The organism is Gordonia paraffinivorans (genome assembly GCF_900683595.1).
GTDB classification, from domain to species: domain Bacteria; phylum Actinomycetota; class Actinomycetes; order Mycobacteriales; family Mycobacteriaceae; genus Gordonia; species Gordonia paraffinivorans.
In genome coordinates this window covers 633479-691149 of sequence record NZ_CAACYD010000005.1, presented here as the reverse complement: position 1 = coordinate 691149, position 57671 = coordinate 633479, and the positions used below count along the sequence as shown (strand labels likewise).

General features: G+C 70.2%; 55 protein-coding genes (2 of these 55 running past the window's edge). 43 read left to right on the top strand and 12 right to left on the bottom strand.

Translation table 11 applies throughout. The features are described 5' to 3' along the window. Positions 1 to 230 carry the 3' portion of an alpha/beta fold hydrolase gene (locus tag E1P53_RS05310; RefSeq protein ID WP_210756467.1) on the top strand. 595 nt of this gene lie to the left of the window's left edge, so 230 of the gene's 825 nt are visible here — the last part of the coding sequence; its start codon lies beyond the left edge, outside the window; it ends in the stop codon at positions 228 to 230. 7 nt (positions 231 to 237) lie between these two features. Here E1P53_RS05310 and mtr read toward each other — a convergent pair whose 3' ends face one another. Both mtr and E1P53_RS05300 read right to left on the bottom strand, forming a co-directional pair. After that, complete coding sequence (gene mtr, locus E1P53_RS05305) at positions 238 to 1647, bottom strand: mycothione reductase (RefSeq protein ID WP_131733654.1); 1410 nt, start codon at positions 1645 to 1647, stop codon at positions 238 to 240. Further along, a complete protein-coding gene (locus tag E1P53_RS05300) occupies positions 1644 to 2696 on the bottom strand; it encodes an alpha/beta hydrolase (RefSeq protein WP_244941114.1) in 1053 nt (350 codons plus the stop codon). The genes mtr and E1P53_RS05300 overlap by 4 nt, the downstream gene beginning before the upstream one ends. Positions 2697 to 2835: 139 nt before the next feature. On the opposite strand from E1P53_RS05300, the gene mqo reads away from it, so the two are divergent. The 6 genes from mqo to E1P53_RS05270 are packed head-to-tail and all read left to right on the top strand — an operon-like array spanning position 2836 to position 10709. Beyond that, entirely contained in the window at positions 2836 to 4359 is a 1524-nt protein-coding gene (gene mqo, locus E1P53_RS05295) for a malate dehydrogenase (quinone) (protein WP_131733652.1), read from the top strand. 35 nt (positions 4360 to 4394) lie between these two features. Next, positions 4395 to 4880, top strand: a complete 486-nt coding sequence (locus E1P53_RS05290) for a GNAT family N-acetyltransferase (protein WP_131733651.1) — start codon at positions 4395 to 4397, stop codon at positions 4878 to 4880. After that, complete coding sequence (locus E1P53_RS05285) at positions 4880 to 6889, top strand: VWA domain-containing protein (protein ID WP_131733650.1); 2010 nt, start codon at positions 4880 to 4882, stop codon at positions 6887 to 6889. Before E1P53_RS05290 ends, E1P53_RS05285 begins: the two co-directional genes overlap by 1 nt. A gap of 25 nt (positions 6890 to 6914) precedes the next feature. Beyond that, complete coding sequence (gene cobO / locus E1P53_RS05280; RefSeq protein WP_131733649.1) at positions 6915 to 7532, top strand: cob(I)yrinic acid a,c-diamide adenosyltransferase; 618 nt, start codon at positions 6915 to 6917, stop codon at positions 7530 to 7532. Further along, positions 7526 to 9031, top strand: coding sequence for a cobyrinic acid a,c-diamide synthase CobB (locus tag E1P53_RS05275; protein ID WP_131733648.1), 1506 nt, complete (start codon positions 7526 to 7528; stop codon positions 9029 to 9031). The genes cobO and E1P53_RS05275 overlap by 7 nt, the downstream gene beginning before the upstream one ends. A gap of 10 nt (positions 9032 to 9041) precedes the next feature. After that, entirely contained in the window at positions 9042 to 10709 is a 1668-nt protein-coding gene (locus E1P53_RS05270; protein ID WP_040526123.1) for a GAF domain-containing sensor histidine kinase, read from the top strand. An 8-nt stretch (positions 10710 to 10717) separates the two neighbouring features. Here the strand turns inward: E1P53_RS05270 and E1P53_RS05265 are convergent, their stop codons facing one another. Further along, positions 10718 to 11383 (bottom strand): response regulator, encoded by a 666-nt coding sequence (locus E1P53_RS05265; protein WP_006898549.1) that lies wholly within the window; start codon positions 11381 to 11383, stop codon positions 10718 to 10720. Between the two features lie 206 nt (positions 11384 to 11589). On the opposite strand from E1P53_RS05265, the gene E1P53_RS05260 reads away from it, so the two are divergent. The 4 genes from E1P53_RS05260 to E1P53_RS05245 all read left to right on the top strand — a co-directional run bounded on the left by E1P53_RS05260 (position 11590) and on the right by E1P53_RS05245 (position 15778). Continuing rightward, entirely contained in the window at positions 11590 to 12585 is a 996-nt protein-coding gene (locus tag E1P53_RS05260) for an acyl-ACP desaturase (protein ID WP_006898550.1), read from the top strand. Then, positions 12582 to 12884: a hypothetical protein gene (locus E1P53_RS05255; RefSeq protein WP_006898551.1), complete on the top strand. Its 303-nt coding sequence runs from the start codon at positions 12582 to 12584 to the stop codon at positions 12882 to 12884. The genes E1P53_RS05260 and E1P53_RS05255 overlap by 4 nt, the downstream gene beginning before the upstream one ends. A 47-nt stretch (positions 12885 to 12931) precedes the next feature. Further along, the gene (gene cobA, locus E1P53_RS05250; RefSeq protein ID WP_040526124.1) at positions 12932 to 14149 is read left to right on the top strand and encodes a uroporphyrinogen-III C-methyltransferase; all 1218 of its coding nucleotides are present in this window, start codon (positions 12932 to 12934) and stop codon (positions 14147 to 14149) included. Between the two features lie 81 nt (positions 14150 to 14230). After that, the gene (locus E1P53_RS05245) at positions 14231 to 15778 is read left to right on the top strand and encodes a DHA2 family efflux MFS transporter permease subunit (protein ID WP_131733647.1); all 1548 of its coding nucleotides are present in this window, start codon (positions 14231 to 14233) and stop codon (positions 15776 to 15778) included. 18 nt (positions 15779 to 15796) lie between these two features. Here E1P53_RS05245 and yaaA read toward each other — a convergent pair whose 3' ends face one another. Continuing rightward, entirely contained in the window at positions 15797 to 16579 is a 783-nt protein-coding gene (gene yaaA, locus E1P53_RS05240) for a peroxide stress protein YaaA (protein ID WP_181954804.1), read from the bottom strand. On the opposite strand from yaaA, the gene E1P53_RS05235 reads away from it, so the two are divergent. Further along, on the top strand, positions 16578 to 18308 hold the full coding sequence (locus tag E1P53_RS05235) for a proline--tRNA ligase (RefSeq protein ID WP_109237849.1): 1731 nt from the start codon (positions 16578 to 16580) through the stop codon (positions 18306 to 18308). The genes yaaA and E1P53_RS05235 overlap by 2 nt on opposite strands. A gap of 18 nt (positions 18309 to 18326) precedes the next feature. On the opposite strand, the gene E1P53_RS05230 is transcribed toward E1P53_RS05235, so the two are convergent. Beyond that, entirely contained in the window at positions 18327 to 18800 is a 474-nt protein-coding gene (locus E1P53_RS05230) for a ferritin-like domain-containing protein (RefSeq protein ID WP_109237754.1), read from the bottom strand. Then, a complete protein-coding gene (locus tag E1P53_RS05225; protein ID WP_040526160.1) occupies positions 18797 to 19309 on the bottom strand; it encodes a hypothetical protein in 513 nt (170 codons plus the stop codon). The genes E1P53_RS05230 and E1P53_RS05225 overlap by 4 nt, the downstream gene beginning before the upstream one ends. Before the next feature lie 116 nt (positions 19310 to 19425). Here E1P53_RS05225 and rimP point away from each other — a divergent pair, with 116 nt between their 5' ends. The 10 genes from rimP (at position 19426) to truB (ending at position 29953) form a co-directional block, all read left to right on the top strand. Next, a complete protein-coding gene (rimP, locus tag E1P53_RS05220) occupies positions 19426 to 19986 on the top strand; it encodes a ribosome maturation factor RimP (protein WP_131733645.1) in 561 nt (186 codons plus the stop codon). A gap of 57 nt (positions 19987 to 20043) precedes the next feature. Beyond that, a complete protein-coding gene (gene nusA, locus E1P53_RS05215) occupies positions 20044 to 21054 on the top strand; it encodes a transcription termination factor NusA (RefSeq protein WP_006898559.1) in 1011 nt (336 codons plus the stop codon). 52 nt (positions 21055 to 21106) lie between these two features. Continuing rightward, the gene (locus E1P53_RS05210) at positions 21107 to 21442 is read left to right on the top strand and encodes a YlxR family protein (RefSeq protein ID WP_342353774.1); all 336 of its coding nucleotides are present in this window, start codon (positions 21107 to 21109) and stop codon (positions 21440 to 21442) included. A gap of 104 nt (positions 21443 to 21546) precedes the next feature. Next, a complete protein-coding gene (gene infB, locus E1P53_RS05205) occupies positions 21547 to 24378 on the top strand; it encodes a translation initiation factor IF-2 (protein ID WP_109237755.1) in 2832 nt (943 codons plus the stop codon). 107 nt (positions 24379 to 24485) lie between these two features. Further along, positions 24486 to 24998 (top strand): 30S ribosome-binding factor RbfA, encoded by a 513-nt coding sequence (rbfA, locus tag E1P53_RS05200; protein ID WP_006899236.1) that lies wholly within the window; start codon positions 24486 to 24488, stop codon positions 24996 to 24998. Next, on the top strand, positions 24995 to 25951 hold the full coding sequence (locus tag E1P53_RS05195; RefSeq protein WP_131733644.1) for a DHH family phosphoesterase: 957 nt from the start codon (positions 24995 to 24997) through the stop codon (positions 25949 to 25951). The genes rbfA and E1P53_RS05195 overlap by 4 nt, the downstream gene beginning before the upstream one ends. A 53-nt stretch (positions 25952 to 26004) precedes the next feature. Next, positions 26005 to 27291 carry an MATE family efflux transporter gene (locus E1P53_RS05190; protein ID WP_306302383.1) on the top strand — a complete coding sequence of 429 codons (1287 nt, stop codon included), beginning with the start codon at positions 26005 to 26007 and terminating at the stop codon, positions 27289 to 27291. A gap of 124 nt (positions 27292 to 27415) precedes the next feature. Beyond that, positions 27416 to 28399, top strand: coding sequence for a metallophosphoesterase family protein (locus E1P53_RS05185; RefSeq protein WP_006899233.1), 984 nt, complete (start codon positions 27416 to 27418; stop codon positions 28397 to 28399). Continuing rightward, entirely contained in the window at positions 28396 to 29052 is a 657-nt protein-coding gene (locus E1P53_RS05180) for a 4'-phosphopantetheinyl transferase family protein (protein ID WP_109237759.1), read from the top strand. Before E1P53_RS05185 ends, E1P53_RS05180 begins: the two co-directional genes overlap by 4 nt. Position 29053: 1 nt before the next feature. After that, positions 29054 to 29953 (top strand): tRNA pseudouridine(55) synthase TruB, encoded by a 900-nt coding sequence (gene truB / locus E1P53_RS05175; RefSeq protein ID WP_006899231.1) that lies wholly within the window; start codon positions 29054 to 29056, stop codon positions 29951 to 29953. A 53-nt stretch (positions 29954 to 30006) separates the two neighbouring features. Here truB and E1P53_RS05170 read toward each other — a convergent pair whose 3' ends face one another. After that, a complete protein-coding gene (locus tag E1P53_RS05170) occupies positions 30007 to 30714 on the bottom strand; it encodes a metal-dependent transcriptional regulator (RefSeq protein WP_006899230.1) in 708 nt (235 codons plus the stop codon). Positions 30715 to 30797: 83 nt separating this feature from the next. Here E1P53_RS05170 and E1P53_RS05165 point away from each other — a divergent pair, with 83 nt between their 5' ends. From E1P53_RS05165 to E1P53_RS05140, 6 genes are all read left to right on the top strand, one after another. Beyond that, positions 30798 to 31766 (top strand): bifunctional riboflavin kinase/FAD synthetase, encoded by a 969-nt coding sequence (locus E1P53_RS05165; protein ID WP_083900189.1) that lies wholly within the window; start codon positions 30798 to 30800, stop codon positions 31764 to 31766. Beyond that, positions 31763 to 32410, top strand: coding sequence for a hypothetical protein (locus E1P53_RS05160; protein WP_157211645.1), 648 nt, complete (start codon positions 31763 to 31765; stop codon positions 32408 to 32410). Before E1P53_RS05165 ends, E1P53_RS05160 begins: the two co-directional genes overlap by 4 nt. Positions 32411 to 32553: 143 nt before the next feature. Further along, positions 32554 to 32823: a 30S ribosomal protein S15 gene (gene rpsO, locus E1P53_RS05155; RefSeq protein WP_006899227.1), complete on the top strand. Its 270-nt coding sequence runs from the start codon at positions 32554 to 32556 to the stop codon at positions 32821 to 32823. A gap of 469 nt (positions 32824 to 33292) precedes the next feature. Beyond that, positions 33293 to 35572, top strand: a complete 2280-nt coding sequence (locus tag E1P53_RS05150) for a polyribonucleotide nucleotidyltransferase (RefSeq protein ID WP_040526379.1) — start codon at positions 33293 to 33295, stop codon at positions 35570 to 35572. A 124-nt stretch (positions 35573 to 35696) separates the two neighbouring features. After that, entirely contained in the window at positions 35697 to 37163 is a 1467-nt protein-coding gene (locus E1P53_RS05145; RefSeq protein ID WP_131733643.1) for a putative nucleotidyltransferase substrate binding domain-containing protein, read from the top strand. 4 nt (positions 37164 to 37167) lie between these two features. Next, positions 37168 to 37926: an NRDE family protein gene (locus tag E1P53_RS05140; RefSeq protein WP_131733642.1), complete on the top strand. Its 759-nt coding sequence runs from the start codon at positions 37168 to 37170 to the stop codon at positions 37924 to 37926. A 1-nt stretch (position 37927) separates the two neighbouring features. Here E1P53_RS05140 and ald read toward each other — a convergent pair whose 3' ends face one another. Beyond that, complete coding sequence (gene ald, locus E1P53_RS05135; RefSeq protein ID WP_006899223.1) at positions 37928 to 39043, bottom strand: alanine dehydrogenase; 1116 nt, start codon at positions 39041 to 39043, stop codon at positions 37928 to 37930. Between the two features lie 167 nt (positions 39044 to 39210). Here ald and E1P53_RS05130 point away from each other — a divergent pair, with 167 nt between their 5' ends. From E1P53_RS05130 to E1P53_RS05110, 5 genes are all read left to right on the top strand, one after another. Beyond that, a complete protein-coding gene (locus tag E1P53_RS05130) occupies positions 39211 to 39693 on the top strand; it encodes an Lrp/AsnC family transcriptional regulator (RefSeq protein WP_131733641.1) in 483 nt (160 codons plus the stop codon). A gap of 97 nt (positions 39694 to 39790) precedes the next feature. Beyond that, positions 39791 to 40540 carry a 4-hydroxy-tetrahydrodipicolinate reductase gene (gene dapB, locus E1P53_RS05125; protein ID WP_006899221.1) on the top strand — a complete coding sequence of 250 codons (750 nt, stop codon included), beginning with the start codon at positions 39791 to 39793 and terminating at the stop codon, positions 40538 to 40540. A gap of 4 nt (positions 40541 to 40544) precedes the next feature. After that, a complete protein-coding gene (locus E1P53_RS05120) occupies positions 40545 to 41126 on the top strand; it encodes a hypothetical protein (RefSeq protein WP_131733640.1) in 582 nt (193 codons plus the stop codon). A 2-nt stretch (positions 41127 to 41128) separates the two neighbouring features. Further along, on the top strand, positions 41129 to 41581 hold the full coding sequence (locus E1P53_RS05115; protein WP_006899219.1) for a flavodoxin family protein: 453 nt from the start codon (positions 41129 to 41131) through the stop codon (positions 41579 to 41581). Between the two features lie 134 nt (positions 41582 to 41715). Then, a complete protein-coding gene (locus tag E1P53_RS05110) occupies positions 41716 to 43155 on the top strand; it encodes an HNH endonuclease (protein ID WP_006899218.1) in 1440 nt (479 codons plus the stop codon). 39 nt (positions 43156 to 43194) lie between these two features. On the opposite strand, the gene E1P53_RS05105 is transcribed toward E1P53_RS05110, so the two are convergent. Together E1P53_RS05105 and E1P53_RS05100 are read right to left on the bottom strand one after the other, a co-directional pair. Next, positions 43195 to 43587, bottom strand: a complete 393-nt coding sequence (locus E1P53_RS05105) for a nitroreductase/quinone reductase family protein (RefSeq protein WP_131733639.1) — start codon at positions 43585 to 43587, stop codon at positions 43195 to 43197. 158 nt (positions 43588 to 43745) lie between these two features. Further along, positions 43746 to 44096: an HNH endonuclease gene (locus tag E1P53_RS05100; RefSeq protein ID WP_131733638.1), complete on the bottom strand. Its 351-nt coding sequence runs from the start codon at positions 44094 to 44096 to the stop codon at positions 43746 to 43748. Between the two features lie 41 nt (positions 44097 to 44137). Here E1P53_RS05100 and E1P53_RS05095 point away from each other — a divergent pair, with 41 nt between their 5' ends. From E1P53_RS05095 to E1P53_RS05080, 4 genes are all read left to right on the top strand, one after another. After that, complete coding sequence (locus tag E1P53_RS05095; protein WP_006899215.1) at positions 44138 to 44971, top strand: thymidylate synthase; 834 nt, start codon at positions 44138 to 44140, stop codon at positions 44969 to 44971. Positions 44972 to 44988: 17 nt separating this feature from the next. Next, positions 44989 to 45495 (top strand): dihydrofolate reductase, encoded by a 507-nt coding sequence (locus E1P53_RS05090; protein WP_040526378.1) that lies wholly within the window; start codon positions 44989 to 44991, stop codon positions 45493 to 45495. Then, positions 45495 to 46721, top strand: a complete 1227-nt coding sequence (locus E1P53_RS05085) for a winged helix-turn-helix domain-containing protein (protein ID WP_006899213.1) — start codon at positions 45495 to 45497, stop codon at positions 46719 to 46721. Before E1P53_RS05090 ends, E1P53_RS05085 begins: the two co-directional genes overlap by 1 nt. Before the next feature lie 91 nt (positions 46722 to 46812). Continuing rightward, positions 46813 to 47583 carry an HAD-IIB family hydrolase gene (locus E1P53_RS05080; RefSeq protein WP_006899212.1) on the top strand — a complete coding sequence of 257 codons (771 nt, stop codon included), beginning with the start codon at positions 46813 to 46815 and terminating at the stop codon, positions 47581 to 47583. On the opposite strand, the gene E1P53_RS05075 is transcribed toward E1P53_RS05080, so the two are convergent. Beyond that, a complete protein-coding gene (locus E1P53_RS05075) occupies positions 47580 to 49223 on the bottom strand; it encodes an alkaline phosphatase D family protein (RefSeq protein WP_131733637.1) in 1644 nt (547 codons plus the stop codon). The two genes, E1P53_RS05080 and E1P53_RS05075, sit on opposite strands and share 4 nt — an antisense overlap. Positions 49224 to 49338: 115 nt before the next feature. On the opposite strand from E1P53_RS05075, the gene thyX reads away from it, so the two are divergent. Genes thyX through E1P53_RS05055 form a run of 4 tightly spaced genes read left to right on the top strand, consistent with a single transcriptional unit; the run spans position 49339 to position 53794 of the window. Then, the gene (gene thyX, locus E1P53_RS05070; RefSeq protein WP_131733636.1) at positions 49339 to 50091 is read left to right on the top strand and encodes an FAD-dependent thymidylate synthase; all 753 of its coding nucleotides are present in this window, start codon (positions 49339 to 49341) and stop codon (positions 50089 to 50091) included. Positions 50092 to 50129: 38 nt separating this feature from the next. Beyond that, the gene (gene dapA, locus E1P53_RS05065) at positions 50130 to 51035 is read left to right on the top strand and encodes a 4-hydroxy-tetrahydrodipicolinate synthase (RefSeq protein ID WP_040526377.1); all 906 of its coding nucleotides are present in this window, start codon (positions 50130 to 50132) and stop codon (positions 51033 to 51035) included. Continuing rightward, a complete protein-coding gene (locus E1P53_RS05060; protein ID WP_131733635.1) occupies positions 51035 to 53113 on the top strand; it encodes a ribonuclease J in 2079 nt (692 codons plus the stop codon). The genes dapA and E1P53_RS05060 overlap by 1 nt, the downstream gene beginning before the upstream one ends. A gap of 48 nt (positions 53114 to 53161) precedes the next feature. Continuing rightward, a complete protein-coding gene (locus tag E1P53_RS05055; RefSeq protein WP_131733634.1) occupies positions 53162 to 53794 on the top strand; it encodes a TIGR03085 family metal-binding protein in 633 nt (210 codons plus the stop codon). Between the two features lie 85 nt (positions 53795 to 53879). On the opposite strand, the gene E1P53_RS05050 is transcribed toward E1P53_RS05055, so the two are convergent. Then, a complete protein-coding gene (locus tag E1P53_RS05050) occupies positions 53880 to 54269 on the bottom strand; it encodes a hypothetical protein (protein ID WP_230825137.1) in 390 nt (129 codons plus the stop codon). Between E1P53_RS05050 and E1P53_RS05045 the strand changes: the two genes are divergently transcribed. Together E1P53_RS05045 and E1P53_RS05040 are read left to right on the top strand one after the other, a co-directional pair. Continuing rightward, on the top strand, positions 54268 to 57048 hold the full coding sequence (locus tag E1P53_RS05045) for a DNA translocase FtsK (protein ID WP_131733835.1): 2781 nt from the start codon (positions 54268 to 54270) through the stop codon (positions 57046 to 57048). The two genes, E1P53_RS05050 and E1P53_RS05045, sit on opposite strands and share 2 nt — an antisense overlap. A 199-nt stretch (positions 57049 to 57247) precedes the next feature. Then, positions 57248 to 57671 carry the start of a TerC family protein gene (locus tag E1P53_RS05040; protein WP_131733633.1) on the top strand. It continues 590 nt past the right edge of the window, so the window shows 424 of its 1014 coding nt (coding positions 1-424); its start codon is at positions 57248 to 57250; its stop codon lies beyond the right edge, outside the window.

The window sequence follows — 57671 nt, the reverse complement described above, 5'->3', positions numbered from 1 at the left end:
TCGCCGGCGACATCAAGGCGACGATGGCGTGCCCGCCGGTGGAGATCCCGACGACCCTGGTGTGGAGCGATTCCGACCCTGCTCTCGGCCGCGAGCAGGCCGAGGCGAGCGGGCGGTACGCCTACTCCGACTTCCGGTTCTGCGTGCTCTCCGGGATCGACCACTGGATCCCGCAGAAGGCGCCCGCCGCGCTCGCCAGCGAGATCGCGCTGCGTTCGACGATCTTCTGACGGTCGGTCAGATCTCCAGTCCCAGCAGCGCGTTCTCCAGGACCTCGGGCATCGCCGGGTGGATCCAGTACTGGCCGCGTGCGACCTCGAGGGCGGTCTGGCCGAAGGACATCGCCTGGATGACCGGCTGGATCACCGTCGGCGCCTGCGGTCCGATGATGTGCGTGCCGAGGATCCGGCCGGTGCCGCGCTCGGCGATGACCTTGCAGAAGCCGGTGGTGTCCTCCATCGCCCAGCCGTAGGCGACGTCGCCGTAGGCCTGGACCTTCACCGTGATGTCGTGGCCGGCTGCGCGGGCCTCGTCCTCGGTCAGGCCGATCGACGCGATCTGCGGGTGGGTGAACACCGCGGCAGGCACGAACCGGTGGTCGAAGGATGCGAGATCGTCGGCGTCCCAACCCTTCAGGAGGTTCGCCTGCACGACGCGCTGCTCGTGGTTGGCGACGTGCTTGAGCTGGTACGGCGAGCTGACGTCACCGAGGGCCCACACGCCGCGTGCCGCGGTCCGCCCGTGCTCGTCGCACCGCACCCGGCCCTCGTCGTCGAGGTCGACGCCGATCGAGGACAGGTTCAGCCGGTCGCCGTTGGGCTTGCGGCCGGTCGCGACGAGCAGCACGTCGGCGTCGAGCTGCGACCTGATGCCATCCCTGTCGGTGAGGTGTAGGCGCACTCCGCCGCCGGGGATGTTCTCCGCGGCCTCGATCCCGGTTTCGAGATGCACATCCCACTTGTCGCTGGCGATCTGCGTGAACCGGTTGGAGATGTCCGCGTCCTGCTTGCGCAACAGTGCGGGGCCGCGCGCGATGATCGACACCTTGGTGCCGAGCGCGCCGAAGACGTGCGCGAATTCCGCTGCGATGTAACCACTTCCAACGATGACCAGTCGCTCGGGGAGCTCCGGCAGCCGCATCACGTCGTTGTTGGTGTAGTAGCGCACCTCGCTGTCGGTGATCACCGGCGGGATCACCGCACGCGAACCCGCAGCCAGGACCACATCCTTCGCGAGAACCGTGTCTCCGTCGGCGGTCACGAGGCGATAGTGGCCCTCGTCGTCGGTGCCGTCGAACTCGACGTGCGAGCTGTACACGGTGATGTTGTCGCAGCGGTCGACGCGATACTCCTTGCCGCCCTGCGAGATCGGATCGATCCGGCCGAACACGCGCTCGACGATGCCGGGCCAGTCCACCGACTCGACCCTCGCGTTGACCCCGAGACGCGCGCCGTGCGCGGCGATCTCGGCGACCTCCGCGGCGTAGACGAACATCTTGGTGGGGATGCAGCCGACGTTCAGGCAGGTGCCGCCGTAGACGCCCTCCTCGAAGATGGCGATCGAGGTGTCGGCGAAACGGTCGTCGGGGATCGAGTTGCCGCTGCCGGAACCGATGATGGCCAGGTCCACGACCTGCGTGGCGGTCATAGTGCGTTCTCTTCTCTGTTCGGGGTGGGGGCGTCGAGCGCCTGGGTCATCCAGGCGTCGACCTCGTCGTAGGCGTGCTCGCGGGCGGGGCGGATCGAGAGGAACACGTCATGGCGCGCGTCGGGGATGGGCACGACGCTGACCCGGCCGCCCAGGCAGCCGCTCCAGCGTGCGATCTGCGTGACGTCGAGAACCACGTCGGCCCGGTCGGTGGACGTCGAGTAGGTCTTGGCGAAATGCGACTTGTCCGAGCGCAACACGAGCGCGGGCACGCCGATGTCGATGCCGCGGTGGAGGCGGCGCTGTGCGGTGCGCACGGCGTCGAGGAAACCGAAGGTCACCGGGAAACCGCCGAGCGGTTTGAGCTCGAGATCGTAGGTCCACTCGCCGTTCGCGCTCGAGTGCAGGCTCTCTCCGTAGGCCGAGGACAGCTCCTTGGGGATGGCGCGCTTGGGCGACACCGCCGCGACGGCTTTGATGAACATCGACACGGGGAAGGTGCGCAACACCGCGTCGCCCTGCAGGTCGAACCACGGGGAGTTCAGCAGCAGTCCCTCGACGCGACGATGCCGGGCGGGGTCCTCAGAGCGCAGGCGGTCCAGCCACAACGCGGTGATCAGACCGCCGGTGGAATGTCCGGCGACCACGATCCGGGTGTCGGGGCCGACCTCGGCGGCGATGACGTCGAGCGCGAGGCCGAGTTCCTCGTCGTAGCGCGCGAGGTCGGTGGTGAAGTGCGGGGTGTGGTGATCGGCCCGCGACCGCCCGCACTTGCGCAGGTCGATCGCGTAGAAGGCGTGGCCGCGGTCGGCGAAGAAGTCGGCGAGCGGTTCGTGGAAGAAGTAGTCGGTGAACCCGTGCACGTAGAGGACGGCCCGGCGTGGGCCCGTGTCGCCGGTGTCATCGCCGTGCTCGTCGACCGACCTGCGGATGAGGGTCGCGGTGATCGGCGACTCCCCGTCCGGATCGTCGCGGAGAGGGATCGTGCGGATCTGATAGCGGTCCAGGAGACGGTCGGGCTCCCAGCCGGTACCTGCGGATTCGGTCACGCTGGTCAGCTTAGTGACCGAGCGCCCCGCCGAAGTGTCACACAGCCCACATCTGGACCAGGGCGATTCGGGGACGGGACGTGCCATGCTGGACAATGGCCGGAAAAGAGATCGTCGATCAGCTTGAAGTGGAGTCCAGGTGTCGAAAACGGTGATCAAGACCGACGTGGCGTTGGTGGGTGCGGGCATCATGAGTGGCACCCTGGGGGCGCTGCTCCGTCAGCTGCAGCCCGATTGGTCGATCAGCCTGTTCGAACGGCTCGACGCGGCCGCCGCGGAGAGCTCCGACCCCTGGAACAACGCGGGCACCGGTCACTCGGCGCTCTGCGAGCTCAACTACACCCCGCAGACCGCAGACGGGGACGTCGACATCACCAAGGCGCTCAGCATCAACGAGCAGTTCCAGGTGTCGCGCCAGTTCTGGGCCCACGCCGTCGACAACGGCATCCTCGGTGACCCCACCGAGTTCATCAACCCCATCCCGCACGTGTCCTTCGTGCACGGCGAGGACAGCGTCAAGTACCTGCGCAAGCGCTACGACAAGCTTGCGCCGCAGACCCTCTTCGAGGGCATGGAGTTCATCGACGACCCGGCCGAGTTCGCCAAGCGGCTCCCGCTGATGGCCGACGGCCGCGACTTCGCCGAGCCGGTCGCGGTCAACTGGTTCGAGCAGGGCACCGATGTCGACTTCGGCGCGCTCACCCAGCAACTGCTCAACTACGTCGCCGAGGGTGCCGACATCTACTTCGGCCACTCGGTCACCAACCTCTCCAAGCAGTCCGACGGCAGCTGGATCGTCAAGATCCGCAACAACCGCACCGGCGAGAAGCGACAGGTCCACGCGAAGTTCGTCTTCGTCGGCGCCGGCGGCGGTGCGCTGCACCTGCTGCAGAAGTCGGGCATCTCCGAGGCCAAGGGCTTCGGCGGCTTCCCGGTGTCCGGTGAGTTCTTCCGGTGCACCAACCCCGACCTGATCGACCGCCACCAGGCCAAGGTCTACGGCCAGGCCGCGGTCGGCGCTCCGCCCATGTCGGTGCCGCACCTCGACACCCGCGTGATCAACCACAACAAGGGCCTGCTGTTCGGCCCGTACGCCGGCTGGTCGCCCAAGTTCCTCAAGACGGGCAAGATCACCGACCTGCCCGCCTCGATCAAGCCCGGCAACCTGCTGCCGATGCTGTCGATCGCGCCGCAGGAGTTCGGCCTGCTCAAGTACCTGATCAGCGAGCTCGCCGCGTCGCCGGCCGACCGCGTGAAGACCCTCTCGGAATTCGTGCCGCGTGCCCTCGGCGCCGACTGGGAGCTCATCACCGCCGGCCAGCGCGTGCAGGTCATCCGCAAGACCGGCGTCGGCGGCAAGCTCGAGTTCGGCACCGCCGTGGTGGCCGCATCCGACGGCACCATCTCGGGTCTGCTCGGCGCCTCGCCGGGCGCCTCGACCGCGGTACCGGCGATGCTGTCGGTGCTCGAGCAGTGCTTCCCGACCGAGTACGCCGGCTGGTCGTCGAAGCTCTCGGAGATCATCCCGTCCTTCGGCAAGAAGCTCAGCGACGACCGCGACCTGTACCACCGCGTGTGGGACTGGACCAACAAGTCGCTGAAGCTGACCGGCCGCCACGCGGCGCCGGAGGCCAGCGAGCTTTCTCCCGCCGCCGCGGGCTGATGCCGACAACAGACGTCATGTGCTAACCACGACACATGACCTCTGTTGTGCACCGCAGTCCCTCGGCCGACATCGACGCGTCGACCCTGTACCGCATCCTGCGGTTACGCGTCGACGTCTTCGTCGTCGAGCAGGCGTGTCCCTATCCCGAACTCGACGGCCGCGACCTGGAGCCGACGACCCGTCAGTTCTGGATCACCGAGGACGGTGAGCCGGACGGTCCGGTGGTGTCGACCCTGCGGCTCCTGGAGGAGCCGACGCCGGCTGCCGACGGCGGCCTGGTGTACCGGATCGGCCGGGCCTGCACCGCTCACGCCCACCGGGGGCGCGGCCTGCTGGCCGAACTGATGACCACCGCCCTGGCCGAGGTCGGCGACCGGCCCTGCCGGATCGAGGCCCAGGCCTACCTCACCGAGATGTACAGCAAGTTCGGGTTCGTCGCCGAGAGCGAGGAGTATCTCGAGGACGGCATCCCGCATGTGTCGATGATCCGTACCGCACGCGAGAACGCAGGAGAGTGATGATGACGCCGCCAGACCACGTCCGCTACCCGTTCAGCGCGGTGGTCGGGCAGGAGCAGCTCAAGCTCGCCCTGATCCTCTCGGCGATCTCGCCGGGCATCGGCGGGGTGCTGATCCGGGGCGAGAAGGGGACCGCCAAGTCGACGATCGTGCGCGGGCTCGGTCCGCTCATCGCGGACGAGGGGGATCGCTCCGGGTCGGGCCGCGTCGTGGAACTGCCGATCGGGGCCACCGAGGACCGGGTCATCGGCTCGCTCGACCTGACCTCGGTCCTTCGCGACGGGCGTGCCGAGTTCACGCCGGGGCTCCTCGCGCGGGCGCACCACGGCGTGCTCTACATCGACGAGGTGAACCTGCTCGCCGACCACCTCGTGGACGTGCTGCTCGACGCTGCCGCCGGCGGCCGGGTCACGATCGAGCGGGACGGCGTATCCCACACGCAGGAAGCCGATTTCGTCCTCGTCGGAACGATGAACCCGGAGGAGGGGGAGTTGCGGCCGCAGCTCCTCGACCGATTCGGTCTCGCGGTCGACGTCGCCGCCGGCAAGGATCTCGACGAACGGGTCGAGGTCGTCCGGCGCCGCATGGCCTTCGACGCCGATCCCGCAGGTTTCGCCGCTGCCTTCGCTGACGCGGAAAAAGAGCTGGCACAACGTATCCGGGACGCTCGTGCCGCAGTCGGCGAGGTTGCCCTGCCGACTCGCGAACTGCGCCGGATCGCCGGGGTCTGCGCCCATCTGGACGTCGACGGCCTCCGTGGCGACATCGTCGTCGCCCGGACCGCCGCTGCGCATGCTGCCTGGCGCGGCGCGGCCGAGGTCACCGAGGAGGACGTGCGAGCGGCCGTCGAACTCGCCCTGCCGCACCGGCGTCGCCGCAACCCGTTCGACGAGTCCGGACTGTCGGCCGACGAACTCGACGACGCCATGCGGTCGGGACAGGAGGCCGCCGGGCCGGTCCCGGACGACCGCGGACCCGACGACCCTGGACCCGATGACCCTGGACCCGATGACCCTGGACCCGATGACCCCGGACCCGATGACCCCGGACCCGGCGACGGGCCGGGTGGCGCACCGGCCGGCGACGGACCGGAACGGTCGCAGGCGGACTCCGGGAGCGCTGCGCCCGCCGGGGAGACCGACCGCGACGAGACCGGCCGCAACGAGACCGGCTGCAACGAGATCGGGGCATCGGCCGGACCCGCATTCGGGACCGCGCGCGGCGCGGGTGCGCAGCGGATGCGGGCCCTGGCGCTGACCGGGGTGGGCGACGGCGAACCCGGCCGCAGGTCGAAGGCGCGCAGCCGTCGCGGACTCACCACCCGAGCCGTCGACTTCGAGGCCGGCCTTCCGGTGCACCTGTTCGCGACCGTGCTCGCCGCGGCCGGGAGAACCCGGCCGGTCGCCACGGACCCGTCACCGGTTCGCGTCCGCGCCGACGATCTGCGTGCGGCCCAGCGCATCGGCCAGGAGTCCAACCTCGTGGTCTTCGTCGTCGATCTCAGCGGTTCGATGACCGCGCGCCGCCGGCTGGCCGCCGTCGCGGACCTGTCCGTGGAGATGCTGCGGGACTCCTACACCCGCCGTGACCGCGTCGCCGTGGTCGTGGCACGCGGGACGACCGCGTCCCTGGCCGTGCCGCCCACCAAGTCGGTCGACGTCGCGGTGCGCCGACTCGCCGAGGTGCGCACCGGCGGGCGCACCCCGCTCGCGGAGGGGCTGCTCCTCGCGGGCGAGGTGATCGAGCGTCGACTGCGGGCCGAACCGCACCGGCGTCCGCTGCTGGTGGTGCTCACCGACGGACGCGCCACCGCCGGACGCGACGCCCCGGCGCGAGCCCGTGCCGCCGCGGCCTCCATCCGGCGTCGTGGCATCGAGTCGGTGGTCGTCGACTGCGAACAGGGGATGGTGCGCCTCGGACTCGCCGCCGAACTCGCCGGACACCTGGGTGCGGGCGTGCTGACCATGGACGAGCTGACCGCCGGCGCCCTGAGCCGCGGTGCGGCCTGACCACCCCTGACGAAGGAGAGACGACGTGCCCCGCGGGGTTCCCGAATCGATACCCGACGACGGCCTGACCACCAGGCAGCGCCGCAACCAGCCGGTGCTGGCGGTCCACACCGGCGACGGCAAGGGCAAGTCGACCGCCGCGTTCGGCATGGCCATGCGGGCCTGGAACGCGGGCCTGCGCGTAGCGGTCTTCCAGTTCGTGAAGAGCGCCAAGTGGAAGGTCGGGGAGGAGTCGGCCCTGCTCGCCCTCGGCAAGGTGCACACCGACACCGGGGTCGGCGGTCCCGTCGAATGGCACAAGATGGGGCAGGGGTGGTCGTGGTTGCGCGCCAACACCGACCACGCCGACGACCACGCGGCCGCGGCCCGCGCCGGCTGGGCGGAGATCGCCCGGCGTCTCGATGCGGCCGAGCACGACTTCTACGTGCTCGACGAGTTCACCTATCCGCTGGACTGGGGTTGGGTCGACACCGCCGAGGTCGTCGACACGCTGTCCCGGCGGCCCGGGCGCCAGCACGTCGTCATCACCGGGCGGCGTGCGCCGCAGGCGCTCGTCGACGCCGCAGACCTGGTCACCGAGATGCGCAAGATCGCCCACCCGATGGATGCCGGGCGCAAGGGGCAGAAGGGCATCGAGTGGTGACGACTCCCGCGATCGTCGTCGCCGCCCCGTCGTCGGGCAGCGGGAAGACGACGATCACCACGGGACTCATCGGGGCGCTGCGGGCCGCCGGCCACCGGGTCGCGCCCTTCAAGGTGGGGCCCGACTACATCGATCCCGGCTACCACGCGGTCGCCGCGGGCCGCCCGGGCCGCAACCTCGACCCGAACCTGGTGGGCGAGGACCTGATCGCACCGTTGTTCGCGCACGGTGCGACGGGTGCCGACATCGCGGTCGTCGAAGGGGTGATGGGCCTGTTCGACGGCCGGATCACCGATGCCCCGGGCACGGGAACCGGCGGGTCGGACCAGCTGGGACTCGGGTCGACCGCACATGTGGCGACGATCCTCGGGGCGCCCGTGGTGCTCGTCGTCGACGGGTCCGGTCACAGTCAGTCGCTCGCCGCGGTGCTGCACGGCTTCCTCTCCTACGACGCGTCCGTGCACATCGCCGGGGTCATCCTCAACCGCGTCGGATCGCCGCGCCACGAACTTGTGCTCCGGCAGGCCTGCGACCGCGTCGGCCTGCCCGTCTTCGGCGTGGTGCGCCGCGACCCGTCCCTGGCCGTGCCGTCCCGGCACCTCGGCCTCATCCCGGCCGCCGAGCGCACCGAGGAGGCGGTCGCCGCCGTGGACGCCATGACCGGGCATCTCGGCGCGGCACTCGACCTGCCCGCCATCGTCGCCGCGGCCCGCCGACGCGCGGTCGCCGACGCGCAACCGTGGTCGCCCGCGGCCGCCGTTTCGCCCGGGGCATCTGCCACACCCGGCGGCGAGGGGGCCGATGCCGATCCCGCCGGCGTCCCCGCGAGGCCGGTCGTCGCCGTCGCCGGCGGCGCCGCCTTCACGTTCGGCTACGCCGAGCACACCGAGATGCTCACCGCGGCGGGTGCCGACGTCGTCACCTTCGACCCGCTCACCGACCGCCTGCCGGAGCACGCCGCGGGCGTCGTCATCGGCGGCGGTTTCCCGGAGGAACACGCCGAGGAGCTCTCCGCCAACACCGGTCTGCGCGCCGACCTGCGGGCGCATGCCGCCGCCGGCCGCCCGATCCACGCCGAGTGCGCCGGGCTCCTCTACCTCGCAGCGCAGCTCGACGGACACCCGATGAGCGGGGTCCTCGAACTCACCGGGCACTTCGGACCGACGCTGACCCTCGGCTACCGGGACGCGGTCGCGGTGGCCGACTCGGTGCTGTTCCGCGCCGGGGAGCGGGTCACCGGCCACGAGTTCCACCGCAGCACCGTGGCCGTCGCCCCGGACGTCGAGACCACCCCGGCGTGGGCGTGGCGCGACGCGGCCGGGCGCGCCACCACCCACGGGATCGTCACCGCGTCGGTCCACGCGTCGTATCTGCACGTGCACCCGGCGGCCGTCCCAGAGGCGTTGCATCGCTTCGTCTCCCGCGCCCGCGAGGTCGAGACGGGTGCCGGTGCGCGCGGGACGCCTCGTGCGGGTCGATCCCCGGACGGCCGGGAGTAGGCTCGCCTGCGTGGACTCCGCTGACAAGCTCCTCGACGCCGGCTCCCCGAAGACGGGGCGTCGACTCCGCGAAGCCCTCGACACACTGGCCGAACAGGGCGTCGACGATCCGGTCCTGCTGCGCGAGCTGCTCGAGGCGGTCCTCGTCGTCGGGCAGGGCGTCGAACTCGACCGCGCCCTGCAACGCATCGTCGAGGTGGCCGGCGGTCTCGTCGACGCGAAGTACGGCGCCCTGGGCGTCCGCGGTCCCGACGGCGGACTGTCCGAGTTCGTCTACACCGGCATCACCGACGCCCAGCGCGCCACCATGGGCCACCTGCCCGTCGGCAGGGGAGTGCTCGGACTGCTCATCGACGACCCGCAGATCCATCGCATCCACGACCTCGGAGCGCATCCCACCTCCGTCGGCTTCCCGCCCAACCACCCGCCGATGCACACCTTCCTCGGCGCGCCGATCATGGTGCGCGGCGAGGTGTTCGGCTCCATCTACCTCACCGAGAAGCAGTCGGCGGACACCTTCTCCGAGGTGGACGAGACCGTGGTGGCCGTGCTCGCGGTCGCGGCCGGCATCGCCATCGACAACGCCGGCCTGTTCGAGCGCGCCCGCACCCGCCACCGCTGGATGCAGGTCCTCGCGCGCCGGGGATCCGAGCCGCTGGCGGGGATCGCCCTGTCCGACACCATGTCCCGGATGTGCGTCGACGTCGCCGACCTCGTCGGCGCCGTCGACGTCTACCTGATCACCGAACTCGACGGCGAGGTCGAACTGCGCGGGCACACCGGCGAACCCCCGCGCATCGACGATTTCACCGCGCCGTCGGCGAACTCGCTGACGGTGCAGCGCGCCGGGGCGATCTCGCCGGCCCTGGTGCGGCGCGGCGCCCGGTGGACGTCGGTGCAGCCGTTGCAGCGCGCGTCGGGCGCGTTCGGATGGATGATCATCACCCATCGCACCCGCCCGTACTGGGAGGAGGAGGAAATCGCCGGCCTGGCCGGCGTCGCCGAGATCGCCTCGCTCGCGGTCGTCTACGCCGAGCAGCAGCAGATCGCCCGCGACCTCGAGGTCCTCGAGGACCGTCACCGCATCGCCCGCGACCTGCACGACCACGTCATCCAGCGCCTGTTCGCCATCGGGATGTCGGTGCAGACCCTGCTCGCCGGGACCACCGACCGGGAAGCGGCGAAAGAGCGCCTCGGTCAGATCATGACCGACCTCGACCGGACGATCGCGCAGATCCGGACCTCGATCTTCGACCTGCAGACGGCCTCCGGCTCCGAGGACCCGACCCTTCGGCGCCGCGTGCTCGACATCGTCTCCGAACTGTCCGGGCACGCCTCGATCTCGCCGAGCGTGAACTTCGAGGGCCCCGTCGACACGGTGGTCCCCGACACGCTCGGCCCGCACATCGACGCCGTGTTGCGGGAGGGCCTGTCGAATGCGCTGCGGCACGCGCACGCCGAACACATCTCGGTGTCGGTGTGCGCCGACGACGTGCTGACCGTGGAGATCTCCGACGACGGGGTCGGCATCGACACCGACGTCACCTACCGCGGACTGGACAACCTCACCCGGCGCGCCGAGGAATGCGACGGCACCTTCAGCGTGGTGACGCGACCCCGCGGGGAGCGCGGCGACGGCGGCACCACGCTGACGTGGTCGGTGCCACTCGTCGGCTGACCCCGCCGCTACTGCTTGCCCTCGCGCAGCTTGGTCGCCATCACCGCCACCTGGGTGCGCCGCTGCATGTCCAGCTTGCCCAGGATGCGCGAGACATAGTTCTTGATGGTCTTCTCCGCCAGGAACATCCGCTCGGCGATCTGCCGGTTGGTCAGGCCCTCGCCGATGAGGTTGAAGACCTCGCGCTCCTGGTGGGTCAGCTCCGCGAGCGGATCCTTCTCCTCCTTCTTGCCGTCGCGCAGCTTCGCCAGCAGCGCGGCGGTGGACCGGTCGTCGAGGAGCGAGCCGCCGCGCCCGACGGTGCGGACCGCGGCGACGAGGTTGTGGCCGAGGATCTGCTTGAGGACGAAACCGCTCGCGCCGGCGAGCACCGCGGCCAGCAGCGCGTCGTCGTCGGCGTAACTCGTCAGCATCAGGCACTTGACGTCGGGTTCGGCGGCGCGGACGTCGCGGCACAGCTCCACGCCGTTGCCGTCGGGCAGGCGCACGTCGAGCACCGCCACATCGGGTTTCGTCGCCAGGATGCCGACGAGGGCCTCGCCGACGGAGGCGGCCTCACCGACGACCTCGATGTCGCCGGCGGTGCCGAGGAGGTCGCGGAGCCCGCGGCGGACCAGCTCGTGATCGTCGACGAGGTAGGCGCGGACCGGGGAGGGGGTCGAGTCGTCAGCCATGGTCTGAACCTACCGGACCGATGGGCCCGCGCGAACGCGTGACCGGGCGTTTTGCCGGGTCACGCGTCGACGCCGGGACAGAACGCGACATGGGTCCCAGCACAAGCGGGACCTTTTCCCCACGCCGTCCGCGGTGTCGGGCGCGCACAGTGATCTGCGGCGGATCGTTTGACCGCCGCAACCCGAACGTCGGACCAGGAGTACACGTGACCACCCTCATCGGACCCCCCGAGCTGAGCGACAGCGGCATGACCGGCGCTGACCTGCTGCGCGAACTGCTACCCGTGTGCGAGACCGAGGTGGAGCGCCACATGCGGATGGTCAAGGAGTGGCATCCGCACGACTACGTCCCGTGGGACGAGGGGCGCAACTTCGCCATGCTCGGCGGCGTGGACTGGGACCCCGAGCAGTCGCAGCTCTCCGACGTGGCCAAGGCCGCGATGATCACCAACCTGCTGACCGAGGACAACCTGCCCTCGTACCACCGGGTCATCGCCGAGAACTTCGGCCTCGACGACGCGTGGGGCTTCTGGGTGGGCCGCTGGACCGCCGAGGAGAACCGCCACTCGATCGTCATGCGCGACTACCTCGTGGTCACCCGCGGCGTCGACCCCGTCGAGCTCGAGAACATCCGCATGGCGCACATGACCTCCGGGTTCAACCCGCTGCCCACCGACGACGGCCAGCGCGACCACAGCTTCGACATGCTGTTCGCGGTCGCCTACGTGAGCTTCCAGGAACTCGCCACCCGGGTGTCGCACCGCAACACCGGCAAGGCGTGCGGCGACCCGATCGCCGACCGACTGCTGCAGCGCGTCGCCGCCGACGAGAACCTGCACATGCTCTTCTACCGCAACATCGTCGCCGGCGCCCTCGACCTCGTGCCCGACCAGACGATGGCCGCCATCTACACGATCGTGTCCAACTTCCAGATGCCCGGCGCGACGATGCCCAACTTCCGCCGCAATGCGGTGCTCATCGCCAAGGGCGGCATCTACGACCTGCCGCAGCACCTCAACGAGGTGGTCATGCCGGTGCTGCGCAAGTGGCGGATCTTCGAGCGCGACGACTTCGGCCCGCTCGGCGAGCACTACCGCGAGCTCCTCGCGAAGTTCCTCGAGGACATGAACGTCAAGGTCGAGAAGTTCGAGGCGGCCCGCGAGCGCGCCCTCGAGCGCGACCGCGCGCGGGGGCGGGCTTGAGCGACGTGCTGTCGATGTGGGCGAGCGAGTCGCAGTACTCGCCGGGCGGGGTCGATCCACGCGAGGCATGCAGCTGCGACCAGGGATTCGCCACCGCGATCGCGATGGCGGAGGCCGCCGCCGACCGTAATCCCGCGTGGTGGAACGAGATCCGCGCGAACGCCGAGGACGCCCTCGAGGCGGCGTACTGCAGTTCCAAACTGCTCGGCGCGCTGATCGAGGCGTCGGCGCACCGGGCGGGTATCCCGGCCGCCGATGTCTGGGATCACATCCGCCGCACCGGCGAGCTGCCGCTCTAGGACGCGCCCGCCGGACGCGCCCGCCGCGCCCGGTAGTGTCTGCTGCCATGGCTGGTCACTATCTCGCGGGTCTCGATCTCGAGGGCCGCAAGGTCGTCGTCGTGGGCGGCGGGACCGTCGCCCAGCGCCGGCTGCCGAACCTCGTCGCGGCCGGCGCCGACGTGCACGTCATCGCCGTCGACCCCACGCCGGCGGTCGAGTCCTTCGCGGGCATCACCGTGTCGCGGCGCCGATACGCCGACGGCGACCTTGCGGGTGCCTGGTATGCGATCGCGTGCACCGACGACCCGGACGTCAACGCGGCGGTGGTCGCCGAGGCCGAACGTCGCCACACCTTCTGCGTCCGCGCCGACGACGCCCGGCAGGGCACCGCGGTGACCCCCGCGTCCGGGCGGCACTGCGACGTGCAGTTCGGCGTCCTCGCCGGCGGCGATCACAAACTGAGCGCGGCGCTGCGCGCGGCCATGTCGCGCGCCCTGGCCGAGGGATCGCTGTCGGTCGACGACGCCGCACCCCACGCACCGGGTGTGGCCCTCGTCGGCGGCGGCCCGGGCGACCCCGATCTCATCACCGTGCGCGGGCAGCGGCTGCTCGCCGAGGCCGACGTCGTCGTCGCCGACCGCCTCGCGCCGCCCGAGCTGCTCGCCGAACTCGGGCCTCAGGTGGAGGTCATCGACGCGGCGAAGGTGCCCTACGGCCGCGCGATGAAGCAGGAGGCGATCAACGAGGTCCTCGTCGCCAAGGCCCGGGAGGGCAAGTTCGTGGTGCGCCTCAAGGGCGGGGATCCCTACGTGTACGGACGCGGCTTCGAGGAGCTGCAGGCCTGTGTCGCCGCCGGCGTGCCGGTGACCGTGGTGCCCGGGATCAGCAGCTCGATCGCGGCACCGTCGGCGGCCGGCATCCCGGTGACCCACCGCGGGGTCACCCACGAGGTCGTCATCGTGTCCGGCCACGTCCCGCCCGGACATCCCGACTCGCTCACCGACTGGTCGGCCCTCGGCCGGTTGCGCGGCACGATCGTGCTGATGATGGCCGTCGAGCGGCTCGACAGGTTCGCCGACGCACTCCTCGAGGGTGGGCGTCCCGCCGACACCCCGGTGGCGATGATCGAGAACGGCTCGCTGCCGACCCAGCGCGTGCTGCGCGCCGATCTCGCCCACGCCGCCGAGGTCGCGCGGGCCGAGGGCCTGCGTCCGCCGGCGATCGTGGTCATCGGGCAGGTGGCCGGATTCACCGACGCCGAGCACGCTGCCCCGGCCGAGTAGCCCGTTCACGAGCCGGTGCATCGGCGTCCGCGTCAACGGGGATTGGCACATCGCCGCGCCCGGCCGGTACCGTCGGGCCTTATGTCGAATCCCGGATCCGTGCATGCTGGACCTGCGGCCGATGCCGCGTACCGGCCGGTCTTCGGATTGCCGATCCTGGTCCTGTCCGGGATGCAGCTGCTCATGGTGCTCGATGGCACCGTCGCGGCCCTGGCGCTCCCGCGCATCCGGGACTCGCTGATGCTGTCGGAGTCGAGCGCCAACTGGGTCATCTCGAGTTATGTCCTCGCCTTCGGCGGCCTGATGCTCCTCGGGGGCCGCCTCGGCGACACGTTCGGCCGCAAGCGGATGTTCGTCGTCGGCGTCGCCATGTTCACGCTCACCTCGCTGCTGTGCGGGCTCGCGTGGAACGAGGCGAGCCTGATCATCGGCCGTGCGCTGCAGGGAGCGTCCGCCGCGGTGGCGGCGCCGACCGCGATGGCGCTGGTCGCGACCACCTTCGCGCCCGGCAAACCGCGCAGCCAGGCCTTCGCCATCTACGCGGCGATGACCGGTGTCGGATCGGTGGCCGGCCTCATCCTCGGCGGCGTGCTCACCGAGGTGTCGTGGCGTCTGGTGTTCCTCATCAACGTGCCGATCGGCCTGGTCGTCGCACTCGGGGCCATCGTCGCGCTGCGCGAGTCCCAGGGTGACCGCCTGCCGCTCGACGTCCCCGGCGCAGTGCTGGGCACCGTCGGCTGCACGCTGCTCGTCTTCGGCGTCAACGACGGGCCGAACGGATGGACCTCGCCGCTGGTGATCGGCTCGTTCGTGCTCGGCGCGGCGGCCCTGATCGCCTTCGTGATCGTCGAGCGCCGCGCCCGCAACCCGATCCTGCCGTTCTCGCTGTTCGACAACTCCTCGCGCGTCGCCGCGCTCACGGCCATCCTCTTCGCCAGCATGATCATGATGTGCATGGCGGTGTTCATCTCCCTCTACCTGCAGGGAATCCTGAAGTACACCCCGATCCAGAGCGGCCTGTCGGTCGTGCCGTTCGCCTTCGGGCTGGGCATCGCCGCGGCCATCGCCTCGAAGCTGGCACTGATGGTCCAGCCGCGCTGGCTCGTCCTGGCCGGCGGGGCGATCCTGCTGGGCGGCTGCCTCTACGCGTCGTCGATCGCGACCGACGGGCCCGACTACTTCCCGGGCATCTTCCTGCCCGTCGTGATCATCGGCTTCGGCGTCGGCTTCGCGGTCATCCCGCTCACCCTGTCGGTGGTGGCCGGCGTCGGGCCGACCGAGATCGGCCCGCTGACCGCTCTCGCGCAGGTCGCCCAGAACCTGGGCGGAGCCATCGGCCTGGTCGTCGTCGGCGCGATGGTGACCTCGCGGGCGCTGTCGAAGGGCGGCACCACCGCGCCGGTGGAGACCATGAACGAGACCCAGCTCGCCGCGCAGGCCGAGGGCTACGGCCTGGCGTTCGCCGCCTGCGCCGGCATCGCGGTGCTCGCCGCGATCGTGGTGCTGTTCATGCGGTTCACCCCCGAGCAGGTGGCCGAGGGGCAGGCGGCGCAGGAAGCAGCCGACGCTGGCGTCGAGTCGTCCACCGACGCGGGCGTCGAATCATCAACCGACGCGGGCGTCGAGTAGCCCTCCCGGCCCTCGCACTCAGTCCGTCAGCACCACGATCTGATCGGGGGCGGCGATCTCCACTCGGGTCCCCCCGTCGGACAGCACCGCGGCCAGCCCCTCGATGTCGCGGACGGTGCGCCGGGTCTGCACCAGCTCACGCGCCATGAGCCCCTTGTAGTGCTTGTTGAAGTGGCTGACGACCTTGCGGGAGCCGTCGGGCTGCTCGGTCATCACGGTCGCGGTGACCGCGCCGGCCACCGGCCCGAGCTGCTGGTACACCCCCGACCGCAGGTCCACGACGAAGTCGTCGACGGCGTCGAGCGCAGGGGAGAGCTCGGGCTTCCAGATGGACTTCAGCGTCGGCATCCCGGGCAGCTTCGAGCCGCCGGACAACCGGTAGGCGGGGATCGGGTCGGCGGCGCGCATGACGCCGAACAGCGCCGACCCGATGGCCAGCCGCTCGGCCGCCTTGGTCTTGCCCGCGCGGGTGAGCGATGCGTGGTCGAGCGCGTCGTAGAGCACCCCGGTGTAGCGCTCGATGGCCGGGCGGGTGGGGGAGAGCCACAGGTCGGCGTTGCGGTCCACCTCGGCGAGCTGGGTGGCGCCGAGCCCGAGCGCCGTGCGGCTGGCGTCGAGGTCCGAGGCGAGGTCGACGATGGCCTCGGCGATGCGTTTGCGCGTCGGGTTCAGCTCCGGGAACGACAGCGTGTCGAGGTCGAGGGGAGCGCCGCTCCCGCCGTCGGATTTGGTCTCGGAGGGAGGCAGGATGACGAGCACCGGAACACCATAACTAAGCTGGTTTGTCGTGATCACACGCATGTCGACCCTGTTTCTGCGGACCCTGCGCGACGACCCGGCCGATGCCGAGGTGCCGAGCCACAAGTTGCTGGTGAGGGCGGGTTACGTCCGCCGCGTCGCACCGGGCGTCTACTCCTGGCTGCCGCTGGGCCTGCGTGTGCTCAAGGCCATCGAGGACATCGTCCGCGAGGAGATGAACGCGATCGGCGCGCAGGAGATCCTCCTGCCGGCGCTGCTGCCGCGTGAGCCGTACGAGGCCACCAACCGCTGGACGGAGTACGGCGACGCGCTGTTCCGCCTCAAGGACCGCAAGGGCGCCGACATGCTGCTCGGTCCCACGCACGAGGAGCTCTTCGCGCAGCTGGTCAAGGGCGAGTACTCGTCCTACAAGGACATGCCCGTCATCCTGTACCAGATCCAGACGAAGTACCGCGACGAGGAGCGTCCGCGCGCCGGCATCCTGCGCGGCCGCGAGTTCGTCATGAAGGACGCCTACTCCTTCGACCTCGACGAGGCCGGCCTGAAGAAGGCCTACGACCTCCACCGCGAGGCCTACCAGAAGATCTTCGAGCGTCTGCAGGTCAAATACGTCATCGTCTCGGCGACCTCCGGCGCGATGGGCGGCAGCGCCTCCGAGGAGTTCCTGGCCGAGGCCGAGGTCGGCGAGGACACCTTCGTGCGGTGCCTCGAGTCCGGCTACGCCGCCAATGTCGAGGCCGTGGTGACCCGCGCGCCGGAGCCGCGTCCGATCGAGGGGCTGCCCGAGGCGGTCGTGCACGACACCCCGGGCACGGAGACCATCGACAGTCTGGTCGAGTGGGCCAACGCCAACCTCGACGGCGAGTTCACCGCCGCCGACACCCTCAAGAACGTGATGGTGAAGCTGCACGCGCCCGGTAAGGATCCCGAGATCATCGGTGTCGGCGTGCCCGGCGACCGCGAGGTCGACATGAAGCGCCTCGAGGCCTCCGTCTCGCCGGCCGAGGTCGAGTTGCTCACCGACGCGGACTTCGCCGCGAATCCGTTCCTGGTCAAGGGTTACATCGGTCCGAAGGCCCTGCAGGCCAACGGCGTCCGTTACCTCGTCGACCCGCGCGTGGTCGACGGGACGTCGTGGATCACCGGTGCCGACGAGCCCGGCCGCCACTACTTCGGTCTGGTCGCCGGCCGCGACTTCACCCCGGACGGCACCATCGAGGCCGCCGAGGTCCGCGACGGCGACCCGTCGCCGGACGGCGCGGGAGTCCTGGTGAGCGCCAAGGGCATCGAGATCGGCCACATCTTCCAGCTCGGCCAGAAGTACACCGACGCCTTCGAGGTCGACGTGCTCGGGGAGAACGGCAAGCCCGTCCGCCTCACGCAGGGTTCCTACGGCATCGGCGTGTCGCGCCTGGTCGCCGTCATCGCCGAACAGTCCCACGACGACAAGGGCCTGCGCTGGCCGAGGTCAGTGGCGCCGTTCGACGTCCACCTGGTCATCGCGAACAAGGACGAGGCCGCGATCGCCGGCGCCGAGAAGCTCGCCGCCGATCTCGACGCGGCCGGCATCGAGGTCCTGCTCGACGACCGCAAGGCGTCGCCGGGCGTGAAGTTCAAGGACGCCGAGCTGCTCGGCATGCCGACCGTGGTCGTCGTCGGACGCGGTTACGCCAACGGCACCATCGAGATCCGCGATCGCTTCACCGGCGAGGCCACCGAGGTCGCGGTCGACGGCGCGGTGGACGCGATCGTCGGGGCCGTGCGGGCCTGACCCGCGAGCGGGCGGCGATCAGCCCGCGACGGGGGACCCCGGGAACGCAAGGGTGACCGGGGACTCCTGCAGCACGACGCGCCACCGGGCGGCGCGGAGCGCGGACTCCGAGAGGCCGTCGACGCCGATCCGGCGTCCGGTCTCGTCGTCGGCCTGCTCCAGCAGCGCCCGGTAGGCGGTGGCGCAATCCTCCTCTGCGACGAGAGCCGCCCGTGCGGCCGACTCCGGTCCCGTCACGTCGATCGGCAGCGTGTAACCGGCCGCCGCGACGGGCGGGGTGCCGCCGGCCGCGGTGATGGCGCGGTCGATCTCGTCACGGCGGGCCCGGTGCTCGGCCTCGAAGTCGGCGACCAGGCGGCGGCGCGCGGCGGCGACGAACGCCGTGATGACGCCGTAGGTGAAGACCGCGGCGTTCTCGGCCTCGGCGGCGGCGACGAGCGGGTCGGCGTCGGGCGCGCCGGCGCCGCCCGGGGTGGGGACCGGTGTGGTCATGCCAGTTGCACCTCTCGCATCGAGCGGACCGAGGCCGCGACCGAACCGACCAGGCCGGCCGGGTAACCGGTCAGCGAGATCGCGACGTCGCGGGCCTCGCCGGCCGACTGTTCCAGGGACGAGCGCAGCGCCACCAGGCTCGGTGGCGCCGGGGGCGCCGGGCTTCCCGACGTCCCGGCCTCGCCCGTGTCGTCGATCGTCGACGCGACGTCCCGGTCCAGGCGCGTGATCTCCTCGCGCAGGGCCCGGGCGTGGTCGGCGCGCTGATCGGCCACGATGGCGAGCGCGCCGGCGTAGGCGGGCTCGGTGGCGGCGAGGGCCCGCGCGTTCCTCTCGTCGGCGAGCGCCGCCCGGGCGAGGGGGACGAGGCGTTCGGCGGTGAGTTGTTCCTCGGTGGGGCCGGTGCTGCAGCCCGACACGCCGAGGGCGCCCATCCCGGCCAACGCCGCGCCGGTGAGGAGTCCGCCCCGCAGCACGGTGCGACGATCGAGTCTGATCACGCGACACATGATGCCAGCCGAACGGTGCAGGGTGGTCGGGGCATCGGCCGGCATCCACTAGCATGTGTCACGCAACGACGTGCGAATCCGGCACGGCCCGACAACTGAAGACGAGGGGAGATGGCATGCCGATCAGCCCGCCACAGGTCAGCGAACTCGTCGAAAAGCTTGTCGAGGACCAGGGTTTCGATCTGGAGGACGTCACCGTCACCCGGCGATACGGCACCGACGAGCTCACGATCGTCGTCGACCGCGACGGCGGCAGCGACCTCGACGTGCTCGCCGACCTGAGCAACCGGATCTCCGCCGTCCTCGACGCCGTCCCCGATCTCTCCGACGCCCCGTACGTCCTCGAGGTCACCTCGCGCGGCGTCGACCGTCCGCTCACCCATCCCCGGCACTGGCGGCGCAACGTCGGCCGCCGCGTCGAGGTCAGGCTGACCGACGCGGAGGACGGGAGCAGGCGGACGGTCACCGGGCGCATCGGCCGGCTGACCGCGGCCGACGTCGAGATCGTCGCCAACCACAAGGGGCGGATCGCCGTGGAGACCGTCGCCCTCGCCGACGTCGCCAAGGCGGTCGTGCAGGTCGACTTCTCCCAGCCGAGCGTGCGTGAACTCGAGCTGTGCGGCCTCGACCCCGACGAGATCGCCCGCCGGCGCTCACGGGACGGCAAGCAGGTCTGAACGCAATGAAGATCACGACAAATGAACAGCAGGACAAGTGAATAGGAGTACGTCCGCATGAACATCGACATCGGCGCGCTGCGCATGATCGAGGCCGACAAGGGCATCCCGATCGAGACCGTCATCACCGCGATCGAGACCGCCCTGCTGACGGCCTACCGCCACACCGAGGGGTTCGCGCCGCATGCGCGCGTCGACGTCAACCGGAGGACCGGTCTCGTGCGCGTCATGGCCCAGGAGCTCGACGCCAACGGCGAGGTCGTCCACGAGTGGGACGACACCCCCGAGGGCTTCGGCCGGATCGCCGCCACCACCGCCCGGCAGGTCATCCTGCAGCGGCTGCGCGATGCGGAGAACGAGAAGAACTTCGGCGACCTCGTCACGCACGAGGGGGAGATCGTCGGCGGCGTCGTGCAGCAGGACGCCCGCGCCAACGCCCGCGGCATGGTCGTGGTGCAGATCGGCAGCGACGCCAACGCCACCGAGGGCATCATCCCGCCCGCCGAGCAGGTTCCCGGCGAGGTCTACAAGCACGGCGACCGCATCAAGTGCTACGTCGTCGGCGTGAGCCGCGGAGCCCGCGGGCCGCAGATCACCCTCTCGCGCACCCACCCGAACCTCGTGCGCAAGCTGTTCTCGCTCGAGGTCCCCGAGATCGAGGACGGATCGGTCGAGATCGTCGCGGTCGCCCGCGAGGCGGGGCACCGCTCCAAGATCGCGGTGCACACCGGTGTCGCCGGGCTCAACGCCAAGGGCGCCTGCATCGGCCCGATGGGACAGCGCGTGCGCAACGTGATGAGCGAGTTGTCCGGCGAGAAGATCGACATCATCGACTACGACACCGACCCGGCCGTCTTCGTCGGGAATGCTTTGTCGCCCGCGAAGGTTGTATCGGTCACCGTGGTCGACGCGGCGGCCAAGGCCGCCCGGGTCGTCGTCCCCGACTACCAGCTGTCGCTTGCGATCGGGAAGGAGGGGCAGAACGCCCGTCTGGCGGCCCGCCTCACCGGCTGGCGGATCGACATCCGATCCGACGCCGACCCCGACCCGGAGGGCACCGGCGCGTGACGCGTGTGACAGCCGGTTGTCGGCCGACCGCCGACGCGCGCTAGACTGATCGATGGTTCAGCGATCCGCCCCGACTGCAGGAACCGACCACAGGCCAGTGCGCATGTGCGTCGGTTGCCGCCGACGGGCAGAGACCAGCGAGTTGGTTCGCGTCGTCGCGCAGCAGCGCGGAGACGTCCCCAGGGTGGTGGTCGATTCCGCGAAGACCATGCCGGGACGTGGCGCTTGGTTGCATGCGGACGCGGAGTGCATCTCCGCAGCGACGCGACGCAGGGCCTTCGCCGCGGCACTCCGGACCCCCGGTCTGACCGCGGACCCGGACGATCTCGCCGAGCAACTCGGCGTGGTCACCCACCACGGAATGGCTCCTCGGAGCCGGAACAGGTAGCAGAAGACATGAGCACACCGTGAAGTCCCCACGATGAGCATGTACCGGACATAGATCGAGGCCGTAGCGGGTTGAAGCCGCTTGGCCTCCAGCAAAGGAGAGCAGTGGCAGGCAAAGCCCGCGTGCACGAACTGGCCAAAGAGCTCGGCGTGACCAGCAAGCAGGTGCTGGAGCGTCTGAAGGAGCAGGGCGAGTTCGTCAAATCGGCGTCGTCGACGGTAGAGGCCCCCGTGGCCCGTCGACTGCGTGAATCGTTCGCCCCGAAGGACGGGGGAGCCAAGGACGGCGGATCGTCGCCGGCACCCGGCCCTCGTTCGTCGGCAAAGCCCGGACCCAAGCCGTCCGGTGCACCCAAGCCCGGCGCCGCGCCGGCTGCCCCGGCGGCCGGTCGACCCACCCCCGGCCCCTCGGCCACCCCGTCGACCGCACCCAAGCCGGGTGCACCCAAGCCCGGACCCGCACCGGCCCAGCCGGCTGCCCCGGCCGCCGAGCGTCCGGCACCCACCCCCGGACCCAAGCCGGCCCCGGCAGCACCGACCCCGCAGGCCCCGGCCGCATCGGCCGGCAGCCCGGCCCCGTCGAAGGCTCCCGGACCCCGCCCGGGCCCCAAGCCCGGCCCGCGCGCACCGCGCGTCGGCAACAACCCGTACTCCTCGACCCCGCCGCCCGCACCGCGTCCGGCGGCCCGCCCCGGCCCCGGCCAGGGTGGTCCCCGTCCCGGTGGCGGTCGTCCGGGTCCCGCCGGCCAGGGCGGTCCTCGCCCCGGTGGCGGTCGTCCCGCACCGGGTCAGGGCGGTCCCCGTCCCAACCCGGGCAACATGCCCCCGCGTCCCAGCCCCGGCGCGATGCCGCAGCGTGCTGCGCGTCCTGACGCCCGTCCCGGCCGCGGTGGCGGCGGAGGCGGTCGCGGTGGCGGCGGCTACCGCGGTGGTCCCGGCGGCGGTGGCCCCGGTGCACCCGCGGGCGGCGGTTTCCGCGGTCGTCCCGGTGGGGGCGGCGGCGGTCGCGGACGCGGCGGCGCAGCCGGTGCGTTCGGCCGTCCGGGCGGTGCTCCCCGCAAGGGCCGCAAGTCGAAGCGGGCGAAGCGCGCCGAGTACGAGAACATGCAGGCGCCGTCGGTCGGCGGCGTCCGCCTGCCGCGCGGCAACGGCGAGGTCATCCGCCTCGCCCGCGGCGCGTCGCTCTCGGACTTCGCGGAGAAGATCGACGCCAACCCGGCATCGCTGGTCCAGGCGCTGTTCAACCTCGGCGAGATGGTCACCGCGACCGAGTCGGTGAACGACGAGACGCTCGAGCTGCTCGGCTCGGAGATGAACTACAAGGTCCAGGTCGTCAGCCCCGAGGACGAGGACCGCGAGCTCCTCGAGAGCTTCGACCTCACCTACGGCGAGGACGAGGGCGACGACGAGGACCTCGAACAGCGTCCGCCGGTGGTCACCGTCATGGGTCACGTCGACCACGGCAAGACCCGACTGCTCGACACGATCCGCAAGGCCAACGTCCGCGAGGGCGAGGCCGGCGGCATCACGCAGCACATCGGCGCCTACCAGGTCAACACGCACCTCAACGGCGAGGATCGCCTGATCACCTTCATCGACACCCCGGGTCACGAGGCGTTCACCGCCATGCGTGCCCGCGGTGCGAAGGCCACCGACATCGCGATCCTCGTGGTCGCGGCCGACGACGGCGTCATGCCGCAGACGGTGGAGGCGATCAACCACGCCCAGGCGGCCGACGTGCCGATCGTGGTCGCGGTCAACAAGATCGACAAGGAGGGTGCTGATCCGCAGAAGATCCGCGGTCAGCTCACCGAGTACGGTCTGGTGCCCGAGGAGTACGGCGGCGACACCATGTTCGTCGACATCTCGGCCAAGCAGGGAACCAACATCGATCAGCTGCTCGAGGCGGTCCTGCTGACCGCGGACGCGGCTCTCGACCTGCGCGCCAACCCGGACATGCCCGCCCAGGGCGTGGCCATCGAGGCGCACCTCGACCGCGGTCGTGGTCCGGTCGCGACCGTGCTGGTCCAGCGCGGCACCCTGCGGGTCGGCGACTCGGTCGTCGCCGGCGACGCCTACGGACGTGTGCGCCGCATGGTCGACGAGCACGGCGAGGACGTCACCGAGGCGCTCCCGTCGCGGCCCGTCCAGGTCATCGGCTTCACCTCGGTCTGCGGTGCGGGTGACAACCTGCTCGTGGTCGAGGAGGACCGCATCGCCCGGCAGATCGCCGACCGGCGCAACGCACGCAAGCGCAACGCGCTCGCCGCTCGCAGCCGCAAGCGCATCAGCCTCGAGGACCTGGATTCGGCGCTCAAGGAGACCGCGCAGCTCAACCTCATCCTCAAGGGCGACAACGCGGGTACGGTCGAAGCCCTGGAAGAGGCCCTGCTCGGCATCGACATGGGCGACGAGGTCAGCCTGCGGATCATCGACCGCGGTGTCGGTGGTGTCACCGAGACCAACGTCAACCTGGCGACCGCGTCGGACGCGATCATCATCGGCTTCAACGTCCGTGCGGAGGGCAAGGCCACCGAGCTGGCCAACCGCGAGGGCGTCGACATCCGGTACTACTCGGTGATCTACCAGGCCATCGACGAGATCGAGAGCGCCCTCAAGGGCATGCTCAAGCCGATTTACGAAGAGGTGGAGCTCGGCCGCGCCGAGATCCGCGCCATCTTCAAGTCGTCGAAGGTCGGCAACATCGCCGGTTGTCTCGTCCAGTCGGGCATCATGCGTCGCAACGCCAAGGCCCGCCTGCTCCGCGACAACGTCGTGATCGCCGACAACCTCACCGTGTCCTCGCTCCGTCGCGAGAAGGACGATGTCACCGAGGTCCGCGAGGGTTACGAATGTGGTCTCACGCTGACCTACTCCGACATCAAGGTGGGCGACGTGATCGAGACCTACGAGCTCCAGGAGAAGCCGCGCGACTGATCGCGTGAGTGCCTGGCCCTCTCGACCCATACCGTGTGCGCCGGCCCGACCGGTCCAGAACCTGGACCCGGGCCGGCGCACACGTCCCCGCTACGGAAGGACTCCCGATGGCTGATCCAGCACGGGCCCAGCGCCTGGCCAAGCGGATCTCCACGATCGTCGCCTCGGCGATCGCGAGCGAGATCAAGGATCCGCGCCTGGCCTACGTGACGGTCACCGACACCCGGGTGACCAACGATCTCCACGACGCCACGATCTACTACACCGTCATGGGCGCCTCGCTCGACGAGGAACCCGACTACGAGGCGGCGGCCGCCGGCCTGGCCAAGGCCACCGGCGTCCTGCGTTCCAAGGTCGGCGCCGGCACCGGCGTCCGGTTCACCCCGACCCTGCGTTTCGTCCTCGACACCGTCCCGGACGCGGCCCGCCAGATGGAAGAACTCGTCGCGCGCGCCCGCGCGAGGGACGAGATGGTCGCCCGTCAGGCGGCCCAGGCGAAGCCGGCCGGCGACCCCGACCCCTACCGCTCCACCGACGACGACCCCACCGACGACGACCCCACCGGCGACGACCCCACCGACGACTCGGACGACTCCGCAGACGGCGGCACGGACGAGTGAGCGGTTCGGCGAGTGCAGCGATCGCCGCGACGCTGGCGACCGCGCCGGCGGTGACGATCTGCTGCCACGTCCGCCCCGACGCGGACACCATCGGCAGCGGTCTCGCGCTCGGTCTGGCCCTCGAGCGTCGCGGCGTCGACGTCGAGGTCGCCTATCCGGGACCCGAGAAGCTGCCCGAGTCGCTCGCGGGTCTTCCCGGCGCGGGGCTGCTGCGTGAGCCGGGCCGCCTCGCCGGGCATCCGGTCGTGGTGGCCGTCGACGCGGCGAATCTCGGGCGGCTCGACGAACTCGGCGAGGTCTTCACCGGCGCCGAGACGTCGATCGCGATCGACCACCACGCGTCGAACCCCGGCTTCGGGGACATCGATCTCGTGGACCCGTCGGCCGACTGCACGGCGGTGCTGGTCCTCGAGGTGCTCGACGCGCTCGGCGTCGAACTCGACGCCGAGATCGCCACCTGCGTCTACGCGGGTCTGACCACCGATACCGGCTCGTTCCGGTGGGCCCGGCCGGACTCGTTCCGGATCGCGGCGCGCCTGCTCGAGACCGGCGTCGACTCGCGCAGGTGGAGTCGCGTCCTCTTCGACTCGCACCCGTTCGAGTGGTTCTCGATGATGTCGGGGGTGCTCGCCTCGGCGAAGCTGGTGCCGTCGGCCTGCAACGGTGCGGGACTCGTCTACGCGATCGTCGACCAGAAGGCCCTCGCCGGCATGAGCTGGGAGGAATTGGAGAGCGTCGTCGACACGATCCGGACCGCCCGCGACGCCGAGGTCGCGGCGGTGTTCAAGGAGAACCAACCCGGGATGTGGACGGTGTCGCTGCGCAGCAAGGACGCCGTCGACCTGGTCCCGATCGCCCGCGCCCACGGCGGCGGCGGGCATCGTCAGGCATCCGGGTACAGCGACACCGGCACCGCCGAGGAAGTGGTGGCGCGACTGCTGGAGTCGCTCTGACAGACGATGCCGGGGTCCGGCGGATCGCGACCCTCACGGTCTCGGCGCTGGCGGTGCTCATCGCCCCGCCGCTCTATCTGCTCCTCGACCTCGCCGTCGTCGGCCGCCTCGGCGGTCGCGAACTGGCGGCGCTCGGTGTCGGCACCCTCGTGCTGTCGGTCATCAGCACGCAGCTGACCTTCCTGTCCTACGGCACCACCGCCCGGTCGGCCCGTCGCTTCGGCGCGGGGGACCGGGCGGGCGCGGTCGAGGAGGGCGTGCAGGCCAGTTGGATCGCGATGGCCGTCGGCGCGCTGCTGGTGGCGATCGCCTATCCGTCGGCGCCCGCGATCATGCGGGTGCTCGTGGGAGCGGCGTCGGAGGACTCCGCGGTGGTCGCGGCCGACGCGGCGCAGTGGTTGCGGATCGCGATGTTCGGGGTCCCGCTGATCCTGCTGTCCATGGCGGGCAACGGCTGGATGCGCGGCGTGCAGGACACCAGACGGCCGGTGATCTACGTGGTCGTCGGTCTGTCGGTCGCCGCGGTCCTGGTCGTCGGGTTGGTCCACGGTCTCGGTCCGTTCCCGCGACTCGGCCTGCCCGGCAGCGCGGTCGCGAACGTCGTCGGCCAGGGCGTCACCGGGACCTTGTTCGCGGTCCGGGTGATCCGGGAGGCGTCCGCGGAGTCGAAGGGGTATGCGCCCGATCGCTCGATCATCGTCGCCCAGCTGACCATGGCGCGCGATCTCGTCGTGCGCAGCCTGTCGTTCCAGATCTGCTTCGTCTCCGCGGCCGCGGTCGCCGCGCGCTTCGGCGTCGCGCAGGTGGCCGCACACCAGCTGGTCCTGCAGCTCTGGGAGTTCATGGCGCTGTTCCTCGACTCCCTGGCCATCGCCGCGCAGGCCCTCGTCGGCGCGGCACTCGGCGGCGGACGCCTGCGGGTCGCCGACACCGTCGCACGGCGGGTCACCGGGGTGTCGCTCGTCGCCGCCACCGCGATGGGCGCGATCTTCGCCGCCGGCGCCGGCCTCATCCCGCGGATCTTCACCTCCGACGACGCCGTGCTCGACGCCATCGGGGTGCCGTGGTGGTTCTTCGTCGGCATGCTGCCGATCGCGGGGGTGGTGTTCGCGCTCGACGGCGTGTTGCTCGGCAGCGGCGACGCGGCGTTCCTGAGGACGGCGACGCTCACCGGAGCGCTCGTCGGCTTCCTGCCGCTGATCTGGCTGTCGCTCGTCTTCGACTGGGGGCTGGCCGGCGTGTGGTCGGGTCTCGTCGTCTTCATGCTCGTCCGGCTGGCGACCGTGGTCTGGCGGATCCGCTCCGGGCGGTGGCGGCAGGCGGGCGCGGAACGGAAGTGACCGGGTCCGATCGCGTCCGATCCGATCTGTTCTGATGTGATCCGGCTGCCGGCCCACCCGGCCCGCAGCGTCACCGACGGCCCCCGACGGAAGTGTTCTGCCGCCTCTGGCACGATGGATCCTCGTGGCAACTTTGTGGGCGATCAGCGATCTGCACGTCGCCCATCGGGGCAACGAGCACATCATCGACCAGATCCGGCCGACGTCGTCGGACGACTGGCTCATCGTGGCCGGGGACGTCGCCGAACGCACCGACGACATCATCGACACCCTGCGGCGCCTGCGCACCCGCTTCCGCACGGTGATCTGGGTCCCGGGCAATCACGAGCTGTACACGACGGCCAAGGACCCGCTGCAGCTGTTCGGGGTGGCCCGCTACGACTACCTGGTCCAGGCCTGCCGCGACATCGGCGTGGTGACACCGGAGGACATCTACCCGCTGTTCGATCCGGGCGACGGCCGCGACCCGGTTCGCGTCGTACCGATGTTCCTGCTCTACGACTACACCTTCCGTCCCGCGGGGACCTTCGACAAGCTCACCGCACTCGCGCTCGCGCGGGACCGGAACGTGGTGGCGACCGACGAGTTCCTGCTGTCGCCGGAGCCCTACCCGACGCGCGACGTCTGGGGACGGGCCCGCATCGAGCTCACGCGGCGTCGTCTCGAGGCGCTCGACCCCGCCGAGAAGAAGGTCCTGATCAACCACTGGCCGCTGCGCCGGGAACCGTGCGATGCGCTCATCTACCCGGAGTTCGCGCTGTGGTGCGGCAGCGAGCTGACCGCCGACTGGCACACCGAGTTCAACGCGGAGTGCTGCGTGTACGGGCACCTGCACATCCCGCGGACCACCTGGTACGACGGCGTCCGCTTCGAGGAGGTCTCGGTCGGCTATCCGCGCGAGTGGAAGCGCCGCGGACTGCCGAAGCCCCTGATGCGCAGCATCGTGCCGGGGGACGGCCTCGGCGAGAAAGATCTTCCCGAACACGGCGTCCGGTTCGAGCTGCCGCCGGACTACGCCGAGCGCGCCGCGGAGTTCCGCGAGCGGGTGGAGCAGCGACTGGCCGAGCGGAAACGACGCGAGACCGAACGACGAAAGGACCAGATGTGATCGAGAAACTCCTCCCGCCCGGGGTCGCCTCGGCGGAGGCGTTCGACGATCCGCCGGGTCTGCAGCCGTTGCCGGCCGAACAGGCCCTGATCGGGCGAGCGGTGGAGAAGCGGCGCCGCGAGTTCGTCACGGTGCGCCATTGTGCGCGCGAGGCCCTCGCGCGAATCGGCTTCGACCCCGTCCCGATCCTCAAGGGGGAGAAGGGGGAACCGACGTGGCCGGCGGGTGTCGTCGGCAGCCTCACGCACTGCGACGGCTACCGGGCCGCCGTCGTCGCCCACGCGATGGGGGTGCGGTCCCTCGGCATCGACGCCGAACCCCACGACACCCTGCCCGACGGCGTGCTCGAGCACACCAGCCTGCCCGAGGAGCGCGACGTGCTCGCGACCCGGCCGGCCGGGTTGCACTGGGACCGGCTGCTGTTCTGCGCCAAGGAGGCCACCTACAAGGCGTGGTTCCCGATCACCCGGCGCTGGCTGGGGTTCGAGGACGCCCACATCACGTTCGAGCAGACCGCGCCCGCCGCCGGGACCTTCACCTCGCGGATCCTCATCGACCCCAAGGCATCCGACGGCGGGACGCCGGTGCTCGAGTTCCGCGGTCGCTGGCTCGTCGAGTGCGACCTCATCGTCACCTCGATCGCGGTGGTCTGACATGGCGGACGAATCCATCGAGAAGGCCGGCCTGCTCATCGTCGACAAGGACGCCGGGATCACCAGCCACGACGTCGTCTCCCGCTGCCGGAAGATCTTCAACACCCGCCGGGTGGGTCACGCCGGCACCCTCGACCCGATGGCCACCGGCGTGCTCGTCATCGGGATCGAAAGGGCCACAAAACTTCTCGGCCTGTTGTCGCTGACCACCAAGTCCTATACGGCGACCATCCGGCTCGGCGCCTCCACGACCACCGACGACCGGGAAGGGGAGACCCTGACCACCGCGGACGCCTCCGGCGTCACCGACGAGCAGATCGCCGACGGCGTCGCCGCGCTCACCGGCGACATCGAACAGGTCCCGGCGAAGGTCTCCGCGATCAAGGTCGACGGCCGACGCGCCCACGCCCTCGCCCGCACCGGCGCCGAGTTCGACCTGAAACCGCGCCCGGTGACGGTGTCGCGGTTCGACGTGCTCGACACCCGCCGCGAGGGGGAGTTCGTGGATCTCGATGTGGCGGTGGATTGTTCGTCCGGGACCTACATCCGCTCGCTGGCCCGCGACCTGGGTGCGGCCCTCGGCGTCGGCGGCCACCTCAACGCGCTGCGACGCACCGCCGTCGGCCCCTTCACGCTCGAGCACGCGCGCACCCTCGACGAGGTGCGCGAGGATGGCGAGCTCAGCCTCGGCATCGACGAGGCGGCCAAGATCTCGTTCCCGCGCCGCGACATCAGCGACGACGAGGCCGAATCCATCAGCCAGGGACGCTGGCTCACCCCGATCGGGATGAAGGGCATCTACGTCGTCGTCGACCCGCACGAGCGGGCGATCGCGCTGGTGCAGGAAAAGGGCAAGCGCGCCAGTTCGGTGATGGTGGTGCGGCCGGCGACGCTGCGCTGAGTGATGACGGCGCTGCGCTGAGCGATGACGGCGCTGGGCTGAGCGATGACGGCTCAGTCCCGCGGCGCGGCGTCGCTGGGCACGACGAAGATCGCACGGGCGGCGATGTCGCCGAGGTCGATCGGCGCGGAGTCGTCGAGCGAGACCGAGATGGTGCCGGCGAACGGGCGCTTCTCGGCGACCGTCACGACGCGGTCGAGGGCGACGCCCACCTCGTCGAAGTAGCGCAGCATCTCCGGGTCGGTGTCGGAGATGCGGGCGATGCAGCCCGACGCCCCGACCTCGAGCTCGGAGAGCAGCGCCGCGTCGGGGGTGGGGATCGTACCGTCGAGAGCGGGGATGGGGTCACCGTGCGGATCCCGGTCGGGGAAGCCCAGTTTGGCGTCGAGACGCGCCAGGAAACGGTCGGAGACCGCGTGCTCGAGGATCTCCGCCTCGTCGTGCACCTCGTCCCACCGATAGCCGAGTTCGCGGACGAGGAAGGTCTCGAGGAGCCGATGGCGCCGGACCATGAGGATCGCGGCCTGCCGTCCGTCGTCGGTGAGTGTCACCGCCCCGTACGGCTCATGGGAGACCAGGCCCTGGTCGGCGAGCTTGCGGATGGCCTCGGATGCCGTCGACGCCGATACGCCGAGGGACTGGGCCAGCAGCTTGGTGGTGACCTTGACGTCCTCCCACTCCTGGCTGGTCCAGATGACCTTCAGATAGTCCTGGGTGACCTGTGACAGCTCGGTCACCGGACGGTCTGATCGCCATGGCATGGATAGAGCTTAGCGTCACCTTCGTCGTGTTCTGGCGTGTGCCGGTGGTGGTTCGGGATCGGCGCTGCCCGTAGTCTGGTCGCGTGTTGCGATGGCGAGGTCTGGATGACATCCCCGCGGACTGGGGACGATGTGTGGTGACCATCGGTGTCTTCGACGGTGTGCACCGGGGGCATGCCGAACTGATCCGCGCCGCGACGGCGGCCGCCGAGAAGTACGGCGTCCCCTCGGTGCTGATGACCTTCGATCCGCACCCGTCGGAGGTCGTGCGGCCGGGAACGCATCCGCCGCAACTGACCACGCTGACCCGGCGTGCGGAGCTGGCCGAGGAACTCGGGATCGACGTCTTCTGCGTCATGCCCTTCACGCCCGAACTCGCGAAGCTCTCGCCGCAGGAGTTCGCCCACGACATCCTCGTCGAGCAGCTGCACGCCGCCGACGTCGTGGTGGGCGACAACTTCACGTTCGGTCGCAAGGCGGCCGGCGACGTCGGCAAGCTCACCGAACTCGGTGCGCGGTTCGGCTTCGAGGTGCAGGCGGTCTCGCTGTTCGGCGAGCATGCCGTGACCTACTCGTCGACCTACATCCGCTCGTGCGTCGCCGCCGGCGACATGGATCTCGCCGCGGAGGCGCTCGGACGGCCCCACCGGGTCGAGGGCGTCGTGGTGCGCGGTGACGGCCGCGGCCGCGACCTCGGTTTCCCGACCGCCAACGTCGCGCCGCCGATGTACGCCGCCATCCCCGCCGACGGCGTGTACGCCGCCTGGTTCACGATCCTCGGGGCCGGACCGGCCGTCGGCGAGGTCGAGCCGGGGCAGCGGTACCAGGCCGCGGTGTCGGTCGGCACCAACCCGACCTTCTCCGGGCGCACCCGCACCGTCGAGGCCTTCGTGCTCGACAAGAACGCCGACCTCTACGGCCAGCACGTCGCCGTCGACTTCGTGCACCGCATCCGCGGCATGGTGCAGTTCGACGGCATCGACGCGCTCGTCGAGGCCATGCACGACGACGTGGCCAAGACCCGGGAGATCCTCGCGGCGGCGGAGAAGTGAGCGCCGGAGAGGTGAGCCCCGCCGCATCGGGCGGGGGACAGGTCACCGCGCGCGCCGGAGCCCTGGCCTGCGTCCTGATGGGGTTCATCGTCATCGCGGCGAGCTTCATGCACTGGGTGCACGCCGGGCACGGGATCGACGCGAACGGCTTCGGTTTCGTCAACCGCCGCTACGCCGAGCTGACCGGGCTGCAGCTGACCCTCGGCTGGTTCACCACCGCGCTCGGGCTGCTGATCATCGTCGGCGGGCTGGCCGCCCTGTACGCGGTGGTGCGGCAGGGCAGCAGCCCTCGCCCCGGGTTCACGCTGGTGACCGGTGCGGGTGTCGCGGCGGTGGTGATCGCCGGTGCGATTCCCGTGCGTCCGGTGGGACTCACGCTTCCGCTCGGGAGTCTGGGGGCGACCTCGGCGGCCGGCGACCTCGGAGATCCCGTGGTCGGGATCTTCGTCCTGCTCGCGGCGGCGTTGACGTCGGTCGTGATCGGCCTCGTCGGCGTCTCCCTCGGCGCGCGGGACGCCGTCGCACAGCGGTGGCTCGCCGTCGCCATCGCGGCCGGCGCGGTCGTGGGCGTCCTCGCCGTGGCGCTCGTCTGGTGGTGGCTCGGACGCGGTGCGCTGGACGTGGGGGTTCTGGTCCCCGCCTGACCGGGTTCGGCCGGCCGGCGCACCGGGCCGGATTTGGGTCGGGCGCACTGCGGCAGGTAGCCTGATCAGTCGGTGTTGCTGCGGTCCGCGGCGGCACACCGGGAGTCTTTTCGAACGCGGCACTGAGAATCAGGAGCATCTCCATGGCATTGACTGCCGAGCAGAAGAAGGAAATCCTCGCCGAGTACGGTCTGCACGAGACCGACACCGGCTCGCCGGAGGCCCAGGTCGCCCTGCTGACCAAGCGCATCGTCGACCTCACCGAGCACCTGAAGCAGCACAAGCACGACCACCACAGCCGTCGCGGCCTGCTGCTGCTAGTCGGTCGTCGTCGCCGCCTGCTCAAGTACGTCGCCAAGAAGGACATCAACCGCTACCGTTCGCTCATCGAGCGCCTCGGTCTGCGTCGCTGATCTCCTCGCGACACGCGAACCTCGAACCGGCCATCTCCCGACGCGGGAGGTGGCCGGTTCGCTTGTTTTGAGGTATTGACGGCGCGCGATGATAGGCTGACGAGTGGATCGTTGCCGTGAACTCCAAGGCAGCGCGTGACGACGAGCCAGATCGGTCCTCGGTAGTGGCCGCCGGAACCCCGAAGGTTCCGGCCGCTTCGATCGAAGGCCGTCTGAGCACTCACCCGGCGCGAACACGTCGCGCCATTCACCCGCTGCCGTGCATTTCTCGGCGCGTTCCGGGTCGGTCTCGATCCGCGCGTGCGCTCGTACCACGGCAAAGGGCCGGTTGGGGCACCGCCTCGACTGGCGTCGTATCCGCGCACCTCGCGAAGACCACCCGCAACCGCACACGCGGCCATGTCCGCATGGGCCGCATATGAACAACGGCCGCCCGCACGGCAGCCGCTACGAAGGGATTCCACCCCACATGACAGATGTGAACACCTCCGAAGACTTCGCCGAGGACTTCGACGACGCCATCACCGAGGCGACGGCGATCATCGACAACGGCAGCTTCGGCACCCGCACGATCCGGTTCGAGACCGGACGCCTGGCCCTGCAGGCGGCGGGCTCGGTCACCGCATACCTCGACGACGAGAACATGCTGCTGTCGACCACCACCGCCAGCAAGCACCCGAAGGAGCAGTTCGACTTCTTCCCGCTGACCGTGGACGTCGAGGAGCGGATGTACGCCGCCGGCCGCATCCCCGGCTCGTTCTTCCGCCGCGAGGGTCGCCCGTCGACCGACGCGATCCTCACCTGCCGCCTCATCGACCGTCCGCTGCGCCCGTCCTTCGTCGACGGCCTCCGCAACGAGATCCAGGTCGTCGTGACCGTGCTGTCGCTCAACCCGAACGACCTGTACGACGTGCTGGCCATCAACGCCGCCTCGGCGTCGACCCAGCTCGCAGGCCTGCCGTTCTCGGGTCCGGTCGGCGGCGTGCGCGTCGCGCTCATCCCGACCGAGGAGAACAAGGCCGGCCAGTGGGTCGCGTTCCCGACCGTCGAGCAGCTCGAGGGCGCCGTGTTCGACATGGTCGTCGCCGGCCGCATCGTCAGCGGTGAGGGCGACAACGCCGACGTCGCGATCATGATGGTCGAGGCCGAGGCCACCGAGAACGTCATCGACCTCATCGCCGGCGGCGCGCAGGCGCCGACCGAGGCCATCGTCGCCGAGGGCCTCGAGGCCGCCAAGCCGTTCATCGCCCGCCTCTGCGAGGCACAGAAGTCGCTGGCCGCCGCCGCGGCCAAGGAGACCGGCGAGTTCCCGCTGTACCCGGCCTACCAGGACGACGTCTACGAGGCCGTCGCCGCCGCCGCGACCGAGCGCCTGTCGGAGATCCTGACCATCGCCGGCAAGCAGGAGCGCGACGACAAGACCGACGAGCTCAAGGCCGACATCCTCGAGCAGCTCGCCGACAAGTTCGAGGGCCGCGAGAAGGAGATCGGCGGCGCCTACCGCGCGCTGACCAAGAAGCTCGTCCGCCAGCGCATCCTCACCGACCACTTCCGCATCGACGGCCGCGGCATCACCGACATCCGTGCGCTGTCGGCCGAGGTCTCGGTGGTCCCGCGTGCCCACGGCAGCGCACTGTTCGAGCGCGGCGAGACCCAGATCCTGGGCATCACCACGCTGGACATGATCAAGATGGCGCAGCAGATCGACTCCCTCGGCCCGGAGACGAGCAAGCGCTACATGCACCACTACAACTTCCCGCCGTACTCGACCGGTGAGACCGGCCGCGTCGGTTCGCCGAAGCGTCGCGAGATCGGCCACGGCGCGCTCGCCGAGCGTGCCCTCGTGCCGGTGCTGCCGAGCGTCGACGAGTTCCCGTACGCCATCCGTCAGGTCTCGGAGGCCCTGGGCTCCAACGGCTCGACCTCGATGGGCTCGGTCTGCGCGTCGACCCTGTCGCTGCTCAACGCCGGTGTGCCGCTGCGCGCCCCGGTCGCCGGCATCGCGATGGGCCTGGTGTCCGACACCGTCGACGGCGAGACCCGCTACGTGGCGCTGACCGACATCCTCGGTGCCGAGGACGCCTTCGGCGACATGGACTTCAAGGTCGCCGGCACCAAGGACTTCGTGACCGCCCTGCAGCTCGACACCAAGCTCGACGGCATCCCGTCGCAGGTGCTCGCGGGTGCGCTCAGCCAGGCCAAGGATGCCCGGCTGACCATCCTCGACGTCATGGCCGAGGCCATCGACGAGCCCGACGAGATGAGCCCCTACGCTCCGCGGATCACCACCATCAAGATCCCGATGGACAAGATCGGCGAGCTGATCGGCCCCAAGGGCAAGACGATCAACGGCATCACCGAGGAGACCGGCGCCAACATCTCCATCGAGGACGACGGCACCGTGTTCGTCGGCGCCTCGGACGGCGAGTCGGCGCAGGCCGCGATCGACAAGATCAACGCCATCGCCAACCCGCAGCTGCCGAAGGTCGGCGAGCGGTTCCTCGGCACGGTCGTCAAGACCACCGCGTTCGGCGCGTTCGTCTCGCTGCTGCCGGGTCGCGACGGCCTGGTCCACATCTCCAAGCTCGGCAAGGGCAAGCGCGTGAACAAGGTGGAGGACGTCGTGAACGTCGGCTCCAAGCTCCGCGTGGAGATCGCCGACATCGACGAGCGCGGCAAGATCAGCCTCGTCCCGGTCGACGACGCCGACAAGGCCGAGAAGAGCGAGGCGGCTGCCGCCGACGCCTGATCGGCGCAGCCGATCCGCTGATCGGTGAAGACAACCGACGGGGCCCGTCGTCCATCACGGACGACGGGCCCCGTTCTCTCTGCCCGCGCAAGGACCGGTCGCCTCGCCTCTAAGATCTGCAGGGATGAACGGTCCGGAAGACCAGCTGACGGTCGCGCACCGGCGCGACGCGTCGGGTACGCCCGCGTCCCGGACGGTCGCGGACCTGTTGCGGACGGCGCCGGTGATCGGCCGCGCCGAGATGACGGTGCGCCAGGCCGCGGCCCTGATGACCGAGCGCGGCCAGGACTACGTCGTCATCCCGCTTGCCGAGGGGCGCCACGGACTGGTCACCGACGCCGACATCCGGGCGCGGGTCGTCGCCGCGGGACGCGGTGCCGACACCCCGGTCGGCGAGATCGTCGACGGCCCGGCCCTCGTCATCGACCATCGGACCTCGACGGTGGACGCCCTGACCGAACTCCTCGACCGCGGCCTGCGGGTGATCCCGGTGTGCGACGAGACGGGGCGGGTTCTCGGCGTGATCGGGGCGGGGGACTTCGTCGCCGATCCAGCGGGCGCGAGCATGCCGCTGCGCGAACAGATCTCGCGGTCGCGCAGTGTCGCCGAACTGCAGTCGCATGCGCGGCGCATCCCGCAGCTCGTCGCCGATCTGGTGCGGCGGGACCGGCCCGCCCACGAGGTCACCCGCGTCACCTCCCTCATCGTCGACGCCGTCGTGCAGCGTGGCCTCGCGCTCGTCGTCGACTCGCGTCCCGGCGTGGACCCGGCGTCGTACACGTGGTTGTCGTTGGGCAGCAACGCTCGTCGCGAACCGGTGCTCAGCTCCGACGTCGACTCCGCGGTGGTCTTCGACGACGCGCTGGACCCCGCCTCGCACACCGCATACCGGGAAGCGTTCGCGGAGCTCGACGAGGTGCTGCGCGGTGCCGGGATCGCCGTCGACGCCAACGGCGCGGTGGCGTCGAAGACCCTGTTCTCCCGCAGCCGTTCGGCGTGGCGGACCGCCATCCGCGGGTGGGTCGACGAGCCGTTGGAGAACAAGGGGATGATCTTCACGTCGCTGATCCTGGACGGGAGGGCGTTGCGCACCGCAGGAACCGAGCACGTACCCGGGGACGAGATGATCGCCGCGCTGCGGGCAGACCCGCGCACGATGCGGCTGCTCCTCGAGGAGTCGCTGGCGACCCGGGCCCGACTCCGCACGGTGCGGGACGTGCTGACCGGGCGCGCCGGGACCTTCGATCTGAAGTCGCACGCACTGACCCCGCTGGTCAACATCGCGCGATGGGCGGCACTCAGCGTCGACAGCACCGAGGTGAACACCCGTGCCCGGCTGAGAGCGGCGTCGGGGAGCCCGATGCTGTCCGACGACGACGCGACCACGTTGCTGGAGGTCTTCGACGTCCTGCAGCGCATGCGCCTGCGCTACCAGGTCGCCCGGTTCGATCGCGGCGAGGCGCCGACCGACGTCGTCGAGATGAAGCGACTGTCGCCGCTGGACCGGAGCCTGGTGGGGCAGGCGGTGCGCGAGATCGCCGGGGTGCAGCGGAGAATGGCGAACATGAGCCAGTACCAGGTGAATCGATGACCCCATGTGCCTGATCCTGTTCGCGTGGAACGCGCATCCCGACCACCGGCTGATCGTCGCGGCCAACCGCGACGAATACCGCCGCCGACGCACCTACGCGCTGTCGCGGTGGAAGGACCTGCCGATCATCGCCGGTCGCGACGCGCAGGCCGGCGGCACCTGGATGGGGGTGTCGGCCGAGGTCCCCGGTCGCGTGGCGATGGTGACCAACGTGCGCGTCGGCCCGCCGCAGCGCGTGGGCGTCCGGTCGCGCGGACAGCTGCCGGTGGACTACCTGACCTCCGTCGAGGCGCCCAAGGCGTTCGCCGAGCGCGTCGTCGACGAGGCCGCCGACTACGACCCGGTGAACCTGCTCGTCGGCGACACCGACGACCTGTACTGGGTGACCAACCGGCCGCAGCCGCACGCCGAGCGGGTGTCCGACGGGGTGCACGGGGTGTCCAACGGGTCCCTCGACAACGACTGGCCGAAGGTCGTCGACGGCGTCGCCGCACTACGGGATCTGATCGCCGCGGATGCCTCCGACGAGGACTACTTCGCGATGCTCGCCGACCACGACCGCGCACCCGCCGAGCGGCTCCCGGACACGGGTGTCGGGGCGGACCTCGAGTCCGCGCTGTCGGCGAAGTTCATCGACATCCCCGGCTACGGAACCCGGGCGTCGACGATCCTGCGCATCGGTCACGACGGCCACGGCGAGATCGTCGAACGCCGATACGGCTGGCGCGGCAAGCAGCGCGGCACCAGCCGCATCGAGTTCTAGATCAGTTGTGGGGGAACGGGTTCTCGGAGACCGGTAGATCGAGCGCGGCTCCGACCTCCGCGGTGAACAGCTCGCCGCGGTGGGTGCTCAGTCCGGCGGCGAGCGCGGGGTCGGCGGCGCACGCGGACTCCCAGCCGGCGTCGGCCAGTCGCAGCACGTAGGGCAGTGTCGCGCCGGTGAGCGCCTGGGTGGACGTGCGTGCGACGGTGCCGGGCATGTTCGCCACGCAGTAGAAGGTGCTGTGGTGCACGGTGAACGTCGGGTCGTCGTGCGTGGTGGGTCGGGAGTCCTCGAAGCAGCCGCCCTGGTCGATCGCGATGTCGACGAGCACCGAGCCCGGCTTCATCTCGGCCACAAGGCCGTTGGGGACGAGCACCGGTGCCTTCGCCCCCGGCACGAGGACCGCGCCGATCACGAGGTCGGCCCTGCGGATCGCCTCGTCGAGCGCGAGCGATGTGCTGTAGCGGGTGTGGACGCGGCCGCCGAACCGCGCGTCGACGGCGCGGAGCTTGGCGATGTCGAGGTCGAAGACGGTGACCTGCGCGCCCATGCCCACCGCGATCGTCGCGGCGTTCACGCCGCTGACGCCGCCGCCGATGACGACGACCTCGGCGGGCTCGGTGCCGGGCACCCCGCCCATCAGCACGCCGCGACCACCGGCCGAGCGCATCAGGTGGTAGGCGCCGACCTGGGGAGCGAGGCGGCCGGCGACCTCCGACATCGGCGCGAGGAGGGGGAGTGCGCCGTCGGCGGTGCGGACGAGTTCGTAGGCGATGGACGTCGTGCCCGACCGCAGCAGCGCCTCGGTGCAGTCCTTGCCCGCAGCGAGGTGGAGGTAGGTGAAGACCGTCTGACCCTCGTGCATCAGGTCGAACTCCGCCGCGATCGGCTCCTTCACCTTCAGCAGCAGCTCGGCCTGTTCCCAGACCTCGGCGGCGGTGCCGAGGATCTGGGCGCCGGCGGCCTTGTAGTCGTTGTCGGAGATGGCCGAGCCCTCGCCGGCGCCGGCCTGGATGATCACCTCGTGGCCGCGACGGTGCAGTTCGGTCACGCCGGCCGGGGTGATGGCGACGCGGTACTCGTTGTTCTTGATCTCGGTGGGGATGCCGACGCGCATGGTGTGCTCCCGTCGTGTGGCGTACTGCTGACGGTTGGCCTCGTTGCTGAAGCTTGTTCCGGTTATCTGGGTCCAGGGTGAAGGAACATCGGAAACCTCACAATGAGAGTGACGAATACTCTCTACGCTGGCGGTATCGCGAAGATCGTTCCATCGAGGAGGTCGCTGTGCCAGCCACGCCGAAGGATGTTCGGCCCACTGATCTCGACGACACGGATCGCGAGATCCTCAAACTCCTGCAGGCCGACGCCCGCATCCCCAACAGCGAGCTGGCGCAGCGCGTCGGGATCGCCCCGTCGACCTGTCACGGGCGCATGCGCAGACTCGTCGACCTCGGCGTGATCCGCGGATTCTTCGCCGACGTCGACCCGGTGGCGGTCGGGCGTCCGTTGCGCGCGATGGTCGCGGTGAGTCTGCAGGCCGACGCCCGCGGCCGGATCCGGCGGTTTGTCGGCGAGATCGCGGCCTACGACGAGGTGATCGACGTGTTCTTCCTCGCCGGGGCCGACGACTACATGCTGCACGTCGCCACCGCCGACACCGAGGCGCTGCGGCAGTTCGTCGAACGCCTCAACTCCCGCCCCGAGGTCGCCGGCACCACCACGTCGCTCGTCTTCGAGCATCGACGCGGCGATGCGCCGATCTATTAGCAGCGCAACGAGGCGGTTCCGCCCGCCGGTGCCGGTCGGTGGCCGGTGTGCGCGCCACTAGACTGGGTGCGCAACGCGTCACGACGAAGAGGTGGACATGAGCGGAATCAAGGTCGGCGTCCTGGGCAGTCAGGGCAAGGTCGGTCAGGCGATCGTCAAGGCGGTCGAGGAGGCCGACGACCTCACCTACACGGTGGGCGTCGACAAGGGGGATTCGCTCGAGTACTTCACCGACACCGGGACCCAGGTCGTCGTCGACTTCACCCATCCCGACGTGGTGATGGACAATCTGGAGTTCCTCATCTCCAACGGAATTCATGCGGTGGTCGGAACCACCGGCTTCACCGAGGAGCGCCTGGAGACCGTGCGCGGCTGGCTGGCCCAGAACCCGGCGGTCGGCGTGCTCATCGCCCCGAACTTCGCGATCGGCGCCGTGCTGTCGATGCGCTTCGCCGCCCAGGCCGCCAAGTACTACGACTCGGTCGAGGTCGTCGAGCTGCACCACCCGCAGAAGGCCGACGCCCCGTCGGGCACCGCCTACCGCACCGCCGAGCTGATCGGGCGCGCCCGAGCCGAGGCCGGTGTCGGACCGAGCCCCGACGCGACCACGTCCGAACTCGACGGCGCACGCGGTGCGGTCGTCGACGGCGTCCACGTCCACTCGGTGCGCCTCGCCGGTCTCGTCGCCCACCAGGAGGTGCTCCTCGGCACCGCCGGTGAGACCCTCACGATCCGCCACGACTCGCTGGATCGCTCGTCGTTCGCGCCGGGCGTGCTCCTGGGCGTGCGGCAGATCGGTGAGCGGCCGGGACTGACCGTCGGACTCGAAGAACTGATGGATCTCTGATCCCATGACCGACGATCAGCCTGTAGACGGCACTCCCGACGGCGGCACTCCCGACGGCGGGACGCACGACGGCGGCACCCATGCCGGTGACACGGAGGGCGGGGCGCCGCAGCTGGGCCCGAAGAAGAAGGACCCGCGCCCGATCGTCTGGATGATCGGGTTCCTCGTCGTCGCGCTGATCGTCTATTTCGTGCTCCTCGGCTGGCGCGGCTTCCAGCTCATCCTGGCCGGGACGCCCACCGGCATCGGCCTGGGCATCGGTGTCATCGTGCTCCCGCTCATCGGTGGGTGGCTGAGCTATGCGACGCTGCGCGCGGGCATCGAACACCAGAAGCTCGCCGCGATCATGCGGGAAGAGGGACGCGAACTCGACGTCTCGCAGTTGCCGCACCGTCCGTCGGGACGTCTGGAACGGGACGCGGCCGACGAGTTGTTCGCACAGGTGAAGGCCGAGTGGGAGGCCGATCCGACCGACTGGCGCAACACCTATCGCATCGCGCGCGCCTACGACTACGCCGGTGACCGCCCGCGCGCCCGGGCGATGATGAAGCGCGCGGTCGCACAGTTCCACGGGCGGGAGAAGTAACGGTGAGCCGCCTGCTGATCGTGCACCACACGCCCTCGCCGCACTGCCAGGAGATGTTCGAGGCAGTTGTCGCCGGCGCGACCGACCCGGAGATCGAGGGTGTCGAGGTGGTGCGCAAGGCGGCACTGGAGGTCACCGCCACCGACTTCCTCGAGGCCGACGGTTACCTCCTCGGCACCCCGGCCAACCTCGGATATATCAGCGGCGCATTGAAACACGCCTTCGACTGCGCGTACTACCAGATCCTCGACTCGACGAAGGGGCGCCCGTTCGGAGCCTACTTCCACGGCAACCAGGGGACCGAGGGCGCCGAGAAGGCGCTCACCGCGATCACCACCGGGCTCGGCTGGGTGAAATCCGCCGAGTACGTGGTCGTCTCGGAGAAGCCCATCAAGGACGACCGCGAGAAGTGCTGGGAGCTCGGCGCCACCGTTGCGGCGCAGTTGATGGGGTAGCCCAGATCGGTCGTCAGTGTTCCGCGGAACACTGATCGACGAGCGTCGTCGCTCCTCACCTGCTCGTGAGTAGTTGTGTCAGACCCTATCCCTACGATTCGTATATACGTTCGAATCGATTACCCGGGGGTGGAATGTCCGTGAGCGCGCTGATTTCCGAGGGCATGTCGTCGATGTTCGACGGCGCCGACCCGGCATCCTTGTCCGATGCGGTTCTCGAGGAGCGGGTGCTCGGTCATGCCGCGCAGATCACCGCGTTGACCGCGGAGTTCCTGGGACTCGTGGCGGAACTGGACGAGCGGGATTCGTGGCGGGGTCCGGGTATTCACTCGCTGGCGCACTGGTTGTCGTGGAAGGCGGGGGTCTCGCAGCGGACCGCGCACGAGCAGATCCGCGTCGCCAAGGCGCTGCGGGAACTTCCACTGGTCCGTCAGGTCTTCGGTGAAGGGCGGCTGACGTATTCGAAGGTCCGGGCACTCACCAGGGTGGCGACCCCGCTGCGGGAGAAGGAGCTGGTGAACCTCGCATTGGCGTGCACGGCGTCGCAGCTGGAGCGGGCGGTGCGGGCGATGCGACAGATCGACCGGGATCGAGGCACCGATCCGGATCGCCGGGCCCGTGCGGAGTCCCGAGGTCGCTGGAAGTGGAATCCGGATGGGTCGTTGTCGGTCTCGCTGACGTTGGCGCCGTTGGACGGGGCCCGGTTCCTCGCGGGTGCGGTGCGAGCGGAGTACGAGCGCACTCGCACGATGGGAGACCCGGACCTGCCGACGCCGGCGAGTGTTCCGCGGAACACTCCGGTTGCCGGTCCGTCGGTCGAGGGAGCTCCGGATTCGGAGGGCGCGCCCGGGAACCGCCGGGATCTGTGGCGCAACGTGCCGTCGAATCTGGCGCCGGCGGTGGTGGCGATGGCGGATGCGGTTCACGACGGTATCGACATGCCCGACATCGCGCCGGGTGCGGAGATCCTGGTTCACGTCGGTGAGGGGATCGAGAACCCGCATCTGGACGACGGTCCGGCGCTGACCGAGGCCGATCTGGAGGAGGCGTCGTGTGGAGCGTCCGTACGGGAGGTGTTGTCACGGAAGGTGTCCGGCTCCCCGGGCAGGCGTGCGTTGTTGGGGATGGGGCGTAAGCAGCGGACGCCGAGCAAGGCGATGATCCGGGCGTTGTTCTTGCGGGATCGGTGCTGCCAGACGCCGGGGTGTGGGCGGACTCGGCACCTGCATGCACATCACGTGGTGTTCTGGTCCCACGACGGCGAGACCGAGCTGGACAACCTGATCCTGTTGTGCGGGTCGTGCCACCGGGCGCTGCATCGTGGCGAGTTCGCGATCAGAGGTCATGGGCGGCAACGATTCTCTTTTCACATGCCGGACGGATCGGCGATCGAGGTCAGCCCGGCGACGAAGGCTCCGGGTGGGTGGACACCCGACGGGCGGCTCGCCGCAGGTGCCACCGTTCCGGTGGGTGGCGGCCGTCTGGAACTCGGGTACGCCACCGAGGTGATCTACGCGGTCTGGGAATGGCGGGAACGCCAGGCGACCGCGGCGTCGGTTGCCATGGCCGCGTGAGCGTTCCGCGGAACAACTCTGGGTTCCAGCGCTCCCCGGTCAGCGTCGCGTCAGCTTGATGATCGGGATCTCTCGATCGGTCTTCTCCTGATAGGCGGCGAAGCGCGGGTTCTTGCTGATCTCCGCCCACGCCTGCGCACGCTCCTCGCCGTGGAGCTGCTCGGCGCGGACCTCGATCGTCTCGCCGGCGATGTCGATGCGCGCCTTCTCCGGGTTCGCCCGGAGGTTGTGGTACCAGCCGGGGTTCTTCGCGGCGCCGTTGGCGGAGGCGACGATCAGCCGGCTGCCGTCAGGGCCGGGGAAACAGGCGAGTGGATGGGAACGCTCCTTGCCGGTCTTCGCGCCGACGGTGTGCAGGACCAGAGCGTCGCCGCCGCCCAGCTGCCCCTTCTTCCGCACATTACGGGCGACGATCGAGTTGACCAGCCGCATGAAGGGGCCTCTGGGGACCCGGCCGCCACTCGTTCCGGTCGACGGGGGTGAAACTCTTCAGCTGTTCTCCCTTCGCGGTGTCTGATCGCCGGTGCTCACGCGCCGATTCGCCCGTGCCGATTCGACCGTGCAGATTCGACCGAACCCATTCGGCCGTGTCACTCGACGTCGGCGAGTGCCCGGCTCACCTCGTACTGACGCACCAAGAATGCCTTCTCGTCGAGCTTCTTGCGTCGCATCCACGAGGTGACCTCGGTGTTGCACTTGCTCGCATTGCACGACCCGCAGCACGGCACGACGTTGGCCAGGGTGTAGCGGCCGCCCCGGGAGATCGCCAGCATGCAGTCGCGTTGCAGGGGGACGCCGGTCGCGCCGCAGTACGCGCACCCGCCCCAGGCGTCCTGCAGGGCGGCCCACTGGGTGTCGATGAGGTCGTTGTCGCGGGACGCGACGCGCTTGCGGCGGCGCTTCGCGTAGCGGTTGGCGCGGGTCGTGCTGCGGGTGGCCACGGGAGGAGCGTACCCCCGAACGCTTTGCCTAGACTGGCACCGTGAGCACGGCCATCCGCGACATCTCATCGACCGGCGAGATCCCGACCCCCTACGAGGATCTCCTGCGCCTCGTGCTCGAGAGAGGCACCCCGAAGGCGGATCGCACCGGGACCGGCACCCGCAGCCTGTTCGGGCATCAGCTGCGGTACGACCTCGCCGAGGGGTTCCCGCTGATCACCACCAAGAAGGTGCACCTCAAGTCGATCATCTACGAGCTCCTGTGGTTCCTGCGCGGCGACTCGAACGTGCGCTGGTTGCAGGAGCGCGGCGTGACCATCTGGGACGAGTGGGCCGACGAGAACGGCGACCTCGGCCCGGTCTACGGCGTGCAATGGCGTTCCTGGCCGACGCCGTCGGGCGAGCACATCGACCAGATCTCCGCGGCGCTCGAATTGCTCAAGACCGATCCGGACTCGCGCCGCAACATCGTCTCGGCGTGGAACGTCGGCGAGATCCCGCAGATGGCACTCCCGCCGTGCCACGCGTTCTTCCAGTTCTACGTCGCCGACGGCAAGCTCTCGTGCCAGCTGTACCAGCGCAGCGCCGACCTGTTCCTCGGCGTGCCGTTCAACATCGCGTCGTACGCGCTGCTGACGCACATGATGGCCCAGCAGGCCGGCCTCGAGGTAGGCGAGTTCATCTGGACCGGCGGCGACTGCCACATCTACGACAACCACGTCGAACAGGTCACGCTGCAGCTCTCGCGCGACCCGTATCCGTATCCGAGACTCGAACTGCGCAAGCGTGATTCGATCTTCGACTACGAGTACGACGACATCGAGATCGTCGGCTACCGGTCGCATCCGGGCATCAAGGCGCCGGTGGCGGTGTGAGCGCAGGATCCCCGGGCATGCCGACGCACGTCCGGCTGGTCTGGGCCCAGGGCAACGATGTCGCCGGGAAGGGCGCGGCGATCGGCCGGGACAACACCATCCCGTGGCGCGTGCCCGAGGACCTGGCGCGGTTCAAGGAGCTGACCCTCGGCCACCCGGTCATCATGGGTCGCAAGACGTGGGACTCGTTGCCGCCGAGGTTCCGCCCGCTGCCCGGCCGGACCAACATCGTCGTCACGCGCAATCCCGACTGGTCCGCCGAGGGGGCACTCGTCGCCCGGTCGGTCGACGCTGCGCTCGCCCTCGCGGACGACGACTCCGTCAGCGTCATCGGTGGCGGTGAGATCTACCGGGCGGCAATGGAACACGCGACGGAGCTCTGCGTCACCGAGATCGACGTCGACGTCGAGGAGGCGGATGCGTTCGCGCCCGGGATCGGACCGGAGTGGACGGTCGCCGAGGCAGGGGAGTGGCAGACGTCCACCACCGGGATCCGCTACCGGTTCGTCGATCACACCCGCTGATGGCACGCGAGCGGATCACGACGTCGCAGGCGCGGCGGATCGCGCTCGCGGCACAGGGATTCGCCGACGGTCGGCCGTCGGGCACGCCGACGACGGCTCATCTGAAACGGGTCGTCGGACGGACCGGCCTGCTGCAGATGGATTCGGTGAACATCGTCGCGCGAGCCCACTTCATGCCGCTGTTCAGCCGCCTCGGCCCCTACGACCCCGACCTCCTGCACCGCGCGGCATGGCGCCCCGGCCGCGGGAAACGGCTCCTCGTCGAATACTGGGCGCACGAGGCGGCGCTCATCCCGGTCGACGACTGGCCGCTGTTCCGTTGGCGCATGGACGAATTCGCCGACGGGCGCTACCGGACGACGCGCGAGTTCATGAAGCGCAACCGCGCGCTCGCCGCGGACGTGCGGAGCGTGATCGAGACGATCGGCGCCGCGACGCCGCGCGCCATCGAAGAACACCTGGGGATCGAACGTCGAGCCGGCGGCGCGAACAACTGGTGGGATCGCAGCGACGTCAAACACGTCTGCGAGGCGATGTTCGCCGCCGGTGAGCTGTCGGCGGTGCGCAACGCGAATTTCGTCCGCCACTACGACCTGGCCGAGCGTGTCCTCGGGCCCGACGTCCTCGAGCGCAGGCCTGATCGCGACGAGGCGCACCGGCAGCTTCTCGAGCGGGCGGCGCGATCCCTCGGGGTGGCCACGGTCGCCGACCTCGCCGACTACTACCGCCTCAAACCCGCCGACGCCCGGCCCGCGGTCGCCGATCTCGTCGACGCCGGAACGCTCCACGAGGTGCGCGTCGACGGGTGGGACGAGCCGGCCTACCTGGCCGACGGCGCCGTGATCCCGCGGAAGATCACCGCCTCGGCCATCCTGTCGCCGTTCGACCCGCTCGTCTTCTTCCGCCCGCGCACCGAGCGGCTCTTCGACTTCCACTACCGCATCGAGATCTACGTCCCCGAACACAAGCGGGTCCACGGCTACTACGTCCTGCCGTATCTGCTCGGCACCGACCTCGTCGCGCGCGTCGATCTCAAGGCCGACCGCCGGTCACGCACCCTCCTGGTCCTCGCCGCCTTCTGCGAACCCGCCCACGATCGCGGCGTCGTCGCGCAGCGTCTGCTCGCCGACCTGCGAGATCTCGCCGCCTGGCTCGACCTCGACGACGTGTCGGTCGGGGAACGGGGAGACCTCGTGCGGGACCTGAAGGCGGCGATGGGATGCTGAACGGCGGTGCAATGCTGAACGGCGGTGCAACGAAGAAGCGGTGGAATGCCGACCGCCGACCCAACCCGGTGCTGATTGGAGTGAACCGACGATGACCGTGTCGTATGACGGCCACGATTACCGACTGGTGATGTTCGACCTCGACGACACCCTCGCCCCGTCGAAGAGCCCGCTCGACGACACGATGGTGGAGCTGTTGCGCCGCATGCTCGACGTCAGTCTCGGCTGCATCATCTCCGGCGGCAACTTCGGCCAGTTCGACAAGCAGGTGCTCGCGCGTCTGGGCACCTTCGACTCCATCGGCAACCTGCACTTGATGCCCACCTGCGGCACCCAGTACGTGCGCTGGTCGGGCGACGGTTGGGAAACCGTCTACGCCGAGTACCTCACCGACGACGAGAAGAAGCGCACCCTCGACGTCCTCGAGACCGGCGCCAAGGAACTTGGACTCTGGGAGTCGGAGACCTGGGGCGACATCCTCGAGGACCGCGGCAGCCAGATCACCTTCAGCGCGCTGGGTCAGAAGGCGCCGGTCGACGCCAAGGCCGCCTGGGACCCGGACGGCTCCAAGAAGGAGGCGCTGCGTGCCTACGCGGCCGAGCGCCTGCCCGACCTCGAGGTGCGCAGCGGCGGCTCCACGTCGGTCGACGTCACCAAGAAGGGCATCGACAAGGCCTACGGCGCACGCAAGCTCATGGAGATCCTTGGCCTGGAGACCTCGGACATCCTGTTCTTCGGCGACCGGCTCGACGAGGGCGGCAACGACTACCCGGTCAAGGCGTTGGGCATCACCTCGATCGCCGTGCACGGCTGGGAGGACACCCACGCCAAGCTGTCGGCGATCCTGGACCAGAGCGGCTAGCCGGTCGGGTTGCTCACCGGCTGCACCCGCTGGGTCCCGCTCAGCACGCGATAGGACCGCGCGTGGTACTGGCCCGACCGCGGGTCGGTCTTGTCGTACAGGAAGTACCAGTCCATCTGGGCGGCCGACGGGGTCACGGTCAGCACCGAGTACCCGTGCGCGTCGAGGTCGCAGTACCTGATGTGGTGGTTGGCCGTGGTGATGGCCGTCGCCAGGGCCGGACCGGCGGTGCCCGGCGGCACGCCGAGCATCTCGTCGATGTTGCTCGACGTCACCGACGTGCCGACCAGCTCGGTGGCGACGGTGCCGGCTCCCGGGTAGTTCGCGACGTCGACCGGGATGTCACAGGCCCACGACGAGTGGATGTCGCCGGTGACGAACACGACGTTGTCGACGTCGCCGACGCGGATCGCGTCGAGGAGCCTGCGCCGGTCGGCGGCGTACCCGTCCCACTGGTCGGGGTTGTAGGGGATCCCCTCGCGAGGGACGCCGAGCAACTCGGTGACCGCGCCGGTGCTCTTCGGGTCGAGCGGCGGGATCAGCACCGGCGTGATCATCACCGGGTTGCCGACGATCTTCCATCGCGTCCGGGCCGAGGTGAGCCCGTTGGTCAGCCAGGACATCTGCGCCTGCCCGAGCATGGTTCGGGACGGATCGTCGATGCGTCGGGAGGACATGCCCACCTGCCGGTCTCGGTAGGACCGCAGGTCGAGCATCGACAGTTCGAGCAGATTCCCGAATCGCAGGCGGCGGTAGAGATGTCGGCCCGCCGCGTCGACACCCGGGCGGATGGGCATCCACTCGGAGTAGGCGCGGAGCGCGGCCGCGCGCCGGGCCTGCCAGGACCCGTCGCCGGGCGTGTGGTCCTCCGCGCCGCCGCGCCACGCGTCGTTGGACGACTCGTGGTCGTCCCAGGTGCAGATGAACGGGGTCGACCGGTGCAGTGCGGCCAGATTCGGATCGGTCTTGTACTGCCCGTGGCGGATCCGGTAGTCGCGGAGGGTGCGGGTCTTGTGGCGCGGCGCGTGGATGCGGACCGCTCCGGTCTTCCCGGTGTACTCCCCGGTCCCGTACTCGTAGTAGTAGTCCCCGAGGTGGACGACGGCGTCGAGATCCGGTCGGGCGCTCAGGTGCCGATAGGCCGAGAAATACCCCGCCTCCCAGTTCGCGCACGAGACGACGCCGAACCGGACGCGCGCGACGTCGTCGCCCGGGGCGGGCGCGGTGCGGGTGACGCCGACCGGCGACGTCACGCCCGACGCCGGGCCGGAGGTGACGGTGAAGCGGTAGTGGTACCGGGTCCGCGGGCTCAGCCCCGTCGCGTCGACCTTCACGGTGAAGTCCCGGTCGGCGGAGGTCTGCACCGTCCCGGACGCGGCGAGACTCGCGAAACCGGGGTCGCGCGCGATCTCCCAGCGCACCGAACAGGGTTGTCCGACACCCGAACCGGGCGTCGACGCGGGCGTCGGGGTGATCCGCGTCCACAGGATCACCGCGTCGGGCAGCGGATCGCCCGACGCGACGCCGTGGGCGAACACCTGCGAGGTCGGGGGAGTGGCGTGGGCGACGACCACCGGCGCCGCGAACGCGGCTCCGGTGACCACCGCCGAGGTCCGGAGGAAAGTCCGTCGAGTGGACACACACGGACCTTACCCACCACACGCCGCGCGGTCAGGGCGAATCCGGGCCGGATCGGGCGGTGGGGGACAATCGGGGACATCACCGGATGGACCGGATGGAAATGGAGGGGACTGCGTGTCCGAATTGGTGCCGCTGAAGGTGCAGATGGTCGCCATGACCCAGTTCACCCCGCCCGCCGACGTGCCGTGGAGCACCGACGCCGAGGGCGGTGAGGCGCTCGTCGAGTTCGCGGGCCGCGCCTGCTACCAGAGCTGGGACAAGCCCAACCCGCGCACCGCGACCAACGCCGGATACCTGCGGCACATCCTCGAGGTCGGGCACCTGTCGCTGCTCGAACACGCCTCGGTCACCTTCTACATCAGCGGCATCTCGCGGTCGTGCACCCACGAGCTGATCCGCCACCGGCACTTCTCGTACTCGCAGCTCTCCCAGCGTTTCGTCCCCGAGCACGACTCCAACGTGGTCCCGCCGCCGGCGATCGTCGGCGACGAGGAACTGACCGAGCTGTTCGCCAAGGCCACCGACGCCAGCCGCGAGGCCTACACCGAGCTGCTCGCCGCCCTCGAGGCCAAGTTCGCCGACGTGCCCAACGCGATCCTGCGTCGCAAACAAGCTCGGCAGGCCGCGCGGTCGGTGCTCCCGAACGCCACTGAGACCAAGATCGTCGTCACCGGCAACTACCGCGCGTGGCGGCACTTAATCGGCATGCGCGCCACCGAACACGCCGATGTCGAGATCCGCCAGCTCGCCGTCGAATGCCTGCGCCAGTTGATGCAGGTTGCGCCGACGGTCTTCGGCGATTTCGAGATCGGCACGCTCGCCGACGGAACCGAGGTCGCGACCTCCCCGTTTGTACTGGAAGGGTGAGTACGGTCACCGCGGACGAAGCGGTAGCCTTTAGCACCATGAACGCAGTCCAGGAACCGCTGCACGAGCATCCCTTCGGGACGAACGTGGTGGCGATGGTGACCCCCTTCCGTCCGGACGGAAGCCTCGATCTGGACAAGGCGGCGGTCCTGGCCGATCACCTCGTGTCGAAGGGCTGCGACGGCCTTGTCGTCTCCGGCACCACCGGTGAGTCCCCGACGACCACCGTGCCCGAGAAGCTCGACCTCCTGCGGGTCGTGCTCGACGCCGTCGGCGACCGGGCGCGCATCACCCAGGGCGCCGGCAGCTACGACACCGCCGAGAGCGTCCGGTTCGCCATCGAGGCGGAGAAGGTCGGCGCGCACGGTCTCCTCGTGGTGACCCCGTACTACTCCAGGCCGCCTCAGGCCGGCCTGCTCGCACACTTCCGTGCGGTCGCCGACGCCACCTCGCTGCCGGTCCTGGTCTACGACATCCCGCCGCGCTCGATCGTGCCGATCGCCGACGCGACGATGCTGGCACTGGCCGAGCACCCGAACATCCGGGGCGTCAAGGACGCCAAGGGAGACCTGGCCGGGGCCGCGGCGCTGATCGCGACCTCGGGGCTGGAGTACCTCTCCGGCGACGACGGCCTCAACCTGCCCTGGCTGTCGGTCGGCGCGACAGGCTTCGTCAGCGTCATCGGCCACCTGGTGCCCGACCGCCTCCGCGAGATGCAGATCGCCGTGGAGAAGGGCGACCTCGCGACCGCGCGCGCACTCAACGCGTCGATGCTTCCGCTCGTCAACGCCATGGGACGCCTCGGAGGTGTCACCATGGTGAAGGCGGCGCTGCGCATCCTCGGCCTCGAGGTCGGGGATCCGCGACTGCCGCAGGTTCCCGCAACCGGTCCCCAGATCGAGGAGCTCATCGTGGATCTACGCGCGGCAGGTGTTCTGGCCTGATGACGGACAACACCGACGGCACCGAAGGGCAGGCAGTACGGCGCACCCGACGACGCGCTGCGTCCCGCCGGGCCGGGCCCCCGAGCCCGCCGCCGGTGGAGGCCGTGCCGGTGGACTCCGTCCCGGCCACGACCGCACCCGAGGCCGGGTCCCGGCGCCCCCCGCGCGCGGCCGAGACCTCTGAGCCATCCAAGACCTCTGGGTCATCCAAGGACTCGGGGTCACCCAAGACCTCGGGGTCATCCACGAACGCAGGGGCAGAGCAGGTGGCCAAGCACGCGAGGCAGCAGTCGTCGTCCGGGTCCGGATCGGGCTCGGGCGGGGGCCGCCGCGGACGCCACGAACGCGGCTCCGACCGCGGCCGGCGCGAGGAGCAGCCGACACCGGCTCCCGTCGACCGCCTCGGGACCCCGCGCAAGCTGCCCAAGGGCGGCCTGCGCGTCGTCGCACTCGGCGGCATCGGCGAGATCGGCCGCAACATGACGGTCTTCGAGTACAACGGGCGTCTCCTGATCGTCGACTGCGGCGTGCTGTTCCCCGAGGACGCGCAGCCCGGCGTCGACCTGATCCTGCCGGACTTCCGCTATATCGAGGACCGCATGGACGACGTCGATGCGGTGATCCTCACCCACGGCCACGAGGACCACATCGGCGCGATCCCGTTCCTGCTGCGCCTGCGCTCCGACATCCCGGTCGTCGGTTCGAAGTTCACGCTGGCCCTCGTCGAGGCCAAGTGTCGCGAACACCGTCTGCGTCCGAAGCTCGTCCAGGTCACCGAGGGCGAGCAGACCACCCACGGGCCGTTCGAGTGCGAGTACTTCGCGGTCAACCACTCGATCCCGGATGCGATCGCCGTCGCGATCCGCACCCCGGCGGGCGTCGCCCTGCACACCGGCGACATCAAGCTCGACCAGCTGCCGCTCGACGGCCGGCTGACCGACCTCGCCGGTTTCAGCCGCCTCGGCGACGAGGGCGTCGACCTGTTCCTCGTCGACTCGACCAACGCCGAGGTCCCCGGCTTCGTCACCCCCGAACGAGAGATCGGCGGCGTGCTCGACCAGGTCATCGGCAAGGCCCGCCAGCGCGTCATCGTGGCGTCGTTCGCCAGCCACGTGCACCGCATCCAGCAGATCATCGACGTCGCGCACGCCCACAACCGGCGGGTGTGCTTCGTCGGCCGCTCGATGGTGCGCAACATGCAGATCGCGCAGGACCTCGGTTACCTGTCGGTCCCCGATGGCGTCGTCGTCGACCTCGACACCGCGGCCACGCTGCCCGACCACCGCATCGTCCTGATCTCCACCGGCTCGCAGGGCGAGCCGCTGTCGGCGCTGTCGCGGATGGCCCGCGGCGAGCACCGCCAGATCAACATCCGCGCCGACGACCTCGTCGTGCTGGCGTCGTCGCTGATCCCGGGCAACGAGAACTCGGTGTTCGCGGTGGTCAACGGCCTCGCCAAGCGCGGCGCCACCGTCATCACCCAGCAGTCGGCGAAGGTCCACGTCTCCGGACACGCCTCGGCGGGCGAGCTGCTCTACCTGTACAACGCGGTGCGACCGTCGAATGTGATGCCCGTGCACGGCGAGTGGCGGCACCTGCGCGCCAACGCGTCGCTCGCGGTGGCCACCGGCGTGCCGGAGGACCGCGTGGTGCTCGCCGAGGACGGGGTGGTCGTCGACCTCGTCGACGGGCGCGCCGAGATCGTCGGCCGGGTCCCCGTCGGCCACGTCTACGTCGACGGCCTCTCGGTCGGCGACGTCGGCGAATCGACGCTGAGCGAGCGACTCGTGCTCGGCGAGGGCGGCTTCATCGCCATCACCGTCGCCGTCGACGCGGTCACCGGCCGCGCGGTCAGCACCCCGGAGGTCTCGGGGCGAGGCTTCTCCGACGACCCGGGCGCCCTCAAGGAGGCCGCCGACCTGGTCAACCAGGTGCTCGACGCGCTGGCGGCCGAAGGGGTCTCCGACACGCACCGCATCGCCCAGGGCATCCGGCGCGCCGTCGGCCGATGGGTCTCCGAGACCTACCGCCGCCGGCCGATGATCGTGCCCACCGTGCTCGCGGTCGGCGCCGACTGACGCTCGCGCGCGAGCCGGCCGGCCGGGGTCTGGCTACTGTGGATTCCTGTGACCGGTGCACAGGAAGAACGAGCGGCTCTCGTCCGGACCCTGGAGAAGGTGGGGCCCGACGCCCCGACCCTCTGCGAGGGCTGGACCACCCGCGATCTGCTGGCCCATCTCGTCGTCCGTGAGCGGCGCCCTGACACCGGGCCGGGAATCCTGATCCCGGCATTGGCCGGGTACACCGAGAAGGTGCGCGCGAAGGCGGCCGAACGCGACTTCGGCGATCTCCTCGCCGACCTGGCCTCGGGACCGCCGCTGTATTCGCCGTTCCGGCTCGTCGACCGGTTCGCCAACCTCGCCGAGATGTTCGTCCACCACGAGGACGTGTTACGCGGCGGCGTCGACCCGGACAGCGACTGGACCCCGCGGCCCCTGTCGGCGTCGCTGGAGAAGGAGCTGCGCGGACCCGCCGCGTCGATGGCCCGGATGACGCTGAAGAGGATCCCCGCACGCGTCACCCTCCGCACGCCCGACGCCCGCGATCTGGTGAGCGTCGGGTCGGGGGACGAGGTCGTCGTGACCGGGCCGGTCGGGGAGTTGGTGCTCTTCGTCTTCGGCCGGCGTCCCGTGGCGGTCACCTTCAGTGGCGCCGACGCCGCGGTCGCCGCGGTGCGTGAGAGTTCTCACGGACTCTGACGCGTGTCGCTGACGCCGAAGGGTCACAACTTCGACACGCCTCCGTGATCAGTGTTGCCCATGTGACTGAAGTGAACCATCCCGACTAGTCTGTCGGTATGGCTTCGAAGGCAAGCACGGGTACGCGCGCGTCCGCGTCGAGGTCCTCAACGTCGAGGTCCTCAACGTCGGGGGGCTCATCCTCGCGGAGGACCACGTCGAGGAGCTCGGCACGAACGGGCGCCACGAGCGGCCGGTCCACCGGATCGACGGCGCGTTCGGGCGCCACGCGCTCGGGCAAGGGCGCCGCGAAGAGCACTGCGAGCCGCAGCGGCTCGGCCCGTTCGGGTCGGAGCACCGCAGGCACGGCGTCGAAGTCCCGCAGCACCCGGTCCGGAGCGAAGTCGGGTGCCGCCGGCCGCCGGTCGGCGACCGCCGCCCCGAATCGTCGCAAGGCCGTATCGGCCGAGTCGGTCGATCTGCACCGTCGTTCCATCGCCGCCGCGGGCGCCTCGGCGGTGGGGAAGGGGATCGGGGCCGGGTTCTCGCTGTTCGCGCGCGGCGTCGGTTCCGCGGCACGCGTCGGGACCGGCCGCGGGCCTCGTCCCGAACCGCGTGACGACTTCGACGCCGACCGCGACGAGTTCGATCCCGCATTCGACGCCGACGACGATCTCGACTTCGACGGCGAGTTCGACGACCTCGGCGACCGCCGCGCCGCGCGCGCCCAAGGACACAGCCACCGCCGCGACGGAGTGGCCCTCGGTCTGCTGGCATTCGGGCTCCTCATCGCCGCGAGCGTGTGGTTCGGCGCGGCCGGGCCGGTCGGCGCCTTCATCGAGGCGCTGATCCGGGCCGTCATCGGCTCGGCCGCGGTCCTGGTCCCCGTCGCGCTGGTCGTCCTGGCCGTCGTGCTGATGCGACGCCCGCCCAACCCGGAGCGTCGCGGCCGCTACCTCGGCGGCGGCCTGCTGGTCGCGTTGCCGTTGCTGGGCATCATCCACCTGATCGCGGGCGCGCCGACCGACCTGCCGGGCCGCTCGTCGGCGGCCGGTTTCATCGGATTCGCCATCGGCACACCGCTCACCGCGGGCGTCACGGCCTGGGTGTCGGTGCCGATCCTGTTGTTGTGCATGGCATTCGGCGTGCTGATCCTCAGCGGCCGGACGGTCCGCGAGGTCGTCGACGCCGCCGCCGGATGGCTCGGCATCGCCGACCCGCGCGGTGGCGACGTGCCCTGGGACGACGACCTCGACTGGGACGCCGACGCCGAGAACTACGACGACCCGGAGTTCGGCGATCCGGCGGACGATCCGGCCGGAGACGATCCCGTCGCCGACGATCCCGTCGCCGACGATCCCGTCGCCGACGATCCCGCCGACGACGCCGGCTCGTTCTCGTCGCGGATGACGCGGCGTCCGTACTCGTCGAACCCGTACGACAACTACCCGCCGGACGAGACGATCTCGCGCACCTCGGGCCGCACCCGCCGCCCGGCCAAGATCGCCGACGTGCCGGTCGAGGAGGCGCAGACGGAGAACTTCGCCGACGCGTACACCGAGCCGATTGGCGACAACGCGCCGGACGAGCACACCACGGAGGTGATCGGCTCGGCCGCCCCCGCGCGGGCGGCCGCGTCCCGGAAGGCCACGGCCCCGAAGACCACGCCACGGCGCACCGCGACCCCGCGCCCGGCTCCCACCCCCGAACCGGAGCCGGAGCCCGCGGTCGCCGCGTCCGACGACGACACCTTCGCGCCGACCGAGGCGGCCTCGGACGGCGACTACATCCTGCCGCCGCAGCACCTGCTACTCGAGGGCGATCCGCCCAAGGCCGGCACCAGCGCGAACGACGAGATGATCGACCGGATGACCGGCGTGCTCGAGCAGTTCAAGATCGACGCCGCCGTCACCGGCTACACCCGCGGCCCGACCGTCACCCGCTACGAGGTCGAACTCGGCCCGGGCGTCAAGGTCGAGAAGATCACCGCGCTGCAGCGCAACATCGCCTACGCCGCGGCGACCGACAACGTGCGCCTGCTCGCGCCGATCCCCGGCAAGTCCGCGGTCGGCATCGAGGTGCCCAACGCCGACCGCGAGATGGTGCGCCTGGCCGACGTGCTCAACGCGCCGTCGACGCGCAAGGACAAGCACCCGCTCGTCATCGGACTCGGCAAGGACATCGAGGGCGACTTCGTCAGCGCCAACCTGGCCAAGATGCCGCACCTGCTGGTGGCGGGCTCGACCGGTTCGGGCAAGTCGAGCTTCGTCAACTCGATGCTGGTGTCGCTGCTGACCCGGGCCACACCGGAGCAGGTCCGGATGATCCTCATCGATCCGAAGATGGTCGAGCTCACGCCGTACGAGGGCATCCCGCACCTGATCACGCCGATCATCACCCAGCCGAAGAAGGCCGCCGCGGCGCTGGCCTGGCTGGTGGAGGAGATGGAGCAGCGCTACCAGGACATGAAGGCCTCGCGCGTCCGTCACATCGACGACTTCAACGCGAAGGTCCGGTCCGGGGAGATCACGACGCCGCTCGGCAGCGAGCGGGTCTACAAGCCGTACCCGTACATCCTCGCCATCGTCGACGAGCTCGCCGACCTGATGATGACCGCGCCGCGCGACGTGGAGGAGGCGATCGTGCGCATCACGCAGAAGGCGCGTGCGGCCGGCATCCACCTGGTGCTCGCGACGCAGCGCCCGTCGGTCGACGTCGTCACCGGTCTCATCAAGACCAACGTGCCCTCGCGCCTGGCGTTCGCCACCTCGTCGCTCACCGACTCCCGCGTCATCCTCGACCAGCCGGGCGCAGAGAAGCTCATCGGCATGGGCGACGGGTTGTTCCTGCCGATGGGCGCCAACAAGCCCATCCGCATGCAGGGCGCCTACATCACCGACGAGGAGATCCAGGCCGTCGTCGAGTTCACCAAGGAGCAGGCCGAGCCCGAGTACACCGAGGGCGTCACCACCGCGAAGGCCGGCGACAAGAAGGAGATCGACAGCGACATCGGCAACGATCTCGACGACCTGCTGCAGGCCATCGAGCTCGTCGTGTCCAGCCAGTTCGGCTCGACGTCGATGCTGCAGCGCAAGCTGCGCGTCGGGTTCGCCAAGGCGGGCCGCCTCATGGACCTGATGGAGACCCGCGGCGTCGTGGGGCCCAGCGAGGGGTCCAAGGCCCGCGAGGTCCTCGTCAAGCCCGAGGACCTGCCCGGCGTCATCGCGTCGATCACCGGCGGCGGCGGGGGAGACGAGGAACCGGCCGAGGGGTGACGATCGGGTAGGGTGGCCTCAGATCCCGAGGGGAGTATCCCCGACGCGGCGTCTCCGTCAATACGGTGCCGACCCGCGACGATCCCATGATCGTCGCCCGGCGCCCGGAGCGCCGGCCACCGATCCGCCCGCACGATGCGGGACCCGCGGTGGGAGAGACCTCTGGCTCGTCAGCTGATGCTGCTTGCCGGAGGCATTGATGGATGTTTCGTCGTTCGTGTGGCTGATCACCGTCGCGGTGATCCTCGGACTGTTCGTGTTCGACTTCTTCTCCCACGTGCGTGTTCCCCACGCCCCGTCGCTGCGGGAGTCCGCCGTCTGGTCGACGGTCTACATCTCGCTCGCCGTCGCGTTCGGCGTCTTCATCTGGTGGAAGTGGGGCGCGAGGTTCGGCGGGGAGTATCTCGCCGGCTACGTCACCGAGAAGGCCCTCTCGGTGGACAACCTGTTCGTGTTCGTCATCATCATGGCGCGCTTCGCGGTGCCGCCGGAGTACCAGCAGAAGGTACTGCTGCTCGGCATCGTGATGGCACTCGGCATGCGCGGCATCTTCATCGCCGTCGGCGCGGCCGCGATCAGCACCTACAGTTGGGTGTTCTACGTGTTCGGCGTGTTCCTGATCC

Excerpts from the sequence above, each read along its gene's own strand:
- E1P53_RS05230 (WP_109237754.1), bottom strand. The coding sequence starts at position 18,800 with ATGACCACACCGGTCCCCACCCCGGGCGGCGCCGGCGCGCCCGACGCC.
- E1P53_RS05245 (WP_131733647.1), top strand. The coding sequence starts at position 14,231 with ATGTCGAATCCCGGATCCGTGCATGCTGGACCTGCGGCCGATGCCGCG.
- rimP (WP_131733645.1), top strand. The coding sequence starts at position 19,426 with ATGCCGATCAGCCCGCCACAGGTCAGCGAACTCGTCGAAAAGCTTGTC.
- mtr (WP_131733654.1), bottom strand. The coding sequence starts at position 1,647 with ATGACCGCCACGCAGGTCGTGGACCTGGCCATCATCGGTTCCGGCAGC.
- E1P53_RS05110 (WP_006899218.1), top strand. The coding sequence starts at position 41,716 with ATGTCCGTGAGCGCGCTGATTTCCGAGGGCATGTCGTCGATGTTCGAC.
- E1P53_RS05080 (WP_006899212.1), top strand. The coding sequence starts at position 46,813 with ATGACCGTGTCGTATGACGGCCACGATTACCGACTGGTGATGTTCGAC.
- E1P53_RS05060 (WP_131733635.1), top strand. The coding sequence starts at position 51,035 with ATGACGGACAACACCGACGGCACCGAAGGGCAGGCAGTACGGCGCACC.
- E1P53_RS05085 (WP_006899213.1), top strand. The coding sequence starts at position 45,495 with ATGGCACGCGAGCGGATCACGACGTCGCAGGCGCGGCGGATCGCGCTC.
- nusA (WP_006898559.1), top strand. The coding sequence starts at position 20,044 with ATGAACATCGACATCGGCGCGCTGCGCATGATCGAGGCCGACAAGGGC.
- E1P53_RS05090 (WP_040526378.1), top strand. The coding sequence starts at position 44,989 with ATGCCGACGCACGTCCGGCTGGTCTGGGCCCAGGGCAACGATGTCGCC.
- E1P53_RS05120 (WP_131733640.1), top strand. The coding sequence starts at position 40,545 with ATGACCGACGATCAGCCTGTAGACGGCACTCCCGACGGCGGCACTCCC.
- E1P53_RS05285 (WP_131733650.1), top strand. The coding sequence starts at position 4,880 with ATGATGACGCCGCCAGACCACGTCCGCTACCCGTTCAGCGCGGTGGTC.
- cobA (WP_040526124.1), top strand. The coding sequence starts at position 12,932 with ATGGCTGGTCACTATCTCGCGGGTCTCGATCTCGAGGGCCGCAAGGTC.
- ald (WP_006899223.1), bottom strand. The coding sequence starts at position 39,043 with ATGCGCGTCGGCATCCCCACCGAGATCAAGAACAACGAGTACCGCGTC.
- E1P53_RS05145 (WP_131733643.1), top strand. The coding sequence starts at position 35,697 with ATGAACGGTCCGGAAGACCAGCTGACGGTCGCGCACCGGCGCGACGCG.
- rbfA (WP_006899236.1), top strand. The coding sequence starts at position 24,486 with ATGGCTGATCCAGCACGGGCCCAGCGCCTGGCCAAGCGGATCTCCACG.
- E1P53_RS05210 (WP_342353774.1), top strand. The coding sequence starts at position 21,107 with ATGGTTCAGCGATCCGCCCCGACTGCAGGAACCGACCACAGGCCAGTG.
- E1P53_RS05140 (WP_131733642.1), top strand. The coding sequence starts at position 37,168 with ATGTGCCTGATCCTGTTCGCGTGGAACGCGCATCCCGACCACCGGCTG.
- rpsO (WP_006899227.1), top strand. The coding sequence starts at position 32,554 with ATGGCATTGACTGCCGAGCAGAAGAAGGAAATCCTCGCCGAGTACGGT.
- dapB (WP_006899221.1), top strand. The coding sequence starts at position 39,791 with ATGAGCGGAATCAAGGTCGGCGTCCTGGGCAGTCAGGGCAAGGTCGGT.
- E1P53_RS05265 (WP_006898549.1), bottom strand. The coding sequence starts at position 11,383 with ATGGCTGACGACTCGACCCCCTCCCCGGTCCGCGCCTACCTCGTCGAC.
- E1P53_RS05170 (WP_006899230.1), bottom strand. The coding sequence starts at position 30,714 with ATGCCATGGCGATCAGACCGTCCGGTGACCGAGCTGTCACAGGTCACC.
- E1P53_RS05290 (WP_131733651.1), top strand. The coding sequence starts at position 4,395 with ATGACCTCTGTTGTGCACCGCAGTCCCTCGGCCGACATCGACGCGTCG.
- truB (WP_006899231.1), top strand. The coding sequence starts at position 29,054 with ATGGCGGACGAATCCATCGAGAAGGCCGGCCTGCTCATCGTCGACAAG.
- E1P53_RS05150 (WP_040526379.1), top strand. The coding sequence starts at position 33,293 with ATGACAGATGTGAACACCTCCGAAGACTTCGCCGAGGACTTCGACGAC.
- dapA (WP_040526377.1), top strand. The coding sequence starts at position 50,130 with ATGAACGCAGTCCAGGAACCGCTGCACGAGCATCCCTTCGGGACGAAC.
- E1P53_RS05225 (WP_040526160.1), bottom strand. The coding sequence starts at position 19,309 with ATGTGTCGCGTGATCAGACTCGATCGTCGCACCGTGCTGCGGGGCGGA.
- E1P53_RS05050 (WP_230825137.1), bottom strand. The coding sequence starts at position 54,269 with ATGGAACGACGGTGCAGATCGACCGACTCGGCCGATACGGCCTTGCGA.
- yaaA (WP_181954804.1), bottom strand. The coding sequence starts at position 16,579 with ATGCGTGTGATCACGACAAACCAGCTTAGTTATGGTGTTCCGGTGCTC.
- E1P53_RS05235 (WP_109237849.1), top strand. The coding sequence starts at position 16,578 with ATGTCGACCCTGTTTCTGCGGACCCTGCGCGACGACCCGGCCGATGCC.
- E1P53_RS05105 (WP_131733639.1), bottom strand. The coding sequence starts at position 43,587 with ATGCGGCTGGTCAACTCGATCGTCGCCCGTAATGTGCGGAAGAAGGGG.